51 protein-coding genes (2 of these 51 only partly in view) are annotated in these 55,442 nt (G+C 70.6%); 19 read left to right on the forward strand and 32 right to left on the reverse strand.

Annotated elements, in window-relative coordinates; all coding sequences use genetic code 11:
* The 4 genes in view from E0493_RS09135 to E0493_RS09150 are tightly spaced (at most 31 nt apart) and all read right to left on the reverse strand, a layout consistent with a single transcriptional unit that may run on beyond the window.
* A protein-coding gene (locus tag E0493_RS09135; RefSeq protein WP_202397007.1) for a SpoIIE family protein phosphatase crosses the window boundary here: on the reverse strand, positions 1 to 274 show its 5' end (the start). Its footprint begins 749 nt before the window's first position; only the first 274 of its 1,023 coding nucleotides appear in the window; it begins with the start codon at positions 272 to 274; the stop codon falls past the left edge of the window.
* 31 nt (positions 275 to 305) lie between these two features.
* Positions 306 to 704 carry an anti-sigma regulatory factor gene (locus E0493_RS09140; protein ID WP_160936629.1) on the reverse strand — a complete coding sequence of 133 codons (399 nt, stop codon included), beginning with the start codon at positions 702 to 704 and terminating at the stop codon, positions 306 to 308.
* Complete coding sequence (locus E0493_RS09145) at positions 691 to 1,074, reverse strand: STAS domain-containing protein (RefSeq protein WP_160936630.1); 384 nt, start codon at positions 1,072 to 1,074, stop codon at positions 691 to 693. The genes E0493_RS09140 and E0493_RS09145 overlap by 14 nt, the downstream gene beginning before the upstream one ends.
* Complete coding sequence (locus E0493_RS09150; protein WP_202397008.1) at positions 1,071 to 1,916, reverse strand: STAS domain-containing protein; 846 nt, start codon at positions 1,914 to 1,916, stop codon at positions 1,071 to 1,073. Before E0493_RS09150 ends, E0493_RS09145 begins: the two co-directional genes overlap by 4 nt.
* A 363-nt stretch (positions 1,917 to 2,279) precedes the next feature.
* Between E0493_RS09150 and E0493_RS09155 the strand changes: the two genes are divergently transcribed.
* Positions 2,280 to 3,356 carry an NAD(P)-dependent alcohol dehydrogenase gene (locus E0493_RS09155; RefSeq protein ID WP_160936631.1) on the forward strand — a complete coding sequence of 359 codons (1,077 nt, stop codon included), beginning with the start codon at positions 2,280 to 2,282 and terminating at the stop codon, positions 3,354 to 3,356.
* 112 nt (positions 3,357 to 3,468) lie between these two features.
* On the opposite strand, the gene E0493_RS09160 is transcribed toward E0493_RS09155, so the two are convergent.
* Genes E0493_RS09160 through E0493_RS09175 form a run of 4 tightly spaced genes read right to left on the reverse strand, consistent with a single transcriptional unit; the run spans position 3,469 to position 6,951 of the window.
* On the reverse strand, positions 3,469 to 4,746 hold the full coding sequence (locus tag E0493_RS09160; protein WP_160936632.1) for a TRAP transporter large permease: 1,278 nt from the start codon (positions 4,744 to 4,746) through the stop codon (positions 3,469 to 3,471).
* Positions 4,743 to 5,258: a TRAP transporter small permease gene (locus E0493_RS09165; RefSeq protein WP_160936633.1), complete on the reverse strand. Its 516-nt coding sequence runs from the start codon at positions 5,256 to 5,258 to the stop codon at positions 4,743 to 4,745. Before E0493_RS09165 ends, E0493_RS09160 begins: the two co-directional genes overlap by 4 nt.
* Positions 5,255 to 5,926 (reverse strand): cyclase family protein, encoded by a 672-nt coding sequence (locus E0493_RS09170; protein WP_160936634.1) that lies wholly within the window; start codon positions 5,924 to 5,926, stop codon positions 5,255 to 5,257. The genes E0493_RS09165 and E0493_RS09170 overlap by 4 nt, the downstream gene beginning before the upstream one ends.
* A gap of 29 nt (positions 5,927 to 5,955) precedes the next feature.
* Complete coding sequence (locus E0493_RS09175; protein WP_160936635.1) at positions 5,956 to 6,951, reverse strand: TRAP transporter substrate-binding protein; 996 nt, start codon at positions 6,949 to 6,951, stop codon at positions 5,956 to 5,958.
* 259 nt (positions 6,952 to 7,210) lie between these two features.
* On the opposite strand from E0493_RS09175, the gene E0493_RS09180 reads away from it, so the two are divergent.
* From E0493_RS09180 to E0493_RS09195, 4 genes are all read left to right on the forward strand, one after another.
* Positions 7,211 to 7,582 (forward strand): hypothetical protein, encoded by a 372-nt coding sequence (locus tag E0493_RS09180; protein WP_160936636.1) that lies wholly within the window; start codon positions 7,211 to 7,213, stop codon positions 7,580 to 7,582.
* A 96-nt stretch (positions 7,583 to 7,678) separates the two neighbouring features.
* Positions 7,679 to 9,247 carry a GMC family oxidoreductase gene (locus E0493_RS09185; protein WP_160936637.1) on the forward strand — a complete coding sequence of 523 codons (1,569 nt, stop codon included), beginning with the start codon at positions 7,679 to 7,681 and terminating at the stop codon, positions 9,245 to 9,247.
* A 262-nt stretch (positions 9,248 to 9,509) separates the two neighbouring features.
* The gene (locus tag E0493_RS09190; protein WP_160936638.1) at positions 9,510 to 10,301 is read left to right on the forward strand and encodes an SDR family NAD(P)-dependent oxidoreductase; all 792 of its coding nucleotides are present in this window, start codon (positions 9,510 to 9,512) and stop codon (positions 10,299 to 10,301) included.
* Positions 10,302 to 10,352: 51 nt separating this feature from the next.
* On the forward strand, positions 10,353 to 11,528 hold the full coding sequence (locus tag E0493_RS09195; protein ID WP_160936639.1) for a zinc-dependent alcohol dehydrogenase: 1,176 nt from the start codon (positions 10,353 to 10,355) through the stop codon (positions 11,526 to 11,528).
* A gap of 51 nt (positions 11,529 to 11,579) precedes the next feature.
* On the opposite strand, the gene E0493_RS09200 is transcribed toward E0493_RS09195, so the two are convergent.
* Positions 11,580 to 12,560 carry a tripartite tricarboxylate transporter substrate-binding protein gene (locus tag E0493_RS09200; protein WP_160936640.1) on the reverse strand — a complete coding sequence of 327 codons (981 nt, stop codon included), beginning with the start codon at positions 12,558 to 12,560 and terminating at the stop codon, positions 11,580 to 11,582.
* Positions 12,561 to 12,590: 30 nt separating this feature from the next.
* Positions 12,591 to 13,664 (reverse strand): tartrate dehydrogenase, encoded by a 1,074-nt coding sequence (locus E0493_RS09205; protein WP_160936641.1) that lies wholly within the window; start codon positions 13,662 to 13,664, stop codon positions 12,591 to 12,593.
* A gap of 132 nt (positions 13,665 to 13,796) precedes the next feature.
* Here E0493_RS09205 and E0493_RS09210 point away from each other — a divergent pair, with 132 nt between their 5' ends.
* The gene (locus tag E0493_RS09210) at positions 13,797 to 14,717 is read left to right on the forward strand and encodes a LysR family transcriptional regulator (protein WP_160936642.1); all 921 of its coding nucleotides are present in this window, start codon (positions 13,797 to 13,799) and stop codon (positions 14,715 to 14,717) included.
* 103 nt (positions 14,718 to 14,820) lie between these two features.
* Positions 14,821 to 16,044 carry an MFS transporter gene (locus E0493_RS09215; RefSeq protein ID WP_160936643.1) on the forward strand — a complete coding sequence of 408 codons (1,224 nt, stop codon included), beginning with the start codon at positions 14,821 to 14,823 and terminating at the stop codon, positions 16,042 to 16,044.
* A gap of 12 nt (positions 16,045 to 16,056) precedes the next feature.
* Here the strand turns inward: E0493_RS09215 and E0493_RS09220 are convergent, their stop codons facing one another.
* From E0493_RS09220 to E0493_RS09230, 3 genes are all read right to left on the reverse strand, one after another.
* Entirely contained in the window at positions 16,057 to 17,217 is a 1,161-nt protein-coding gene (locus E0493_RS09220; protein WP_160936644.1) for a mandelate racemase/muconate lactonizing enzyme family protein, read from the reverse strand.
* Between the two features lie 8 nt (positions 17,218 to 17,225).
* Positions 17,226 to 18,206: a Bug family tripartite tricarboxylate transporter substrate binding protein gene (locus E0493_RS09225; RefSeq protein ID WP_160936645.1), complete on the reverse strand. Its 981-nt coding sequence runs from the start codon at positions 18,204 to 18,206 to the stop codon at positions 17,226 to 17,228.
* Positions 18,207 to 18,319: 113 nt separating this feature from the next.
* Complete coding sequence (locus E0493_RS09230; protein ID WP_160936646.1) at positions 18,320 to 19,402, reverse strand: isocitrate/isopropylmalate dehydrogenase family protein; 1,083 nt, start codon at positions 19,400 to 19,402, stop codon at positions 18,320 to 18,322.
* A gap of 812 nt (positions 19,403 to 20,214) precedes the next feature.
* Between E0493_RS09230 and E0493_RS09235 the strand changes: the two genes are divergently transcribed.
* Complete coding sequence (locus tag E0493_RS09235; RefSeq protein WP_367614479.1) at positions 20,215 to 21,270, forward strand: Gfo/Idh/MocA family protein; 1,056 nt, start codon at positions 20,215 to 20,217, stop codon at positions 21,268 to 21,270.
* Between the two features lie 65 nt (positions 21,271 to 21,335).
* Here the strand turns inward: E0493_RS09235 and E0493_RS09240 are convergent, their stop codons facing one another.
* Positions 21,336 to 22,379, reverse strand: a complete 1,044-nt coding sequence (locus tag E0493_RS09240) for a ketopantoate reductase family protein (protein ID WP_235913670.1) — start codon at positions 22,377 to 22,379, stop codon at positions 21,336 to 21,338.
* A 97-nt stretch (positions 22,380 to 22,476) separates the two neighbouring features.
* Between E0493_RS09240 and E0493_RS09245 the strand changes: the two genes are divergently transcribed.
* Genes E0493_RS09245 through E0493_RS09255 form a run of 3 tightly spaced genes read left to right on the forward strand, consistent with a single transcriptional unit; the run spans position 22,477 to position 25,024 of the window.
* Positions 22,477 to 23,199: a GntR family transcriptional regulator gene (locus tag E0493_RS09245; RefSeq protein WP_160936647.1), complete on the forward strand. Its 723-nt coding sequence runs from the start codon at positions 22,477 to 22,479 to the stop codon at positions 23,197 to 23,199.
* Complete coding sequence (locus E0493_RS09250) at positions 23,196 to 23,954, forward strand: SDR family NAD(P)-dependent oxidoreductase (protein ID WP_160936648.1); 759 nt, start codon at positions 23,196 to 23,198, stop codon at positions 23,952 to 23,954. Before E0493_RS09245 ends, E0493_RS09250 begins: the two co-directional genes overlap by 4 nt.
* Positions 23,955 to 24,001: 47 nt before the next feature.
* On the forward strand, positions 24,002 to 25,024 hold the full coding sequence (locus E0493_RS09255) for a Bug family tripartite tricarboxylate transporter substrate binding protein (RefSeq protein WP_160936649.1): 1,023 nt from the start codon (positions 24,002 to 24,004) through the stop codon (positions 25,022 to 25,024).
* A 121-nt stretch (positions 25,025 to 25,145) separates the two neighbouring features.
* Here the strand turns inward: E0493_RS09255 and E0493_RS09260 are convergent, their stop codons facing one another.
* A complete protein-coding gene (locus E0493_RS09260; RefSeq protein ID WP_160936650.1) occupies positions 25,146 to 26,048 on the reverse strand; it encodes an HpcH/HpaI aldolase/citrate lyase family protein in 903 nt (300 codons plus the stop codon).
* Between the two features lie 157 nt (positions 26,049 to 26,205).
* Here E0493_RS09260 and E0493_RS09265 point away from each other — a divergent pair, with 157 nt between their 5' ends.
* Positions 26,206 to 27,507: an MFS transporter gene (locus E0493_RS09265; RefSeq protein WP_160936651.1), complete on the forward strand. Its 1,302-nt coding sequence runs from the start codon at positions 26,206 to 26,208 to the stop codon at positions 27,505 to 27,507.
* A 19-nt stretch (positions 27,508 to 27,526) separates the two neighbouring features.
* Here E0493_RS09265 and E0493_RS09270 read toward each other — a convergent pair whose 3' ends face one another.
* Positions 27,527 to 28,942, reverse strand: a complete 1,416-nt coding sequence (locus E0493_RS09270) for a M20/M25/M40 family metallo-hydrolase (RefSeq protein ID WP_160936652.1) — start codon at positions 28,940 to 28,942, stop codon at positions 27,527 to 27,529.
* A gap of 99 nt (positions 28,943 to 29,041) precedes the next feature.
* Here E0493_RS09270 and E0493_RS09275 point away from each other — a divergent pair, with 99 nt between their 5' ends.
* Genes E0493_RS09275 through E0493_RS09295 form a run of 5 tightly spaced genes read left to right on the forward strand, consistent with a single transcriptional unit; the run spans position 29,042 to position 34,353 of the window.
* A complete protein-coding gene (locus E0493_RS09275; protein ID WP_160936653.1) occupies positions 29,042 to 30,559 on the forward strand; it encodes an ABC transporter substrate-binding protein in 1,518 nt (505 codons plus the stop codon).
* 6 nt (positions 30,560 to 30,565) lie between these two features.
* Positions 30,566 to 31,483, forward strand: coding sequence for an ABC transporter permease (locus E0493_RS09280; RefSeq protein WP_160936654.1), 918 nt, complete (start codon positions 30,566 to 30,568; stop codon positions 31,481 to 31,483).
* On the forward strand, positions 31,449 to 32,375 hold the full coding sequence (locus tag E0493_RS09285) for an ABC transporter permease (protein ID WP_160936655.1): 927 nt from the start codon (positions 31,449 to 31,451) through the stop codon (positions 32,373 to 32,375). The genes E0493_RS09280 and E0493_RS09285 overlap by 35 nt, the downstream gene beginning before the upstream one ends.
* Positions 32,372 to 33,376 (forward strand): ABC transporter ATP-binding protein, encoded by a 1,005-nt coding sequence (locus E0493_RS09290; protein ID WP_160936656.1) that lies wholly within the window; start codon positions 32,372 to 32,374, stop codon positions 33,374 to 33,376. The genes E0493_RS09285 and E0493_RS09290 overlap by 4 nt, the downstream gene beginning before the upstream one ends.
* Positions 33,373 to 34,353, forward strand: a complete 981-nt coding sequence (locus tag E0493_RS09295; protein ID WP_160936657.1) for an oligopeptide/dipeptide ABC transporter ATP-binding protein — start codon at positions 33,373 to 33,375, stop codon at positions 34,351 to 34,353. The genes E0493_RS09290 and E0493_RS09295 overlap by 4 nt, the downstream gene beginning before the upstream one ends.
* 529 nt (positions 34,354 to 34,882) lie before the next feature.
* On the opposite strand, the gene tcuB is transcribed toward E0493_RS09295, so the two are convergent.
* The 13 genes from tcuB to E0493_RS09360 form a co-directional block, all read right to left on the reverse strand.
* On the reverse strand, positions 34,883 to 35,998 hold the full coding sequence (gene tcuB / locus E0493_RS09300; protein WP_160936658.1) for a tricarballylate utilization 4Fe-4S protein TcuB: 1,116 nt from the start codon (positions 35,996 to 35,998) through the stop codon (positions 34,883 to 34,885).
* Positions 35,985 to 37,379 (reverse strand): FAD-dependent tricarballylate dehydrogenase TcuA, encoded by a 1,395-nt coding sequence (gene tcuA, locus E0493_RS09305; protein WP_160936659.1) that lies wholly within the window; start codon positions 37,377 to 37,379, stop codon positions 35,985 to 35,987. Before tcuA ends, tcuB begins: the two co-directional genes overlap by 14 nt.
* Before the next feature lie 66 nt (positions 37,380 to 37,445).
* Positions 37,446 to 38,120: a GntR family transcriptional regulator gene (locus E0493_RS09310; RefSeq protein WP_235913671.1), complete on the reverse strand. Its 675-nt coding sequence runs from the start codon at positions 38,118 to 38,120 to the stop codon at positions 37,446 to 37,448.
* Positions 38,121 to 38,256: 136 nt separating this feature from the next.
* Positions 38,257 to 39,246 carry a Bug family tripartite tricarboxylate transporter substrate binding protein gene (locus tag E0493_RS09315; RefSeq protein ID WP_160936661.1) on the reverse strand — a complete coding sequence of 330 codons (990 nt, stop codon included), beginning with the start codon at positions 39,244 to 39,246 and terminating at the stop codon, positions 38,257 to 38,259.
* A gap of 24 nt (positions 39,247 to 39,270) precedes the next feature.
* On the reverse strand, positions 39,271 to 40,266 hold the full coding sequence (locus E0493_RS09320) for a Bug family tripartite tricarboxylate transporter substrate binding protein (RefSeq protein ID WP_160936662.1): 996 nt from the start codon (positions 40,264 to 40,266) through the stop codon (positions 39,271 to 39,273).
* Between the two features lie 271 nt (positions 40,267 to 40,537).
* A complete protein-coding gene (locus E0493_RS09325) occupies positions 40,538 to 41,332 on the reverse strand; it encodes a class II aldolase/adducin family protein (RefSeq protein WP_235913672.1) in 795 nt (264 codons plus the stop codon).
* Between the two features lie 190 nt (positions 41,333 to 41,522).
* Entirely contained in the window at positions 41,523 to 41,822 is a 300-nt protein-coding gene (locus E0493_RS09330) for a hypothetical protein (RefSeq protein WP_160936663.1), read from the reverse strand.
* Positions 41,823 to 41,957: 135 nt separating this feature from the next.
* Positions 41,958 to 42,956, reverse strand: coding sequence for a Bug family tripartite tricarboxylate transporter substrate binding protein (locus tag E0493_RS09335; RefSeq protein WP_160936664.1), 999 nt, complete (start codon positions 42,954 to 42,956; stop codon positions 41,958 to 41,960).
* 59 nt (positions 42,957 to 43,015) lie between these two features.
* Positions 43,016 to 44,158 (reverse strand): mandelate racemase/muconate lactonizing enzyme family protein, encoded by a 1,143-nt coding sequence (locus E0493_RS09340; RefSeq protein ID WP_160936665.1) that lies wholly within the window; start codon positions 44,156 to 44,158, stop codon positions 43,016 to 43,018.
* Complete coding sequence (locus tag E0493_RS09345) at positions 44,155 to 45,333, reverse strand: mandelate racemase/muconate lactonizing enzyme family protein (RefSeq protein ID WP_160936666.1); 1,179 nt, start codon at positions 45,331 to 45,333, stop codon at positions 44,155 to 44,157. The genes E0493_RS09340 and E0493_RS09345 overlap by 4 nt, the downstream gene beginning before the upstream one ends.
* Positions 45,330 to 46,328, reverse strand: a complete 999-nt coding sequence (locus E0493_RS09350; RefSeq protein ID WP_160936667.1) for a hydroxyacid dehydrogenase — start codon at positions 46,326 to 46,328, stop codon at positions 45,330 to 45,332. Before E0493_RS09350 ends, E0493_RS09345 begins: the two co-directional genes overlap by 4 nt.
* A gap of 2 nt (positions 46,329 to 46,330) precedes the next feature.
* Positions 46,331 to 47,470: a mandelate racemase/muconate lactonizing enzyme family protein gene (locus E0493_RS09355; RefSeq protein WP_160936668.1), complete on the reverse strand. Its 1,140-nt coding sequence runs from the start codon at positions 47,468 to 47,470 to the stop codon at positions 46,331 to 46,333.
* Positions 47,471 to 47,505: 35 nt separating this feature from the next.
* Positions 47,506 to 48,273: a FadR/GntR family transcriptional regulator gene (locus tag E0493_RS09360; RefSeq protein ID WP_160936669.1), complete on the reverse strand. Its 768-nt coding sequence runs from the start codon at positions 48,271 to 48,273 to the stop codon at positions 47,506 to 47,508.
* 92 nt (positions 48,274 to 48,365) lie between these two features.
* On the opposite strand from E0493_RS09360, the gene E0493_RS09365 reads away from it, so the two are divergent.
* Together E0493_RS09365 and E0493_RS09370 are read left to right on the forward strand one after the other, a co-directional pair.
* Positions 48,366 to 48,692 carry an NIPSNAP family protein gene (locus E0493_RS09365; protein WP_160936670.1) on the forward strand — a complete coding sequence of 109 codons (327 nt, stop codon included), beginning with the start codon at positions 48,366 to 48,368 and terminating at the stop codon, positions 48,690 to 48,692.
* A 121-nt stretch (positions 48,693 to 48,813) separates the two neighbouring features.
* Entirely contained in the window at positions 48,814 to 50,532 is a 1,719-nt protein-coding gene (locus E0493_RS09370; protein ID WP_160936671.1) for a dihydroxyacetone kinase family protein, read from the forward strand.
* A gap of 100 nt (positions 50,533 to 50,632) precedes the next feature.
* Here E0493_RS09370 and E0493_RS09375 read toward each other — a convergent pair whose 3' ends face one another.
* The 3 genes from E0493_RS09375 to E0493_RS09385 form a co-directional block, all read right to left on the reverse strand.
* Positions 50,633 to 52,750, reverse strand: a complete 2,118-nt coding sequence (locus E0493_RS09375) for an FUSC family protein (RefSeq protein WP_160936672.1) — start codon at positions 52,748 to 52,750, stop codon at positions 50,633 to 50,635.
* 328 nt (positions 52,751 to 53,078) lie between these two features.
* Complete coding sequence (locus E0493_RS09380; RefSeq protein ID WP_160936673.1) at positions 53,079 to 54,293, reverse strand: MFS transporter; 1,215 nt, start codon at positions 54,291 to 54,293, stop codon at positions 53,079 to 53,081.
* 263 nt (positions 54,294 to 54,556) lie between these two features.
* Positions 54,557 to 55,442, reverse strand: partial view of a class I SAM-dependent methyltransferase gene (locus tag E0493_RS09385; protein ID WP_160936674.1) — the 3' portion only. It continues 17 nt past the right edge of the window; 886 of the gene's 903 nt are visible here — the last part of the coding sequence; its start codon lies beyond the right edge, outside the window; the stop codon is at positions 54,557 to 54,559.

Consider the following 55,442-nt stretch of genomic DNA (forward strand, 5'->3'; position numbering starts at 1 on the left):
GGACATCGGCCATGCCCGGCCCGCGGTCCAGGGCGATCAGCTCAACCCCGCCATCATCGGCATCGGCGGCGTCAGGCAGGCTGCCATAGGTGCCGGCCAGCACCGTGCCCCGTCCCGCATGCTTCAGCAGGTTCGTGGCCATTTCCGTGGCCACGAGGGCGACGGCGCCGAGCCCTGCCTCGCCCATTCCCTGCCCATCGGCCCGGGCGACGGCCTCCCGCCGCGCCGCGGCCACGCCGCTCGGGTCTTCCACCGCCAAGGCCTGCATAGTCATTGTGAGTCCGTGCCTTCCGGGTGGCTCTGCATCACTTCCAGCGCGTGATGGAGACGCGCGTTCCCTGGCCGAGTTGCGACACAAGCTCGAATTCGTTGGAAAGCCGGCGCGCGCCGCCGAGGCCGAGGCCGAGGCCACGCCCGGAGGTGAATCCGTCGCGGAGCGCCTGCTCGGTATCTGGAATGCCGGGCCCCTGGTCCTCGAACTCCAGCCGCAGCCCGGTGCGCGCGCCGTTGCGCAGCTCGATCAGGCGCACCGTGCCGCCGCCGCCGTAGTCGAGCGTGTTGCGCGCCAGCTCGCTGGCTGCCGTCACGATCTTGGTCTGGTCCACCAGGCTGAAGCCCAGCGCCTGGGCACGGGCGCGCACCTCCTGGCGGACCCGCACCACATCGTCGGAGGAGCGGATCTCCCGCAGATCACCGCCGCTCAACGTCTCCCTCCGCCTCCTCGTCGCGCCGGCTGAGCAGGGTCATGCCACGCTCGACATCGAGGGCCGTCCGGATGCCCGGGAGCTCCAGCCCCAGCTCCACCAGGGTGATGGCGACCGCCGGCCGCATTCCCACCACGACGGTTTCCGCATCCAGCACGCGCGAGACCGAGGCGATCGCATGCAGCATGCGGCCGATGAAGCTGTCCACCACCTCCAGCGCGGAGATGTCGATCAGCACGCCGCGCGCGCCGGTGGCCCAGATCTTCTGCGTCAGGTCCTGTTCCAGGGCCAGGGCGAGCTCGTCATGCATGTCCACCTGGATGGTGACCAGCAGCGCCTTCCCGAGCCGGAGGATCGGGATGCGGTTCATGCGCCGGCGCGCGCGGCGGGGACAACGCGGGTCACGCTCTGCCCGACACGCCGCAGGGCAAGCGCGAAGGCGTCGGCCAGCGACGCCTTGGTGACCACGTTGAGATCCACGCCGAGATGCACCATGGTCTGCGCGATCTGCGGGCGGATGCCGCTGATGATGCAGTCCGCCCCCATGAGGCGGGCGGCGGCGATGGTCTTCAGCAGGTGCTGCGCCACCAGCGTGTCCACAGTCGGCACGCCGGTGATGTCGATGATGGCGATCTCGGCGTTCAGGTCCACGATGTTCTGCAGCAGGTTCTCCATCACCACCTGCGTGCGCTCGCTGTCGAGCGTGCCGATCAGCGGCAGGGCGAGCACGCTGTCCCACAGCTTCACGACAGGGGTGGAAAGCTCGGTGATCTCGCGCTGCTGGCGGGCGATGACCTCCTCCCGCGCGCGCTGATAGCTTTCGAAGGTATAGAGGCCGAAGGCGTCGAGCAGTCGGTTGAGCGCCCAGGCGGCGCCAACATCCTTTTGCAGCAGGCGGAACGTCACCTCCTTGAGGGAGAAGATGAAGCTCGCGGTCTCCGTCGGCGTGAAGCCCTGGATGGCACGGCTGCGCGAGAGGTCGCGCAGCATGTCGCGCAACTCCGCGAAGGCGGCGTCCTGCGCGGTTTCGGCGCCTTGGTTGAGGCCGCGGCGGAGCAGGGCCAGAAAGCGGTCGCACTGCACCCGCAGCTCGGCGGACGAGATGCGGCCGCTGCCACCTCCGCCTTCCGTCTCCTGCAGCCGCAGCCATTCCGCGATGATCTCCACCTCGCCCTCCGCCAGGAGCCGGGCAGCAACTTCGGTATCAGACAAGGGGCACTCCATCAGGCCGGGACGAGAGGGACGAACCATAAGGCGCAGCCCGCCAGCCCACAATCGCGAGATTCGCGGCACGGGGCGGCGGGACCCGGCCCGCATCGATGCGGCGACTGGCCGCACGGCGCCGCCGAAGGCATCGTGGTCGAGGCGGGAGGCGTCGTGCTCCTGGGCGCAGCCTTTTGGTGCCGAGGGCTCCGCTGGCGCCGCTTCCGATTGCCGGAGCGAGCGGTGCTGGCGGAGGTCGGCAGCGATAATCCTGCCCGCGAGCAACCCGCGGCAGCGTGAGGTCTGCGCTCGATCAGGGCGGCGGCCGGGAATCGGCGCTTCCCAGCACGCGGCACAGCCAGGGAGGCCAGCATGCCAGGGACCATGAAAGCCGCCGTCTTCGCGCGGCCGGGGCGGATCGAGCTGCGCGAGAAGCCGGTGCCGGAAGTCGGACCGCTGGATGCGTTGCTGCGCGTCACCACCACCACCATCTGCGGCACCGACGTGCACATCCTGAAGGGCGAGTATCCGGTCGCGGAGGGGCTGACCATCGGGCATGAGCCGGTGGGGGTGATCGAGCGGCTGGGCTCGGCGGTGAAGGGCTACCGGGAGGGGCAGCGGGCGATCGCCGGCGCCATCACGCCGAGCGGCCACAGCAATGCCTGCCTTTGCGGCTTCTGCTCGCAGGACGGCGCCGGCACCGCGCATGGCTGGAAGCCGTCCGGCGGCTGGAAATTCGGCAACACCATCGACGGCTGCCAGGCCGACTACGTGCTGGTGCCGGATGCGATGGCCAATCTCGCGCCGGTTCCCGAGGGGCTGAGCGACGAGCAGGTGCTGATGTGCCCGGACATCATGTCCACCGGCCTCGTCGGCGCGGAGAGCGGGCATGTCCGCATCGGCGACGCGGTGGCTGTGTTCGCCCAGGGACCGATCGGGCTTTGCGCCACCGGCGGCGCGAAGCTGATGGGCGCCACCACCATCATCGCCGTGGACCGCGTGCCCGAGCGGCTGGAAATGGCGCGGCGGCTGGGCGCCGACCATGTGGTGGACTTCTCCAGGGAGAACCCGGTGGAGGCGATCCGCCGCCTCACCGATGGGCGCGGCGTGGACGTCGCCATCGAGGCGCTGGGGACGCAGGGCACCTTCGAGGCGGCGCTGCGCGTGCTGCGGCCAGGGGGCACGCTGTCCTCGCTCGGCGTTTATTCCGGCGACCTGCGCATCCCGCTCGACGCCTTCGCCGCCGGGCTGGGGGACCACCGGATCATCACCAGCCTGTGCCCGGGTGGCAAGGAGCGGATGCGGAGGCTGATGGAGGTGATCGCGGGCGGCCGCCTGGACCTGAAGCCGCTGGTGACCCACCGCTTTCCGCTCGACCGCATCGAGGAGGCCTACGACCTGTTCAGCCACCAGCGCGACGGCGTGCTGAAGGTCGCCATCACGCCCTGAGGCACAGGAGGGGAGGCATCCGAGGGGAGGCATCCGAGGGGAGGCATCCGAGGGGAGGCATCCGAGGGGAGGCGCGGGAGGGCGGGCGCGCCGCCTGCCCTCCTTCTTCGGTTCAGCGCAGCCAGCGCAGCGGCCCGAGCACCAGCCAGGGCATCAGCGTCAGCGCCAGCAGCACCACGAGCTGCGAGGCGAGAAAGGGCATGACGCCGCGGATCACCGAGCCCATGCGGACCTTGGCCACCGCGCAGACCACGTTCAGCACCGCGCCCACCGGTGGCGTCAGCAGGCCGATGGCGCAGTTCAGGATGAACAGCACGCCGAAATAGACGGGGTCGATGCCCGCCTCGCGCACGATGGGCATCAGCACCGGCGTGAGGATCAGGATGGTGGGGATGAAGTCCAGCGCCGTGCCGACGATGACGACCAGCAGCATGATGGCCAGCATCAGCGTGATGCGCTCGCCCATGAAGGGTTCGAGGATGTCGCGCACCTCGCCCGGAATGTCGGCGATGGTGATGAGATAGGCCGAGACCGAGGCGGCGGCGACCAGGAACATCACCGCCGCGCTGGTGCGCGCCGCGTTCAGCATGACCTTCGGCAGGTCGCGCGGCTTCAGCTCGCGATAGACCACCATGCCGATGAAGAGCGCATAGACCGCCGCCACCACCGCCGCCTCGGTCGGGGTGAAGATGCCGAACTTCAGGCCGCCGATGATGATGGCCGGCAGCACCAGGGCCAGCAACGCGTCGCGCAGGGCCGCGAGCCGCTCCGCCCCGCTCATCGCGGCCATCACGGCGGAGTTCTCGCGCCGGGCGACGATGGCCCAGGTGATGGCCAGCGCCAGGCCCATCACGATGCCCGGCACGACGCCCGCCAGGAACAGGGCGGTGATCGAGGTGTTGGCCGTCACCCCGAAGACGATGTAGCCGATCGAGGGCGGGATCACGGGGGCGATGATGCCGCCCGCCGCCATCAGCCCGGCGGAGCGCGGCACGTCATGCCCGGCCTGCCGCATGACCGGCATCAGCACCGCCGCCAGCGCCGCCGTGTCCGCCACGGCCGAGCCGGAGAGCGAGGCGAGGAAGATCGCCGCGACGATCGCCACGTAGCCAAGCCCGCCGCGCACGTGCCCGACCAGCGCCATGCCGAGGTGCACGAGGCGGCGGGAGAGGCCGCCGGCGTTCATCGCCTCGCCGGCCAGCATGAAGAAGGGGATGGCGAGCAGCGCGAAGCTATCCGCGCCGTTCAGCATCTGCAGCGCCATGGCCTGCGGCTGGAACAGGTCCAGGTGCCACATCAGCGCCAGCGAGGAGGCCATGAGCGCGAAGGCGATGGGCAGGCCCACCGCCATCGCGCCCAGCAGGGAGGCGGCGAAGATGAAGAGCGTCACGCCCCCGCCTCCCCGGCCGCGTGATGCTCAGGCGGCTCGTGCCCCATCAGCGCGGCGACCAGGTCGGCGATGGTCAGCAGGCCCAGCCCGACGCCCGCCACCACGGCCGAGGCGTAGGTCCAGCCCAGCGGCACGCCGGAGACCGGCGCGAGGTTGCCCATGTTCAGCGCCGCCTGCTCCCAGGAGCCGCGCAGCAGGACGGCACAGCAGACCAGGATCAGCAGGCCGGAGATGACGCGGCAGACCTGTTTGCCGGCCCTGGGCAGCGCCGCCGTCACCAGGTCGAAGCCGAGATGGCCACCCTGGCGCAGCACCACCACGGCGCCGAGGAAGGTCAGCCAGACGAAGAGCAGGCGCGAGACCTCGTCGGTGACGGTGATGCCGGAGTTGAAGGCGTAGCGCAGCACCACGTTGCCGAAGACCATCACCACCATGATGCCGAGCGCCAGCACCAACAGCCACTCGGCCAGGGTGAAAACCCTGTCCGAGAGCCGGGCGAGGCGTGCGATCATGTCGGCAGGCCCTCGATGGCGAAGACCCGCGCCGGCGCGCCATCCGCGCCCGGGATCAGCAGCGGCGCGGCGCAGAGGAAGGTGCGGCTGCCCTCCAGCGCCGTGGTGTTGATGAGGTACTCGATCAGCGTGACGCCGTGGCGCAGCAGCACGTCATGCGTCACGTGCTGGTCGAACGGGACCTCCTGCTTGTCCAGCAGCAGGCGGATCGGAAAGTCCTGCGGGAAGTCGAAGGCCACCGCGGTCGGCTTCAGGGTGGCGAGGTACTCCGCCGCGTCGCGCGTCAGCCAGGGGGATTCGGTCCAGAACTCGCGCGTGTTGCGGTCGCGCCGGCCGTCCCAGCCGGCGGAAAGCAGCAGGATCTCGCCTTCCGCCCCGCCCGGATCGGCGGCGCGCAGGCGGGCGGCGTCGATGGCGGCGTTGTCCGGCGCGGCGCGCAGGTCGAAGATGCGCGCCGGTCCGACCACGCGGTCGAGCGGCGTGCCCTCGATGGTCGGCGCATCGGCCAGGATATGCGCCCGCGCGTCCACATGGCTGAAGCCGTGGCAGGTGGTGTGCAGCTTCGTCACGCGGAACTGGTCGCCAGCGGCGATGTCGCCGCTGACGGAGATCTCGGGACGCCAGCGGAAATGCGGCGCGATGGGCATGGACAGGTCAACGAGGCGCATGGCGCACGATCTCCGGCTGGGGGTCGCGCTCAGGCGCCGGTCGCTTGGATGGCGTCGGGCAGCTCGGGGCCGAATTGCTGCACGTATTCGGCGCGCACCGGCTCGACGACGATCTTCGCCATGGACTCGCGGTCGGGGTCGGCCACCACCTGCATGCCTTCCTCCTTCAGCTTGGCGATGGAGCCGGGCTCGGCATCCTCGTTCATCTGCCGCTGCTTGGGCGTGACCTCGGCGGCGACCGCGCGGATCAGCTCGCGGTGCTTCTCCGGCAGGGCGTCCATCCGCTGCTTCGACATGGCGAGGATGCCGGCGGTATAGGCGTGGCGCGTCAGGCTGAGGTGCTTCTGCACCTCGAAGAAGCGGGCGTTCAGGATCAGCGTCGTCGGGTTCTCCTGGCCATCCACCGTGCGGGTTTCCAGCGCGGTGAACAGTTCGGTGAAGGCGAGCGGCGTCGGGTTCGCGCCGAGGAGCTGGAAGGCCTTGATATGCGCCGGGTTCGGCGTGGTGCGGATCTTCAGTCCCTCGATGTCGGCGGCCGCCTTCACCGGCCGGCGCGAGTTGGTCAGGTTGCGGAAACCGATGTCCCAGAAGCCCAGCACCACCAGGCCGGCGGGCTCCAGCTCGGGCTTCAGCTTGTCGCCCATCGGGCCGTCCAGCACCGCCGTGACGTGCTTGCGGTCGCGGAATTGGAAGGGCAGGTCGAGCACGTTCAGCTTCGGCGCCAGGCCGGTGAAGTAGGGGTTGCCGGTCAGCGCGATGTCCAGCGTGCCGCCGCGCGCCGCGGAGATGATGGTGGGGTCGCTGCCGAGGGCGCCGTTGGGGAAGACCTGGACCTGGATGGCGCCATCCGAGCGCTCCTTCAGCGTCTTGGCGAAGAGCAGCGCGGCACGGTGCCAGCTGTCGCTCTCGGGGTGCGGATGGGCGAAGCGGATGCGGGTGGTCTGGGCATGGGCCGGAGCGGCAACCCACGGCAGGGCCAGGCCGGCTGCGGCAGCGAGCGCCGCGCGGCGGGTGATTTCGACCATGGACGTTTTCCTTGTTTTGGCCGGGAGGCGAAGGCGGTATACAGAATACAAACAGCTTCCGAAACGACGCAAGGCCTTGTGGCGGCGCAGGCGAGTCCGCCCGTCCAGGGCGCCAGCCACGCTGCACCGCCCTGCCACGCAGGCCCGGGCCGGATGGTCACGCCGATTTGGCGCCGGAGCCTTCCCCGCGCTCATGCCCGAGGTTGCGAAACGGCACGCCGCTCCCCCACCTTTGCTCTGCAGGCCAAGGAGAGCGGCGATGCTGATCCGGGACTTCCTGAACCTCCTGCTCGACGACACGCTGGAGGAGGCGCGCCTCCGCCACCGTGGCCCGGAGGACAGGCTGGCCTTCCAGGGTGCCGAGCGCGGCGTGGAGGATAGCCGCAGGGCCATGACCGGCGAGCAGATGCGCAGGAAGCTGCGGGAACTGCTCGAGGAGGCGCGGGCAAGCGCCGAGGCGGCCAGCGGACGCCCGGACGAGGCCTTCTGGTTCTCGCGCGAGCTGCATGTCGAATGGATCGCCAAGGTGATCAGCGTCGTGCTGCTGACAGCCCATGTCGAGGTCATCGTGACGCCCTCGCGCGAGGCGGCGCTGAAGGCGGCGCAGTTGATGGAGCTCGATCCCGGCTGAGCGTCCGGCATCGCCCGCGCGCCTCTCGCACCCGGGCGGAGAGCGTCGTAGCCTCGCCTGGGCACTCGCCCGGGCAACTTGGAGACGCCGTGATCCATGCATGACGTGATTGTGGTCGGTGCAGGCTCGGCTGGCGCGCCGCTCGCCGCCCGCCTTTCGGAAGACCCCTCCCGCCGCGTGCTGCTGCTGGAAGCCGGGCGGGACTGGCGCAGCGCCGAGGCGCCCCCTGCCCTGCGCAGCGCCAACATCATCCCCTTCATGCACAGCCCCGCGCACCAGGCGGATTGGCAATGGCCGGCATTGATGGCGCGCCGCACGCGGGCGCAGGCGCCGCGCTTCTACTGGCGCGGAAAGGCGCTCGGCGGCTCCTCCACGGTCAACGCGCAGATCGCCATCCGCGGCGTGCCGGCAGCCTTCGATGCCTGGGCGGAGGCGGGCTGCGAAGGCTGGTCGGCAGCCGAGGTTCTGCCGATCTTCGACGCCATCGAGGACGACGCCGAGACCGGCACCGCGCCCGGCATCCGGCGCGGCGGCCCGTTGCCCGTGCATCGCACGCCCTTGGCCGAATGGGGCGCGGTCGACCTGGCGTTGCGGGAGGCGGCGCTCGCCGCGGGCTATCCCTGGAAGCCCGACCAGAACGCACCCGAGGGCGAGGGCCTATCCTGCCACCCGATCAACAGCCGCGACGGCCAGCGCGTGACCACCAACGACGGCTATCTGGAGCCGGCGCGCGGCCGGCCGAACCTGGAGATCCGCGGCGGCGCGCTGGTGGACCGGGTGCTGTTCGACGGCAGCGCGGTGCGTGGCGTGCGCGTGCGCTTCGAGGGTTGCGGCGAATGGCAGGAGCTGCCCGCGCGCGAGGTGGTGCTCTGCGCCGGCGCCATCCATAGCCCGGCCATCCTGATGCGTTCAGGGATCGGGCCGGCGGCGGCGCTGGCGAGGCTCGGCATTCCCGTGCTGCACGAACAGCCGGCGGTGGGGCAGCATTTCATGGACCATCCGATCCTGCGCGCCAGCCTCGCGCTGCGCCCGGAGCACCAGGCGCGCGGGCGGGATGCGCGGCACACCAACTGCTGCCTGACCTACAGCAGCGGCTTCGGCGGGGAGCGCGACATGATCATGGTGGCCTACAACCACCGCAACCTGCCGCCCGGCGAGGAGCCTTCGCCCGCCGGCGGCATCGGTGTCGCCCTGTATGAGGCCTATTCGCGCGGGGAGTTGCGGCTGCTCTCCGCGGCGCCCGAGGCGCAGCCGGAGATCGAGGAGAACATGCTCGACCACCCCACTGACCGGCTGCGGCTGCGCGATGGGGTGCGCCGCCTCGCCCGCATGACGGCCATGGCGCCGGTGCAGCGCATCGTCACCGCCGCCACCTTTGGCGACACCGGTCTCGGCATGGCCGAGGCCGCCGCGCTGCCCGACGATGCGCTGGACGCCCTCATGCTGGAGCAGGCCGGCGACATCCAGCACGCCGCCGGCACCTGCCGCATGACCGCGCATGAGGATCCGCGCGGCGTGGTGGACCCCGATCTGCGCGTGCGCGGCGTGCAGGGCCTTCGCATCGCTGACGCCTCGATCATGCCGAGCGACTGCCGGGCCAACCTGCACTTCACCTGCGTGATGATCGGCGAGATGCTGGCCCGCCGGATGCGGCGCTCCGCCTGACCGAACCGGCCGTCCAGCGCAGCGCGGCGGCCAGCGCCTTTATCGTTGGGCCCCCGGCAGGTTCCCCGCCGCCGCATGGAGCGACGGCGCGGCATCACCGCGGAAGGCAAAGGCATGGAGATCCCTCATGTCCGGCCCGGCTGTAACGTGGGAGGACGCCCTCCGCTTCCGGCAGCCTTGCGGCGCAGGCCGCGCGAAGGTTTTCAGGAACCCCCTGCCCCATCGGCCGGTTACGACGCCAAGCCAGTGTTGTGGAGGCGGCATGTCAGCAGATCCCCGGAAGCCATTCGCCATCGTCACCGGCGCCTCGACAGGCATCGGCTACGAGCTTGCAAAGTGCTGCGCGCAGAACGGCTTCGACCTTCTGGTCGTGGCGGATGAGGCAGCCATCCACAAGGCCGCCACGGACCTGCACGGCCTCGGCGCGACGGTGGAGGCCGTGGAAGCCGATCTCGCCACCCTTGCGGGGGTGGAAAAGGTCTGGGCCGCGCTTGGCGACCGTCCGCTTGACGCGTTGCTGGCCAATGCGGGCCGTGGCCTTGGAAAGGGCTTCCTGGATCAGGACTTCGATGCGGTGCGCCGGGTGATCGACACCAACATCACGGGTACCGTTTTCCTGATCCAGAAGGCAGGCCGCGCGATGCGGGCGCAAGGCCATGGCCGGATCCTCATCACCGGCTCCATCGCGGGCTTCATCCCCGGCACCTACCAGGCGGTCTACAACGCGTCGAAGGCCTTCCTGGACTCCTTCTCCTTCGCGCTGCGGCACGAGGTGAAGGAACAGGGCATCTCCGTCACCTGCCTCATGCCCGGCGCCACCGAGACCGAGTTCTTCGAGCGCGCCGGCCTGATGGATACCAAGATCGGCCAGTCCAGCAAGGACGACCCGGCCGATGTGGCAAGGACCGGTTTCGACGCGATGATGCGCGGCGATGGCGACGTGGTGAGCGGCTGGCACAACAAGCTGCAGACGGCCATCGCCTCGGTAACGCCGGCAGGCCTGCTCGCCCGGCAGCACGGCGCCGCCGCGGCGCCCGGCTCCGGCAAGCAGTAGGCCCCAAGCCCCCGCTCCACTCACCGGCATTTTCTCGGAGAAAGATCCGCCATGAAAGCACTGACCTGGCACGGCAAGGGCGACATCCGCTGCGAATCGGTTCCCGACCCGAAGATCGAGGACGGGCGCGACGCCATCATCAAGGTCACCGCCTGCGCCATCTGCGGCTCCGACCTGCACCTGATGGGCGGCTTCGTGCCGACCATGGAAAGCGGCGACGTGCTTGGCCATGAATGCATGGGCGAGGTGGTCGAGGTCGGGCGCGAGAACAGCAAGCTCAAGGTCGGCGACCGCATCGTGGTGCCCTTCACCATCTGCTGCGGCGAGTGCCGGCAGTGCAAATGGGGCAATTGGTCGCTCTGCGAACGCTCCAACCGCAACGGCAAGCTGCAGGCCGAGCAGTTCGGCTACCCCGGTGCGGGGCTGTTCGGCTACTCGCACGTCACGGGCGGCTATGCCGGCGGGCAGGCCGAGTACATCCGCGTGCCCTATGCCGATGTCACCCATCTCAAGGTCCCGGAGAGCCTGACGGACGAGCAGGTGCTGTTCCTGTCCGACATCTTCCCCACCGCCTGGATGGCGGCCGAGAACTGCGAGATCAAGCCGGGCGACACCATCGCCGTCTGGGGCTGCGGGCCGGTCGGGCAGCTCGCCATCCGCTCCTGCTTCCTGCTTGGCGCCAAGCGCGTCATCGCCATCGACACGGTGCCGGAGCGGCTGGCGCTGGCGCGCGAGGCCGGCGCCGAGACGATCGACTACGCCGAGGGCAAGGTGCAGGAAACCATCATCGAGCTGACCAAGGGCCTGGGCCCGGACGCGGTGATCGAGGCGGTGGGGATGGAGAGCCATGGCGCCGACACCATGGCGCAGAGCCTCACCTCCAACATCATGAGCCACACCATCAGCATGGAGCGGCCTTTCGCGCTGAACCAGGCGATCCTCGCCTGCCGGCCGGGCGGCATCGTCTCGGTGCCGGGCGTCTATGTCAGCTTCTCGCCGGTCGCCATGGGCGCCTTCATGAACAAGGCGCTGACCATGAAGACGGGCCAGACCCATATGCTGCGCTACATGGAGCCGTTGCTGCGGCGCATCGAGAAGGGCGAGATCGACCCCTCCTTCGTCATCACCCACCGCGCCACCTCGCTGGAGGACGGGCCGGACCTCTACAGCACCTTCCGCGACAAGAAGGACGGCTGCGTGAAGGTGGTCATGCGCCCGCACGGCTGAGGATGGCGCCGAGGCGGCAGCGGGCGCGGGCCCGCTGCCGCCCTGCCCGGCTCAGTCCGCGTATTGCCCGGCGTCCTGGATGATCGGCCGCCAGCGCGCCACCTCCTCCGCCAGGAAGCGCGCGTGGTAGGCCGGGGTGGCGCGCTCCTGGCTGGCCGGGGCCGTCACCAGCTCGCCGAAGCGGGCCAGCAGCCGCTCCTCGCGCAGGGCGGCGCGGATGGCGGCGGAAAGCCGCTCCTGCACCTCCGGGGGCGTGCCGCGCGGGGCGTAGAGGCCATGCCAGGTGCTCATGGCGAACTGCGGCGCGCCGGCCTCGGCGGTGGTCGGGAGATCGAGGCCGGGCACGCGCTCCGGCAGCGTCACCGCATAGGCCTTGATGCGGCCGTCGCGGATGAAGCCCACCGTGTTGGTCGCCTGGTCGCAGAACAGGTCGATGCGGCCGGCCATCAGGTCGGTGATGGCGGGGGCGCTGCCGCGGAACACCACGCTGGTCAGCGCCTTGCCTGCCGTGCGCTGCAGCAGCATGCCGCAGAGCTGGTTGGCGCCGCCGAGGCCGGAATGCGCGAGCGTCAGCGCATCGCCCTTCTCCTGGATGGCGGCCAGCACGCCCTGCAGGTCGGCGGCGGGAAAGTCGGGACGCGCCACGACCGTCATCGCCGCGTCCGAGACCAGGCCGAGCGGGGCGAAGCTCTCCTGCACGTCGTAGGGCAGCTTGCGGTAGAGCGTGGCCGTGCTGGCATGGCCGATGTGGTGCATCAGCAGCGTGTATCCGTCCGGCCGCGCCTGGGCGACGCGCGCGGCGGCGATGGTGCCGCCGGCACCGGTGATGTTTTCCACCACCACGGGCTGGCCGAGGTTCTTCGACATGCCCTCGGCCACCAGGCGGCTGACCACGTCGGTCGGGCCGCCGGCGGCGAAGGGCACGGTGATGGTGACGGCATGGTCGGGGAAGCCCGCCGCCCGGGCGGAGCGCAGGGCGGGAATGGCCAGCAGGGCGGAGCCTGCGGCGAGCAGCGTGCGTCGTTGCAGCATGGACGTTTCCTTTGTTGTGGTTCGTTCGGCTCAGACGTTGGCGCTGTGGATGGCGTCGCAGACCGCCTCCGTCACCTGCTTCGTCGTGGCCTTGCCGCCGAGGTCTGGCGTCAGGACGCCGGCGCCGGTGACGCGCTCGACCGCCCGCATCAGCCGCGCGGCGGCCTCCGGCTCGCCCAGGTGCTCCAGCATCTGCGCGCCGGTCCAGAAGGTGGCGATGGGGTTGGCGATGCCCTTCCCCGTGATGTCGAAGGCGGAGCCGTGGATCGGCTCGAACATGGAGGGGAAGCGCCGCTCCGGGTCCACATTGCCGGTGGGCGCGACGCCGAGCGAGCCGGCCAGGGCGGCGGCGAGATCGGAGAGGATGTCGGCGTGCAGGTTGGTGGCGACGATGGTGTCCAGGCTCTGCGGCTTCAGCACCATGCGCATGGTCATGGCGTCCACCAGCATCTTGTCCCAGGTGACGTCGGAGAATTCCCGGGAGACCTCCTCGGCGATCTCGTCCCACATCACCATGCCGAAGCGCTGGGCGTTGGACTTGGTGACCACGGTGAGGAGCTTGCGCGGACGGGCCTGCGCCAGGCGGAAGGCGTAGCGCATGATCCGCGTGACGCCGACGCGGGTGAAGATGGCCACCTCGGTCGCCACCTCCTCCGGGAGGCCACGATGCGCGCGGCCGCCATGGCCGGCATACTCGCCCTCGGAGTTCTCGCGCACGATCACCCAGTCGAGGTCGCCCGGGCCGCAGTCGCGCAGCGGCGGGGTGACGCCGGGCAGGATCTTGGTGGGGCGGACATTGGCGTACTGGTCGAAGCCCTGGCAGATCGGCAGGCGCAGGCCCCAGAGCGTGACATGGTCCGGCACATCCGGCGCGCCGACGGCGCCGAAATAGATGGCGTCGAACTTCTTGAGGGTGGCGAGCCCGTCGGCGGGCATCATCACGCCGTGCTGCCGGTAGTAGTCCGAGCCCCAGGGGAAGGTCTCGACATGCAGCCGGAAGCTGCCCATGCGCCGCTCCAGGGCGGCGAGCGCCTGCAGGCCCGCGGCGATGACCTCGGGACCGATGCCGTCGGCCGGGATGGCGGCGATGCTGTATTCGCGCATGGGCGGTTCTCTCCTGCGGTTTGCCATCCAGGCTAGGCCCAGCCGGCCGCCGCCGCCGCATCCGAAAGATTGTGCAAAAAAAGGCGATAATCAGGGCTGGCGCGGCTATGCTCCCGCCGGGAGGGCCGCGGAATGGACCTGAAGCAGCTCCGGTGCTTCCTCGCGGTGGCGGAGGCGCTGCATTTTGGCCGCGCCGCCGCAAGGCTGAACATGCTCCCCACCGCGCTTGGGCGGCAGGTCCGGTTGCTGGAGGAGGAACTGGGCACGCCCCTGCTGCGCCGCACCACCCGGCAGGTGGCGACCACCCCGGCCGGCGCCTTGCTGGCCGAGGAGGCCCGCGCCATCCTGGACCGGACCGCCCTGGCCGCCCGCAAGGTGCGGGCCGTGGCGCAGGCGCCGGGTGGCAGCCTGCGGATCGGCGCCATCGACAGCGCCGCCGCCGGCCTGCTGCCTGACCTGCTGGCCCGCTTCCGCGCGGCGCAGCCGGAAATCGCCGTGCGGCTGGTGGAGGCGAAGTCGGCCGAGATCGTGCCGATGCTGCACGGCGGCCGGCTCGACCTCGGCTTCATCCGGCCGCCGCAGACGCCGGAACCCGGCCTCGCCTTCCGCTTGCTGCTGCAGGAACGGCCGGTGGCCGCCCTGCCGCGGCGCCACCCGCTTGCCAGGCGCCGCCGCCTGCGCCTCACCGAGTTGGCCGGGCTGCCGCTGATCCTGCCGCCGCGCCGCACCCGGCCACACAGCCATGACGGGGTGGTGCGGCTCTTCGCCGGGCTCGGGCTGGCGCCACGCGTGGTGCAGGAGGCCGAGGAGAAGCAGACGATTGTCAACCTCGTCGCCGCCGGCATCGGTGTGGCCCTGCTGCCGGAATGGGCGGCGCGGATGCGCGTGCCGGGGGTGGTGTTCCGGCCGGTCGAGCTGCCGGAAGGGCTGGACCTGCCGGAGTGGGGGCTGGGCGTAGCCTGGGAGGAAGGCTCCGCCTGCGCCGCCCGGACGCTGTTCCTCGCCGCGCTGGAGGCGGGTGCCGCCCCCCCGCCCCGTCAGGCCGCCGGCTGACCGGGCACGCGGATTCCGGCACGAGGGGCCTTGCATTGACTGCCCGCGCCGACAGGATGGCCGGAGAAGCCGCCACCTGCGCGGCAGGAGAGGAAACGCCAAGGTGTCTGATGCCGCAGCCGCGCCGACGCGCGGCGTGCCGTTGCTGACCGTTTTCGCCGAACCGGATTTCCGGCGCCTCTGGATCGTCGGCCTGGTGATCTTCGGTGTCCGCTGGATCGAGACCATCGCCGTCGCCGTCTTCGTCTATCAGGAGCGCGGCTCGGCCCTGCTTGTCGCCACCATGATGCTGCTGCGCCTTGTGCCCATGGCGCTGCTCGGCGCCTTTCTCGGCGCCTGGGCGGAGCGGATGGAGCGGCGGACCGCGCTGCTGCTGATCGTGCTCGCCTCTTTTGCCACCTCGCTGACCCTGGGGCTGCTGGCGATGGCGGGGGTGCTGCAGGTCTGGCACCTCGCGGTGGCCAGTTTCATCAACGGCATCAGCTGGGCGGCGGACAACCCCGTGCGCCGCATGATGCTCGGGCAGGTGGTGGGCGCCGGGCGGATGAGCGCCGCCATGTCGGTGGATGTCGGCACCAACAATGCCAGCCGCATGCTCGGCCCGACGCTGGGCGGGCTGCTGCTGGCGACAACGGGCATCCAGGGCCCCTTCCTGCTCAGCGCGCTGTTCTATCTCGTGGCGATCGGCGCGACGCTGCGCCTGGCCTACCGCAACGAGGCGCAGGCGCCCTCCGGCGAAGGCCTGCTGAGCCGCGTCGCCGCCGGCGTCACGCTGGTGCTCGGCGACAAGCGGCTGACCGGCGTCATGATCGTCACGCTGATCTACAACATCTTCGCCTGGCCGACGACGAGCATGGTCCCGGTCATCGGGCAGGACCGGCTGCTGCTGGGAGCGGAAGGCGTCGGCTTCCTGGCCAGCATGGATGGCGTCGGCGCCTTCTTCGGCGCGCTCCTCATCGCCTGGCTGGCGCGGCCGGAGCGCTATGCGCGGCTTTATGTCGGCGGTGTCGCCTCCTACAGCGCGCTGATGGCGCTCTTCGCGCTGCTGCCGCATGTCTTCCCTTCCGGCCTGGCGCTGCTGCTGGCGGGACTGGGCGGCTCGGGCTTCAGCATCATGCAGACCACGCTGGTCTTTCTCGCCACGCCGCCGGAGATGCGCAGCCGCGTGCTCGGCCTGCTCTCCGTCTGCATCGGCGTCGGGCCGATCGGCTTCATCCATCTCGGCCTGCTGGCGGATGCGATCGGGGCGCACTACGCCGTGGCGTTCTCCGGCGCCGAGGGGCTGCTGGCGCTCTGGCTGGCGCGCCGCTGGTGGCGCGCCATCTGAGCGCCAGCCGCTTCAGCCCAGCCGAGGGTCCAGCCAGGGGCGCGGCATTGGCTGCCAGGGGGTTTCGCCCGCCTCCGTCTCGCGCAGCGCGACCCCCAGCCCAGGCAGGTCCGGCACAAGGGCGGCGCCTTCGCGAAAGGCCAGCCGCTCGCCACCCGCGACCAGGGTGAAGAAGCGCTCCGTCTCGCCGAACTGCACCTCCAGCCGCAGGAAGTTCGGCAGGGTGGCGCAGAGATGCAGGGAATGCGCGTGGCAGACCGGGCCGGTCGGATTGTGGGGCGCGATCTCCACCCCCGCGGTCAGCGCCAGGGCCGCGATGCGGCGGATCTCCTCATGGCCGCCGGCATGCTTGATGTCGGGCATCAGCACGTCGTAGCAGCCCTGCTCGATCATCGCCCGGTAGGCGCCGAGGCCGCAGAGCGTCTCGGCGCCGGCCAGCCGCATGCCGCGGTCGTTGGCCATGCCGCGCAGCCGGCGGATCTCGGGGGCATTGGCCTCGGCCACCGGGCATTCCAGCCAGTAGAGGCCGAGCGGCGCCAGGTCGCGCAGCAGGGAGGCCGCGCCGCCGGGGGAGAAGCGCCAATGCGCGTCCACCATCACGTCCACCGAGGCGCCCACCGCTTCCCGCACGGCGGCGATGCGGTCCAGCCCCTCGGCATAGGCGGCGCGCTGGCCGGCGGTGTCGTCGCCCGCGTCCTGCCAGACCATCGGCTCGAAGGGGGCGAGCTTCACCGCCGTGAAACCCTCCGCCACGGCGCGGCGGGCGGCGGCGGCGAAGCCTTGTGGCGTGCGCGGCTGCGCGCCACGGTTGATGTTGGCGTAGAGCGTGACGCGCTCGCGCAGCGCGCCACCCAGCAGCCGGTGGACCGGCGCGCCCTGCTGCTGGCCCGCGATGTCCCAGAGCGCGGCCTCGAAGGCGCTCTGCACGGTCTGCGCCACCAGCCCCCCCGGGGCGTGCGGCAGCACCTGGCAAAGGCGGTTGCGCGCCAGCGCGTCCTGCCCCGTCACGCGCGCGGCCAGCCGTGCCGCCTCGGCGGCCAGGAGCGGCTCCTGGTTTGCCAGCGTGCACTCGCCGATGCCGGTCAGCCCGGCTTCCGTGCGCACCAGCAGAAAGCACCAGTTGGTTTTGGGCGTGACCTGCACGCCGAGGAAGTCGAGCGCGTGGACGCGCATGGCCCCGCTCACTCCGCGCGGATGCCGGCCTGGGCGGCCAGCGCTTTCCACTTGGCGATGTCGGCATTGATCCGCGCGGCGAACTCCTCCGGGGTGGAAGCCACCAGTTCGCCACCCATCAGCCGCACGCGGTCCTGGATCATCGGCGCTTTCTTCAGGCCGGCCAACGCGGCCTGCAGGCGCTCGCGGATCGGCGCGGGGGTTCCGCGCGGGGCCAGGATGCCGTTCCAGGCCAGCGTCTCGAAGCCCGGCAGCGTCTCGGCGACGGTGGGCACATCGGGCAGCTCGGGCGTACGGGTGAGCGAGGTGACCGCCAGCGGCTTCAGTTCGCCGCGCTGGATATAGGGCATGACGTTGACGAGATTGGCGAACATCAGCGCCGTGTCGCCGCCGATCACCGATTGCGCCATGGCGGGCGTGCCGCGATAGGGCACATGGACGATGTCGAGATTCGCCGCCGACTTGAACAGCTCCATGGACATATGCGCCGAGGAGCCGACGCCGCCGGAGGCGTAGTTCAGCCGCCCCGGCCTGGTCCTCACCAGGGCAACCAGTGCCGAAAGGTCGTTGACGGGCAGCACCCGGGTATTCACCACCAGCACGTTGGGGCCCTGCACCAGGAGCGAGACCGGCTCGAAGGCACTGGTCAGGTCGTAGGGCAGATCCTGGTAGATGGCGGCGTTGATGCCGTTGGACCCCGCGTTGCCAAGCAGGAAGCTGTAGCCGTCGGGCGCCGCGTTGTAGGCGGCCTCGACGCCGATCCGGCCGCCCGCGCCGCCACGGTTCTCCACGACGAAAGGCTGACCAAGCGCGGCTTCCAGCGCGGGCGCGATCAGCCGCGCCGTGGTGTCGTTGCCGCTGCCCGGCGCGTCGGGGAGGATCAGCCGGACCGGGCGCGTGGGCCAGGGCTCGGCGGCCCGCGCGCGGCGCGGGGCGAACGGCAACAAGGCGGCCATGGCAAGCTGCAGCAGGCGGCGGCGGCCGGTCATGATGGAGTCCTCCGGATGTTTTGCGGGAGTTTGGGCCGCCTCCGCCACCCCCGGCAATAGAGCCGCATCCGGAACTTTCTCCGCCCCTCCGGCGTCACCCACGCCGCGGCGGCTCAGCGGGCGGCGCGAAGCCGCGCCACCAGTGCCTGCCCGGTCGCGGCCGTGCCAAGGCGCCCCCCGACATCGGGCGTCGCCTCGCCAGCGGCAACGGCCTCCGCGACCGCGCCCTCGATGGCGCGGCTGGCCTCGGCGAAGGCCGGGCTGCCGAGGCGCTCGGCCTGCCATTCCAGCAGCTGCGCGGCGGAAAGGATTAGCGAGAAGGGGTTGGCACGGTCCTGCCCTGCGATGTCGGGCGCCGAGCCATGCGCCGCCTGCGCCATGGCATGGCGCTCGCCCGCGTTGATCGAGCCGCCCAGGCCAATGCTGCCGGAAAGCTCAGCGGTGAGGTCGGAGAGGATGTCGCCAAACATGTTGGTGGTGACGATCACGTCGAACTTGCCGGGAGCACGCACCAGATGCGCCGTCATGGCGTCAACGATGTATTCGTCCAGCGTCACGCCGGGGAAATCGGCGGCGACCTTGCGGCATTCCTCGAGAAACATGCCGTCTCCGAGCCGCAGCACATTGGCCTTGTGCACGGCGTGCACCTTGCCGCGCCGCGCCGCCGCCAGGCGGAAGGCGGCGCGGGCGATGCGCGCGCAGCAGGAGCGGGTGATGCGGCGGAGCGAGATGCAGACGTCGGGCGTCACCAGCATCTCCGCGTTGCCGGCCTCCATGTTGCGGTCGGCATAGAAGCCCTCGGTGTTCTCGCGCACCACCACGAGGTCGAAGGGTTCCACGGCGGGGTGACGGACGCCGGGATAGGTGCGGGCCGGCCGGATGTTCGCGAAGAGGTCCAGCTTCTTGCGGAAGAACATGGAAGGGTTGATGCCCCCCCTGCTCCCGTCCGCGTAGTCGGCGGTGGCCATCGGGCCGAGCACCAGCCCGTCCGCCGCGAGAACCTTGTCGAGGAGTTCCGGACGCAGGGTGGTGCCATGGCGTGCCAGGCTCGCATGCCCGGCGAGCTCGTGCTCCAGCCTCAAGCCCAGCCCGAAGCGGTCCGATGCCGTTTCCAACACCGCCACGGTCGCTGCGGTGATTTCCGGCCCGATGCCGTCGCCTGGCAGGACGACAAGGTGAAGTGCGTTGCGCGTCATGGCGGTTCTCCCCGAGCAGACCATAGCGCTACACGCTGACCTTCGCAGGTGTCGAGAGGCTGGCCGCGAGCCGTCGCATGCGTTTGCTCCATGAAAGCCAGAGGTGGGCGGAACACGCCGCGCGCCTTTTTTCTCCTGCAGCGGCAGCCATGCCCCGAAGCGGATGCTGCGGCGCAATGACGCTTTCACCCCTGCGTGACCGCCCGCAGCACCGGCGCTGCGTAGGCGAACCACCCAAGGCCGGCGCTGGTCCGCGGCATGCCGCTTGACAGCAAAATGCTCCGGTTCCTAGCGTAACGACAGTCGCCATGCCGTCCCACGCCAGGACACCAGATGGCCGGCATCTAGGCCAACAAGGCGCCGGAAGGGTTCGTTCATGGAAGCCGCCGCCGCAGCGCCGCTCCGCCATGCCTGCAAGCCTCGCCAGACCCGCAAGCCTCGCCAGACCTCCCCTGGCGAGCCCAGGCGCCGCCGGCCGGCGCGCCGGCGCTGAAGGAGACCAGCATTGCCCCGTCCACACCAGACACCACTCGAACGGAACAGGCGCAGGCCGGCGACCAGGTGGCGCGCGCGGCCTCGCGGCGATGGACTGCCCGGATCGCAACCCGCTGATGGGCCACCAGCCATGCCGCCTGTCGCCAGCGCCAACACGTCCGCGGGGCGATATCTCCGGCCCTCGCCGCAGTTCAGCGCCTGTGCACGCCCGTGCACGCCGCGCCTTCGCCGGGGGGACGAGCAGACCGGATCCGGCCGCCCGCGCGCTGCCGATGGCGCCAAGCCGCCCATCGCGGAAGCCGCGGAGATCCTCGGCCGTGGCTGACAGGGTTCTGCCACCTTTCGGCTTCGGCGTCCTCGGCATCAACCACGATCATGTGCATGATCTGATGCGGTGCATGGTGGAGGCGGGCGGCATTTGTCGCGGCTTCTACGCGGCGGAGGCCGATCTCGCCGCCACCTTCGCCGCCGTCCACCCCGAGGTGCCGCGGGTCGGCGAAGCGCGGCAGTTGCTGGAGGCGGAGGATGTGGCGCTGATCGTCAGCGCCGCCATCCCCGGCGACCGTGCCGCCATCGCCATCGCGGCGATGCGGCATGGCAAGGATGTGCTGGTCGACAAGCCCGGCGTTGTCTCCTTCGATGAGCTGCAGGCGGTGCGGCAGGTGCAGGCGGAGACCGGCCGGAGGCACGCCATCTTCTTCTCGGAGCATCTGGCGCAGCGCGCGACGGTGCGCGCCGCCGAGCTGGTCGCGGCCGGGGCCATCGGCAAGGTGGTCAATCTGGTCGGCCTCGGTCCGCACCGGATCCGTGCCGCCGGCAGGCCGGATTGGTTCTTCCGGCCCGAGCGCAACGGCGGCATCCTCGTGGACATCGCCAGCCACCAGGCGGAGCAGTTCCTTTTCTTCGCCGATGCCGTGGAGGGTGAGGTGCTCTCCGCCACCGTGGGCAACCACGCCCTGCCCTCGCATCCCGGTTTCCACGACTTCGGGGACATGCATCTGCGCGCCGGCGCGGTCACGGGCTATGCGCGGGTGGACTGGTACACGCCCGATGCCATGCCGGTCTGGGGTGACGGACGGCTGACCATTCTTGGCACCGAGGGCTCCATCGAGCTGCGCAAGTACTTCGATCCCGCCGGGCGGCCGGGCGGCGACCACCTCTTCCTGTTGAACCGGGAGGGCGTGCGCCACATCGACTGCCGGCAGGCCTCCTTGCCATTCGGTCCCCTTTTCGCCGCCGACATGCGCGACCGCACCGAGCGCGCCATGCCGCAGGCACGCAGCTTCGGCGCGATGGAACTGGCGCTGACCGCACAGGCCCTGGCCGAAGGGCAGTCTCTGCCGCCCTGGGTGAAGGCGGCAGGGCGGCGCTGAAGCGTTGCCGCGGCGCCATTATCGGCTGCGGCACAGGCCGCGCGTGCCGGTCAGGCCAACAGGCATCACGCCGCCTGCCGGACCGTGGCGCTGAGTGCGTCGGCGCTTTCCGGGCCGATGGCGCGTGCGCCGGCCTCCACCTCGCCAATCAGTTCCACCAGCCGGTCGGCGATCGGCGTTCGGAGGCCGTGCCGGCGGGCCGCGGCGCGCACCGGGGCGAGCTGCGCCGCCACGTCGGTCTGCCGCTTGCGCACCGCGAGGTCGCGCCAGATGCCACTGTGCGACTTGGCCGAAGCCCGGTTGAAAGCCTCCATCCGCTGCATCGAGGCGGCAATGGCGGCCGCGTCGCCCCGCGCGAAGCCTTCAGGGTCGAAGCCGCTGAAGCCGAACACCTTGACCTGCTCCGCCGCCGCCACCGCCAGGATCTCCCGCACCAGCGCGACGATCAGCCCATGCCGCGCGGGGTTGGCGATGAAGTCGGCGATGGACTGGTTGTCCAGCGCCGAGGCTTTCAGGATGGCGCCGTAACCTGCCTTGCCCCAGAGATAGCCGAAGATGTTGTCCGTCAGCACCGCCTCGGGCTCGAACACCTTGAGCTGCTCGTGCAGGGCGAGGACGCGCGGCGTGCGCGCCCCGTCCAGCTCGCCCACCACCACGGCGCTGCGGTTGCCGAACAGGATGCGGCCGGGCTCCAGGTAGTCGGCGCCGAAGTTGACAAAGGCGCCGACGGTGCGCGGCCGCCCGACGATGTCGGCGATGACCAGCTCGTTCAGCCCGTTCTGGCAGGAGACGACCATGCCGTCCTCGGCCAGGAAGGGCGCGAGCGCCCGCGTCGCCGCCTCGGTGTGGTGCGCCTTGACCGCCAGCAGGATGCGTTTGTGCTTGCCGCTCATCCGCTCCGGCGTGACCGCGTCGCCGCCGGTGGTGAAGCTGTCCACCGGCCCCTCGATCGCCAGGCGGCCCGCCTTGATGGCTTCCACATGCTCGGGAACGATGTCCACGAACAGCACCTCATGCCCTGCCCGCGCCAGGTAGGCGCCGATCGTGCCGCCGATCGCCCCTGCGCCCCAGATCACCACCGGTTCCGCCATGCCCTGCCCTTTCGTCATGCCCGTTGATCGAGTCCAGGATTGGCAGACTTGACGCACCCCAATTGTCTGTCAATCATGTTGACGAAGCGTGATGATTTCTGCCAGGCTCAGGCTGATGAACGACGCCGCGCCGACACCTTTGACCGCGCGACGGGTGGCCGAGGACATTCTGCGCAATGCCATCCTCGTGGGCGAGCTCAAGCCGGGCCAGCGACTGACCGAGCGCAGCCTCTGCGAGCTTGCGGGGGTGGGCCGCACCACCGTGCGGGAAGCCGTGCGGCAGCTCGAATCCGAAGGGCTCATCAGCACCGTTCCGCATCGCGGCCCCGTGGTGGCCGTGCTTTCCGAGGGCGAGGCACGTGACCTCTATGAGTTGCGTGCCATGCTGGAGGGGCAAGCGGGGCGGCTCTGCGTGCTGCGGGGCGATGCGCGCCATGCGGCGGCGCTGCATGCGGCGGTGGACCAGATGGAGCACGCGCGGCAAGCCGGCAGCATGCTCGGCATCCTGGAAGCGAATGGCGCCTTCTATGCGGCGCTGAACGCCGGCGCGCGCAACGAGGCGTTGCGGCAGGCGATGCTTGGCGTCCAGAACCGGCTCGCCTTCTTTCGCTTCACCTCCACCCGCTGGCCTGGGCGCGCCGAGCGCAGCGTGGCTGAACTGCGCGCCATCGCGGCCGCCGTGGTGGCGCGCGACGCAGCCGCGGCCGAGGCCGCCTGCATCCGGCACATCGAGGCCTCGGCCGAGTTGGCCCTGCTGGTCCTGGCCGAGCGCGCCAGAGGCGCCGCCATGGTCCGGGGTGGCCGCCGCAACGCCATGGAAAGAGGATTGATCCCGTGAGCCTCGACTTCACCGGCACCACCGTCGCCATCACCGGCGCCGCCACCGGCTTCGGCCGGGCCACCGCGCAGCGCTTTGCGCGGCACGGCGCCCGCGTCTTCGCCACCGACCTTGACTCCAAGGGCCTGGCGGAGACCGCGAGCCTTCCCGGCATCGCCCAGCATGTGATGGACCTGACGGACCGCGCCGCCATCGCCGCATGGATCGCCGGCATCGAGCAGGAGACCGGCGGGCCGGTCGGGGTGCTGGTGAACAATGCCGGCGGCGTGCTCGGCCGCAAGCACCACCCCATCGAGGAAACCCCGTTCGAGGACTGGGACGCCATCCTGCGCGTCAACCTCGACGCCGCCTTCGCCGCCACCCGCGCCGCGGCGCCGGGGATGAAGCGCGCCGGGCGCGGGCGGATCGTCAACATCAGTTCCGGCGCCGGGCTGAAGCCCTCGCGCACCGGCATCCCCGCCTATACCAGCGCCAAGCACGCGGTGATCGGGCTGACACGCCAGATGGCGCAGGAGTTGGGCCCGCACGGCGTCACCGTCAACGCCATCGCGCCCGGCCTCTTTCCCGTTTCGCCCGGCACCACCGCGCAATGGGACAGCTACGGCCCGGACGGCCAGAAGCGCGTGATCGAGGGGATCGCCCTGCGCCGCATGGGCACCGCCGACGACATCGCCAAGGCGGTGATGTTCTTCGCCTCCGACCTCGCCGACTTCGTCACGGGCCAGGTGCTGCCGGTGAATGGCGGCTCCTCCTGATCCGCCTGCTCAGAGCCACTGAACCACCAGTCCGGGAGACAGATTCCATGAGCAAGACCCCTCTGGCCGTCGCAGGCCGGCGCCGCCTCCTCGGCCTCGCCGCCGGCGGGCTGGCGCTGGCCACCCCGAGCCTGATCCTGCCGCGCGGCGCGCGGGCGCAGGCGAAATGGCCCGACCGCCCGGTGCGGGTGATCGTGCCCTTCGCCACCGGCGGCGGCACCGACGTCACGATGCGCCTGCTCGGCCCCAAGCTCGGCGAGGTGCTGGGCCAGACGGTGGTGATCGAGAACAAGCCGGGCGCCGGCAGCACGGTGGGCACGGACTACGTCGCGAAATCGGCACCGGACGGCTACACCTTCGTGCTGGCCACCCTCTCCTCCACCGGCATCGCCAAGGGGCTCTACCCGAACCTGCCCTATGATCCCGTGCAGGACCTGACGGCGATCGCTCCCACGGTGTTCATCCCGATCAGCTTCGCCATCACGCAGCGCGGCTGGGACGTGAAGACCTACGAGCAGTTTGTCGCCGCGCTGAAGGCCAAGCCGAACGGCTATTCCTATGGCAGCAGCGGCTCCGGCTCGACCGGCCACATCGCCAGCGCCAACTTCCTGCGCCAGATCGGCGCCAAGGCGGAGCATATCCCCTATCGCGGCGCCGGGCAGAGCTTCAACGCGCTGATCGCGGGCGAGACGCAGTTCACCCACGACATCCCCTCCCTGCTGAAGCCCCATCACGAGGCCGGCACGGCGAAGGTGCTGTTCGTCAATGGCACCGAGCGCTCGCCACTGCTGCCGGATGTGCCCGCGCAGAGCGAGCTCGGCATCCCCGACTACAAGTCCTATTCCTGGTACGGCATCTTCGGCCCGGCGGGCCTGCCGCCCGAGATCACCGCGAAGATGGCAGCGGCGATCGACACCACGCTCGGGGATCCGGAGATCGACGCGAAGCTGAAGGCGCTCGGCACGCCGACGATGCGCGGCTGGACGCCGGAGCGCTTCGCCCAGTACGTGAAGCAGGAGATCGACACCTGGGTGCCGCTGGTGCACGCCTCCGGCGCGAGCGCCGGCTGAGGCAGCAGGCCGACCGGCCGGCGGCTCGGGCCTGCCCGCGCCGCCGCCCTTCGGGCGCGCAGGATGCGCGGCGCGCGGGCGAAAGCGGAAAGGCCAGGTTCGCCGACGCCGCCGGAGGGGTTTATGCTGCGGGCGGCGCGGCCTCGCCCGAAAGGGCCAGGATTTCAGCGGCGCGGCGCACCACCGGCGGGTCCACCATGCGGCCGTCGATCTGGAAGGCGCCGCGCCCGCTGGCCCGCGCCTCCGCATCGCCGGCCATGACGCGGCGCGCCCAGGCGACCTCGGCCGCGTCGGGGGCGAAGACCTCGTTCATGATGGCCACCTGCGTGGGATGCACCGCCAGCGCTCCCCGGAAGCCCAGGCGACGCGCCTCCCCGATGGTGGCGCGGAAGGCCGCCAAGTCGTCGAATTCGCCGATGCTGCCGACGAAGCCCATGGGCAGCAGCCCGGCCGCGCGCGCAGCCGCCAGCACGGCAAGATTGGGGCCCAGCAGCGAGGCCGGCCCGGGCACCGCGCCCAGGGCGGCGCAGAAATCCTCCGGGCCAAGCATCATCGCCACCGTGCGCGGGTCGGCCCCCGCGATGGCGGGGAGCGCGAAAAGCGCGGCAGGCGTCTCGATCTGCAGCAGCAGCCGCACCGTGCCAGGCGCAAGGCCACGCTCCAGCTCCAGCTCGGCCACGGCGGCCGAAACCTCGCGGACGAAGCCGCCATCCTCCACCTTCGGCAGCACCAGCCCCGCGAGGCCCGGCACCACGGCCGCCTCAAGGTCGGCGGCCAGCGCGCGCAATCCGCGATTCACCCGCACCAGAACAGCGGTGCCGTTGCTGCCGATCCCGGCGACGGCCTGCGCCAGCCCTGCGCGGGCGGCGGGCTTCTGCTCGGCGGGCACGGCATCCTCAAGGTCCAGGATGATGCCGTCGGCGCCGCGTTCATGCGCACGGGCGATGAAGCGCTCCACATGCGCGGGCACGAAGAGCAGGGATCGCCAGCGTGGCAGCGGCGCGGGATGATGGGTTGCGGACATGCCGGACTGCTTCTCCCCTGGTGGTGGGCGTTGGAGCCCGCCCACAGGATAGCCTTGCAGGGCCGGCTTCGCCTAATCGTGGCCGGCATCCGCCGGCCACGTCATTGTCGCGCCGCAGCACTTGCCGCGCGATCCGGGGCACGGGAAGCTGCCGTTCATGCAGAGCGCACCGCCGAAGCCAGGCGCCTCCCCCGAGACGGCTGCCCTCGCTCCTCCGGGTGCGGCCGCAAGCCCGGCCCGGGCGCAGCCCGTGTGCGCGCGGCAGCCGGGCTGGCAGGCTGCGCTCGGTGTCACGCTGGCCATGCAGACCGCCGCCGCCGCGCTGGGCCAGACCCTGCCGGTGGTCGCTCCGGTCATGACCGATGCCGTCGGCCTCTCGCCCGAAAGCATCGGCTACCTCGCCGGGCTGGGTTCGCTCGGCACCGCCCTGTTCCTCGCCTGTGGCGCGCCGGTGCTGGCGCGGCTGGGGCCGGTACGGACGCTGCAAGCCGGCCTGCTGCTGGCCGCCGGCTCGATCGGCCTGGCAGCCCTGGGCTGGCCCCCGGTCCTGCTGTTCGCCTCGCTCCTGCTCGGCATCGGCTACGGCCCGACACCGCCGGCCGGCAGCCGCATCCTTGCCGCCACCGCGCCGCCGCAGCACCGCACGTTGATCTTCTCGGTCAAGCAGGCGGGAGCGCCGCTGGGGGCCGCGCTGGCGGGCCTCGCTGGGCCGGTGGTTGCCCTGCGCCTCGGCTGGGAGGCGGTGTGCATCCTCGGGCTGCTGGCCGGCCTCGCCGTCGCGACGGCCGTGCAGCCCTGGCGCGCCGCGCTGGACACCGAGCGCGACCCGCGCCGCGCGGTTGGCCCTGGCGCGCTGTTTGGCCGGAGCAACCTCGCCGCCCCTTTCGCCGCATTGCGGCTGCATCCGCTGCTGATGCCGCTGGCCCTGCTCAGCGGCGCCTTCGCCTGCCTGCAAGGCTCGCTCTTCGCCTTCGTGGTCACCTGGCTGGTGGGCAAGCACGGGCTGCCGCTGCCGGAGGCCGGCATGATCTTCGCGGTCATGCAGGGGGCCGGCGTCACCGCACGGCTGGTGCTCGGCTGGGTGGCCGACCGCAGCGGGCGGCCGAGCCTTGTCCTCGCGGTGCAGGCCTTCGCGGGCGCCGGCCTGGCGGCGCTCTTCGCCCTGGCGCCGGTCGGCACGCCGGCGCCGCTGCTCGGGCTGCTCGCCGCCGGCACCGGCTTCGTCGCGGCGAGCTGGAACGGGATCTCGCTGGCCGAGGTGGCCCGGGTGGCGCCCGCGGCGCGGATCAGCGACGCCACCTCGGGCGTCACGCTGATCGTCTTCTTCTGCTACTTCGTGGCGCCGATCAGCTTCGCGGCAGGCGCCGCCGCCTGGGGCTGGACCCTGCCGCTGCTGCTGATCGCGGCCTTGCCGGCCGCGGCAGGCCTCTGCGTGGTGCCGCGCCTGCTGCGCGGCTGACGGGGCGCCCGCGCGCCGCTCACCCCTTCGGCGGCACCTTGCCCTCGCCGATGTCCCACCAGATGCCGGCCATGATCCGCAACCCATCCCGCAGCAGCGGCGCCAGCGCGTGCTCGTCCGGCCCGTGCTGGTTGCAGCCGGCATAGGAGTTCGGGATCCAGATCACCGGCGTGCCCAGCTCGTCCACGAAGATCTCCGAGGGGTTGGAACCGGAGGAGTTGGGCAGGATGTTCGGCGCCCGGCCATAGGTGCGCTCCACCGAGGCGGCGACAGCCTGCACCCAGGGGTGCTCCGGATCGGTGCGGGAGGCGCTGAACACGTCCTCCTCCATGGCCGGCACGATCCCGATCGCCGCGAAGCCCCGCTCATCCAGGTGGCGGCGCAGCGCGGGGATGATGTCGGCGCCCTTCACGTCGGCGGTGTGGCGCACCTGCAGCCGCGCGCGCGCCTCGGGCTGCACGGCATTGGTCGGGTTGTCGGGATGGCCGGTGATCGCGGCCAGCACGATCACGCTGGTCCAGGCGAAGACCTTCTCGGCCTTGGAAAGGCCCGGCTCGCCCCAGTCCGGGTCCGGCTCGGGCGTGCCGGGAATGCGCGGGAACTGCAGCGCCTGGCAGGCACGACGCACTGAATCCGGCACCTGCTTCGGCAGCCAGCCCTCCACCTGGATGCGACCGCGCCGGTCCACGATGCTGGAGAGCGCCTGCGCCAGGATGAAGCCGGGATCGGCCAGCACGCCGCCCCAGTGGCCGGAGTGGTGCGCGTGCTCGCGCAGCCGCAGCGCCAGGTCGAAGGCGACGATGCCGCGCGCGCCGAGCTTCAGGTCCGGCACGGTCTGCGTCTCGCGCGGGCCGTCGAGGCCGATGAAGACGTCGGCGGCAAGCTTCTCGCGGTCGCGGACCATCATGTCGCGCAGGCCGGGCGAGCCCACCTCCTCGCCGGTCTCGACGAAGACCTTGGCATTGAAGCCGAGCCGCCCGCGCTCGTCGATCACCGAACGCAGCGCCTGGATGGCGATCAGGTGCTGGCCCTTGTTGTCCACCGTGCCGCGGCCGTACCAGCGGTCGCCTTCCACCGTCACCGCCCATGGGTCGAAGTTGTCGCGCCAGCGCCCGGCGAGGCCACGCACCACGTCGCCGTGGCCGTAGACCAGCACGGTCGGCAGGGCGGGATCCTCGACGCGGGTGGCCAGCATGGCCGGACCACGCCCGGGGCGTGTGCCTTCCAGCACGGTGATGTCGAAGCCGAGGTCGGCGAACTCCGGCGGCAGCGCCTCGGTGCAATAGCGCCGCAACGCCGGCTCCGAATCCGGCATCTGGCTCTCGGTCGGAACCGCGACCAGCCGGCGCAGCGATTCGAGATAGCGCCCGCCATCAAAGAAGCCTTGCGCGCGCGCGATCGCGCCGTCCCGTGTTCCTGCCCCTGTTCCCGACATGTCTTTCCGCCGTTTTCCTGCAGATCGAAGGTTGCGCCGAAGAAAGGTTGCATCCAAGCTGACGCGAGGGGAAGGCCTGAACGGTCGGGAGTTTTGCAGATGCGATTCGGAACCCTTGCCGCCGCGCTGGCGGCAACGCTGCTCGCCACCGGCGCCGCCAGGGCGGGCCCTGCGGACAACAGCCTGCGCTGGGCCTCGGACAGCGAGCCGGCGAACATCCTGCCCTACTACAACAACGTCCGCGAAGGCGTCGTGCTGAGCTACCTGGCCTGGGATGCGCCAATCTATCGTGACCCGGCCAGCGGCGAATACAGGCCGCATCTGGCTGAGTCCTTCAAGCTGATCGACGACACCACCATCGAGCTGAAGATGCGTCCCGGCGTCGTTGCGCATAACGGCGAGACGATCGACGCCAACGACGTGGCGCAGACCGTCAACGCCATGCTCGACCCCGCGAACAAGGTCATCGCCTTCAACCGCATCTCCTGGCTCAAGGGTGCCGAGGCCGTGGATGACCGCACGGTGCGGCTGACGATGGCCAAGCCCTTCGGTCCCTGGCAGGAGTACCTGACCACCCTCGCGATCCTGCCGGGCGACCTGCTGAAGTCCGAGGGCGTGGAGGCGCTGGCACGCGCGCCGGTCGGCACCGGCCCCTACCGCGTGGCCGAGCTGAGCCCGGGGCGGCAGATCGTGCTGGAGCGCTTCGACAAGTATTTCGGCGGCGCCAAGGGAGCCGCCTCCATCGACAAGCTGGTGTTCCGCCGCATTCCCGAGCGCAACACGCAGATGGCCGAGCTGATGACCGGCGGGCTGGACTGGATCTGGCGCCTGCAGCCGGACCAGGCGCGCAACCTCAAGGGCCGGCGCGGCATCCGTGTGGTCAGCGGCGAGACCATCCGCATCTTCTACATCGGCCTCGACGCCGCCGGCCGCACCGGCAGGGAGAAGAACCCGCTGACCGACCTGCGCGTGCGACGCGCCATCAACCACGCGATTGATCGGCCCGGCATCGTGCGCAACCTCGTCGGCGAAGGCGCGCAGGTGCTGAACACGCCCTGCCACCCCGAGCAGTTCGGCTGCACGCAAGAAGGCATCACCAAGTACGACTACGATCCCGCCAAGGCCAAGGCGCTGCTGGCGGAGGCCGGCTATGGCGACGGCTTCGACATCACCATCACCGCCTATCGCGAGCGGCCCTGGGTGGAAGCGATCATCGGCAACCTGCGCGCCGTCGGCATCCGCGCCAGGCTGAACTGGGTGCAGGCCGATACCTTCTCCGGCGATACCCGCGCCGGCAAGGTGGAGATGGGCTTCGGCTCCTGGGGCTCGACCTCGCTCTACGACGTCGCCGCCATCACCACCTATTTCTTCGGCAAGACGCCGGACGACCAGGCGCGCGACGACGTGGTGGCGCAGGCCCTGCATGCCGGCGACGCCGCAACCGACCCGGCGAAGCGGCAGGAACTCTATGCGCCCGCCATCCGCCGAATCACCGAGCAGGCCTTCTGGGTGCCGCTCTGGACCTTCCCGCTGACCTACGCGATGAACGAGAAGCTCGACTTCACGCCCTCCGCCGATGAGGTGCCGCGCTTCTTCAACTCACGGTGGAAGCAATAGCCGGCCATGCTGCGCTTCGCCGTGCGGCGGCTCCTGCTGGCGTTGGCCGTGGCCTTCACGGTCTCGGCCATCGCCTTCATGCTGCTGCGGCTCTCCGGTGATCTCGCCACCACCCTGGCGGGGCAGGAGGCGCGGGCGGAGGATGTGGAGCGCATCCGCCAGCAGTTCGGCCTCGACCGGCCGCTGATCCTGCAATACGGCGACTGGCTCTGGCGGGCACTGCGCGGCGATTTCGGCCGTTCGCTGTTCTACCCCGAGAGCGTCGGCGCGCTGATCCGCGACCGGCTGCCGAACACCGCGCTCCTCGCCTCCCTCGGCCTGGTGATCGCGCTCGGACTTTCCATTCCGCTCGGCATGGCGGCGGCGCTCTGGCGCAATTCCTGGCTGGACCGGCTGGCGCTGATGCTTGCCGTGCTCGGCCAGGCCATGCCGAATTTCTGGTTCGCCCTGCTGCTGGTCTTCCTCTTCGGCATGACTTTGGGCTGGCTGCCGATCTCCGGCACCGAGAGCTTCGCCAACTTCATCATGCCCGCCATGGCGCTGGGCTGGTACGCCACGCCGGTGCTGATGCGCCTGACCCGCGCCGGCATGGTGGACGTGCTGGCCGCCGATTACGTCCGCACCGCCCATGCCAAGGGACTGCCGCTGCGCGTCGTGCTGGTCAAGCACGCGCTGCGCAACGCGGTGGTGCCGGTGGTCGCGCTGGCCGCGGTGCAGTTCGGCAACATGCTCTCCGGCTCGGTTGTCATCGAGACGGTCTTCGCCCTCCAGGGCATCGGCTATCTGGCCTGGGAATCCATCTCGCGCCGCGACTTCCCCGTCGTGCAGGGCATCCTGCTGGTCGTCGCGCTTTTCTACGTGGTGCTCACCCTGTTGACCGACCTGCTCAATGCCTGGCTCGACCCCCGTATCCGCTCCCGGTGAGGAGCTGGCGGCGCAGGCCGCCCTCCCTGCCCCCGCGCGGCGCCGGCGGCGCCCGCGCTGGCTGCGCAATATCGGCCTGATTGGCTCCGCGCTGGTGCTGGCGGCCATCGTGCTGGCCGCGCTGGCGGCGCCCTGGCTCGCCCCGCATGACCCCTACTTCCAGTCGCTGAACGACAGGCTCCTGCCGCCCTACTTCGTGGATGCCGAGCGCGCCGTTCCCGCCCATCCCCTCGGCACGGACAATCTCGGCCGGGACTACCTTTCCCGCCTGCTCTACGGCGCACGCATTTCGCTGCTCATCGGCTTCTTCGCCATGGTGGTCTCGGGCCTGATCGGAACGCTGATGGGGGTGCTGGCCGGCTATTTCGGCGGCCGCACCGACACCGCCGTTTCCTTTCTTGTCACCACCCGCCTTTCCCTGCCGATCATCATGGTGGCGCTGGCGGTGGTCTCGGTGTTCGGCGGATCGCTGGAGGTGGTGGTGCTGGTGCTCGGCTTTCTGCTGTGGGACCGCTTCGCCGTGGTGATGCGCAGCGCCACGCACCAGGTGCGTGGGCGGGAATACATCCTGGCGGCGCAGGCCATCGGCTGCTCGGTGCCGCGCATTCTCTGGCAGGAGGTGCTGCCGAACGTGCTTTCCAGCCTTGTCGTCATCGCCAGCTACGAGATGGCACAGGCCATCCTGCTGGAGGCCGCGCTTTCCTTTCTCGGCCTCGGCGTGCAGCCACCCCTGCCCTCCTGGGGCCTGATGGTCTCCGAGGCCAAGGAGGTGATGCTCTTCGAGCCCTGGATGATCATGTTGCCCGGCGCCGCCATCTGCGTCCTGGTGCTGGCGATCAACCTGCTGGGCGACGGCATCCGCGACCTCACCGTGCCAGAAGGGCGCGCATGAGCGGGGCGCACAAGAGCGGGGCGCTGCTCGAAGTCTCGGGGCTTTCCGTCGATATCCCCACCGAGGCCGGCGTGCTGCACGCGGTCCGCGACGTTTCCCTCGCCGTGCGGCGCGGCGAGACGCTCTGCGTCGTCGGCGAGTCCGGCTGCGGCAAGTCGCTGACCTCGCTGGCGATCATGGGGCTGCTGCCGCCCAGCGCGCAGCGTCGCGCCCATCGCCTCGCGCTTGCCGGCGAGGACTTGCAGGCGGCTCCCGCACGCCGCCTGCGGGCGCTGCGCGGCGACCGGATGGCGATGATCTTCCAGGACCCCATGACTTGCCTGAATCCGGCCTGGACCATCGGCAACCAGCTCGAGGAAATCTTCACCTGGCATGGCAAAGGCAACCGCCGCGCCGCGCATGACCGCGCCGTGGCGCTGCTGGAGCGCGTCGGCATGGCCAATGCGGCCGGGCGTCTCTCGCAGTACCCGCACCAGCTCTCCGGCGGGTTGCGGCAGCGGGTGATGATCGCCATGGCACTGATGTGCAGCCCCGACCTCGTGCTGGCCGACGAGCCCACCACGGCGCTGGATGCCACCATCCAGCTCGGCATCCTCCAGCTTCTCGCCGAGCTTCAGGCCGAACTGCACATGGGGCTGATGCTGGTGACGCACGATCTCGGCGTCGTTGCCCGCATCGCCGACCGCGTGGCGGTGATGTATGCCGGCGAGGTGGTGGAGGAAGGACCGGCCCGCACCGTCTTCACCGCCCCGCGCCACCCCTATACGCGCGGACTGATTGATTGCATCCCGCAACCGGACCGCATGGTGCCGGGCCAGCGGCTCGGCACCATCCCCGGCATGGTTCCCTCCCTGGTGGGAGAGGTGCAGGGCTGCGCCTTCCGCACGCGCTGCGCCTTCGCACGGCCGGAATGCGCCGCCGATGTGGCGCCGCGGCACGGGCCTGATGCACATATGTGGCGCTGCGTGCTGCCGCCCGGAATGCTGGAGCGCGCCGCGTGAGTGCCGCGCCGCTGCTTGAACTGCGCGACGTGCGACGGCGCTATTCCGTCAGCAGCGGGCTCTTCGCGCCGCGCCGCACGCTGACCGCGGTGGCCGGCGTCTCGCTGCGCCTCGGCGCCGGCGAGGCGCTGGGCCTGGTGGGAGAATCCGGCTGCGGGAAGAGCACCCTCGCCCGTCTCGTGCTCGGGCTGGAGGCGCCCAGTGAGGGCGAGGTTCTGGTCGCCGGCCGTCCAATCGCGGCGCTGCACCGGCTGGAGCGCTCGCGGCTGGTGCAGCCGGTCTTCCAGGACCCTTATTCCTCGCTGAACCCACGCCGCAGCATCGCCGAGATCGTCACCCAGCCGCTGGCGGTGCACGGCATCGGCACACCCGCCGAGCGGCGTGACAAGGTGGAGGAAATGCTGGGCCTGGTGGGGCTGGCGCCGCGCCATGCCGGGGCGCTGCCGGCGCAGCTTTCCGGCGGGCAGCGGCAGCGCGTCGCCATCGCCCGGGCCCTGGTGCTGCGCCCCGCGCTGGTGGTCTGCGACGAGCCGACCAGCGCCCTCGACGTCTCCGTGCAGGCGCAGATCCTGAACCTGCTGCTCGACCTGCGCGACCGGTTGAACCTTTCCTATCTTTTCATCAGCCACAACCTCGCCGTCGTGCAGATGCTCGCTGCCCGGGTCGCGGTGATGTATCTCGGCCGGGTGGTGGAGGAAGGTGCGGGCCGGCAGGTCCTGACCGAGCCGACACACCCCTATACCCGCGCCCTGCTGGCCTCCGTGCTGACGCCCGACCCGATGCAGGGGCTTCCGGCGATGCGCCTCGGCACCGCCTTCCCCGATCCGCTGGACATCCCGCCGGGCTGCGCCTTCAATCCGCGCTGCTCCTTTGCCTTTGACCGCTGCCGTGCCGAGGCTCCGGCGCTCGTTCAGCGCGAGGGCGGCACCCTGGCTGCCTGCCATCTGTCGGCCGAAGTGAGGGTTGCCGCCCTGTAGCCAGTGCCCTTCCCGCCGGTCGCCTCGAAGGTGAGATGGAGTTCGCCGCCCAAGCTGCGGACCACCCGCGCGCCCACCGCCACGCCAAGCAGGCCATGCTGATGCGCGCAAGCGCCCCAGACGGGGGTGCCCGGATTGCCGATGCCGCAGGGCTCGCCCTTGCAGCATCAACGGGCTGCGCCACCAGCTTCGGTTCCGCAGGGAGTGGTCTGCTCGCTGATCCCGTTCGGATTGCAGGCTCGGCAGGGTCCTGCGGGGCAACCCCGAGGGGCTCGCGTCGGCGGAGGTCATGCTCGATTGTTCTGAGCATGGGCGCGGCACTGCCGGAGCAGATGGAAGCCCTTGCGGCCACGCAAGCGGCCGAAGCCGAGAGTCTGCACCTCACGGACACGAATGGAGATGCGGTGTCGCTCGACGCGGCAAATGCTCCGTTCGAGCTCCAGCTCGCGCACGAATCGTTGGATTGCCACCCTGTCCGAACGGCCGGGTAGCGGCAGGAAGCCTTTCCCGCCGCTCCAGGGCAATCCCGTCAGTCGGCGGGCGGCACGTGGCCGGCGTGACGCTCCAACGCGTGCCGCAGCAGCGCGCCGGACCGGTAGAGCCCGTGCACCATCTTGCTGTAGGGCAGCAGCAGAAAGAGTGACAGCACGATGCCGAGATGGATGGCCAGCAGCACGCCCATCGCCCCCGTGCCGCGCAACCCGAGCAGCAGCAGGCCCGTCAGCGAAGTCAGGCAGAGCAGTCCGAGCAGGGCGTAGTCGGCGCCGAGCAGGTTGCGCGCGGCCGGCGCCTGGTCGCTCACCACCTTCAGCCAGATCAATCCCGCCGTGCCGACCACCAGCCCCACCCCGCCCCAGGTGCCGAGTTGCACCGGCAGGCTCCAGAATGGATAGGGCGCCGGGTGGCCGATGACGTGGTCATAGACCGTCGCCACCGAGGTCGAGGCGAAGCAGAGCAGGAAGCCGTAGAACATGGCGTGGTGGAACCAGCGGCGCTGCGTCGAGAAGGCTTCGTCGCGGTCGTTGCAGCCATGCCCGCCACCGCCGAGATTGCGCAGCGTCAGGATGTCGTGCAGCGCGGTGGCGACGGGGCGCGCGCCGGCCGGCCCGGCGAGGCTGCTGCCGGTGTCGCGCCAGAAGTTGCGGAAGCCCATGGCCAAGGCCAAAAGGGCGTAAAGGAAGGTTCCGCCGGCGAGCGTGGTCATCAGCCACCAGGGAATCACGCGGTAGAAGGCGCCCGGCCCCTCATGCGCGGCATAGAGCACGGTGGGGTCCTGGATCAGCACCGTCAGGATCAGCGCCAGCGCGATGCCGAGCGTCGTGATCAGCGCCACCACCGTGCCGTTGCGCTGGAACACGGCGCCCAACGGCTTCGGCCAGGCGTATTCGGCGTAGGTTTCGGCGCGGAGCTGGGCGAAGGTCTGCGGCAGGTTCAGCCCGAACTCATGCGGCGGCGCATACTGGCAGGCGTAGTAGCAGCCCTTGCAGTTGTGGCAAAGGTTGGCGAGGTAGGAGAGGTCGCCGGTGGCGAATTCCCGCCGCAGCTCCATGGCCGGAAAGACCGCGCAGAACCCCTCGCAGTAGCGGCAGGCGTTGCAGATCTCGAGGGCGCGGCGCGCCTCCTCGGTGGTCTCAGTTTCTTGCATGTTTCGCGGCCTCCCGCCCCGCGATGCGCCCGAAGACGGTGCCGATGGACATGCCGAACCCCGCCAGGTAGCCCTTGCCAAGGATGCTGCCCGCCATGATCTCGCCCGAGGCGAACAGGTTGGCGGTCGGCCGCCCGTCCTGCATCAACACTCGCGCGTTACGGTCCACCTTGACGCCGAGATAGGTGAAGGTGATGCCCGGTCGCAGCGGGTAGCCGCTGAAGGGCGGCACCGCGATGGGCCGCGCCCAGTTGGTCTTGGCCGGCGTCAGGCCCTCGGTGTGGCAGCCGTCCAAGCGGCTGTTGTCGAAGGTTCCGTGCACGGCCGCGGCGTTGAAGCCGCGCACCGTCTCCGCCAGCTTCGTTGGGTCGAGACCGAGCTTCTCCGCCAGCCCCTCGATGGTGTCGGATTTGATGGCGGGAAACACGGAGGGCATGAACAGCCGCTCGGAGCGGCTGTCGATGATGGCATAGGCCACCTGGTCCGGCTGCTGCGCGACAAGCCTTCCCCAGATGGCGTAGCGCTTGGGCCAGACATCCTCGCCCTCGTCATAGAAGCGCTCGCCGTGCTTGTTGACGACGATGGAGAAGGGCACGCAGTCCAGCCGGGTGACGATGCCGCCGTCGAACTTGGGCGCCCGGCCGTCGATCGCCACCGCGTGACACTGCGTCGGGTCGCCCACCGAGGCGACGCCCTGGTCCAGCAGGTCGCGCAGCACGCGGCCCTTGGCATAGGGCGTGCCGCGGATCAGGAAGTTCTCCGCCGCCGGCCCCCAGCCCTGCTTGAGCCATTCCAGGTTGGCCTGGAAACCGCCGGAGGAGGCCACCACTGTCTTGGCCCGCACCCGGCGCGGGAAGCCGCGGCTGATGATCTCGGCATAGCGGACGAAGCCGTCATCCAGGCGCAGCGAGACCACCTCGGTGTCATAGAGGATGTCCACGCCCAGCTTCTCGGCGGTCGCGTAGTAGGCGTTCACCAGCGCCTTGCCGCCGCCCAGGAAGAAGGCGTTGGTGCGCGAGAGGTTCAGCGTGCCGGTCAGCGAGGGCTGGAAGCGCACGCCGCAGGCCTCCATGAAGGGCAGCGCGTCCGCCGTGGCGCGGATGGTCAGGCGCGCCAGTTCCTCGTCGGTCTGCCCGCCGGTGACGCGCAGCAGGTCGTCCCAGTACTCGTCCTCCAGGTACTGCTCGGTCAGCACCGAGGTCGGCGCGGTGTGCATGGCCCGGAGGTTGCGGGTGTGCCGGCTGTTGCCGCCGCGAAAGGCCTTCGGCGCGTGCTCCAGCACCAGCACGGTGGCGCCCGCCTGCCGCGCCGTGACCGCCGCGCAAAGCGCCGCGTTGCCGCCGCCGACCACCAGGACGTCATAGACGCGGTCCCAGTCCAAAAGCGCCCTCCCTTTTGTATGCGCCGGAATACAATGTCGGCATCGGCAGGACGGCGCAAGGGGGCCTCAGATGGCGTCAGGTGCCCGGTTCTCCAGCGCGAGCCGGGCGCGGAAGGCGTTGCGGATGTGCTGCCGCGCGGCGGCCTCGGCGGCGGCCGGATCGCGTGCCGCAATGGCCGCGACGATCGCCGCGTGCTCCTCCACCGCCGCCGCGCCGCGCTCCGGCAGAGAGAGGGTGGTGCGCCCCAGCAGCACCAGGGAAAGGCGCATGTTGTCCAGCATCAGGTCCAGGAAGCGGTTCCGCGCGGCGCGATGGATCTGGCGATGGAACAGGCGGTTGCTGTGCGCCAGCCGGCTGGCGTCGTTCAGCAGGGCATGGTCGGCCGCCACCATGTCGCGCAGCGCCTCCAGTTCGACCGCGGTGGCGTGGGTGGCCGCCAGGAAGGCGGCGGTGCCCTCCAGCACCTCGCGCATGTGATAGAGCTCGACCATGGCGCTGTAGTCGAGCCGCGCCACCACGGCGCCGTGATGCGGCTCATGCGTCACCAGTCCCTGGGTCTCCAGCCGCTTCAGCGCCTCCCGCACCGGTGTCCGGCTGATGCCGAAGCGTTCCGCCAGCTCGGCCTCCCGCAAGCGGCTGCCAGGGGCCAGTTCACCCCTTGTCAGGGCGTCGAGCAGCATCTCATAGGCGCCGGCGCCGGAAGAGCGGGCGGGAGGAACAGGCGGGGCGGAGGGCAGCATGGCGGCCATTCACTCTCGGTCGGGCTGGAACCGACGGCGTGCCGGCTCCACCCCAGCCCTGCCACAGATGCGGCCGCAAGCCCAGGCCGGCGCGCTGACAGGGCGGCGAGGCATCCTCCCTCCCCGCCGCCTCGTGTCACTGCGCGGTGACGTGCGCCGCCTTGATCACCGGTCCCCAGAGCGCGAACTCGTCACGCACGAAGGCATCGAGCGCCTTCGGCTCCGACAGATCCGGCTCCACGCCCAGCTCGCGCAGCCGCGCCTGCAGGCCCGGATCGGCCATGGCCTCCCGGAGGGCGGCGTTGAGCTTCTGCACCACCGCCGGCGGCGTGCCATGCGGCGCGAAGAGGGCTGTCCAGGAGCGCACGGCGAAACCCGGCACGCCAGCCTCGGCCACCGTGGGCAGGTCGGGCTTCAGCGCGCTGCGCTTCTCCCCGGCCACGGCCAGGATGGTCACCTTGCCGGCCTCCGCCTGCGGCAGGGCGGTCGGCAGGTTCAGGAAGCCCATCGACACCTGGCCGGCCACCAGGTCGTTGAGCGCCGGGCCGCCTCCGCGATAGGGCACATGGACGATGTCCACATCCGCACGCAGGCGGAACAGCTCGCCCGCCAGATGCTGCGAGCCGCCGACGCCGGAAGAGGCGAAGCTGTGCTTCCCCGGCTCCCGCTTCAGCAGCGCCAGCAGGCCCGGGACGTCGTGCACGCCGAGCTTGTTCGCCACCGTCAGCGCCAGCGGCACGTCCACCAGCATGCTGATGCCGTCAAAGGCCTGCCGGACGTCATAGCCCTGGTCCGGCACCACCAGCGGGTTCATCACGTGGTTGCTGGCCGAGGAGACCAGCAGCGTGTAGCCGTCCGGCGCGCTGCGGGCGACCTGCGCCGTGCCGATGGCGCCGCCCGCCCCGGCGCGGTTCTCCACCACGATGGTCTGGCCCAGCAGGGCCTGCAGCTTCGGCGCCAGCAGCCGCGCCACCACGTCGTTGGAGCCGCCCGGCGCATAGGGCACGACCAGCACGACCGTTCGCTCCGGCCAGCCGCCCTCTGCCCGCGCGGGCCGCGCCAGCCCGGCGGCACCGCCGCCGAGCGCCGCGGTTGCCAGAATGGCCCGCCGTGTCATTCCCCGCATCGTCTTGCCTCCTCCCGTCACGGCTCAGTCGGCCTTCGCGCCGGAGAGCTTCACCACCTCGCCCCAGCGGGCGATCTCCTCGGCGATGAAGGCGCGGAACTCCTCGGGCGTGCTGGCCACCGGGTCGGCGCCCTGGTTGACCATCTGCGCCTCGATGTCGGGCTTCCTCAGCAGCGCGATGGTGTCGCCGGCGATCTTCCGCACGACTTCCGGCAGGGTCCTGGCCGGGGCGACCATGCCGAACCAGGATGAGGCGTTGAAGCCGGGAAAGCCGCATTCCACCATGGTCGGCACCTCCGGGGCGGCACGCGAGCGGTAGGTGCTGCTGACGGCCAGCGCGCGCAGCTTGCCGGCGCGAACATGCTCGATGCAGGAGGGCATGGTGGCGTACATGAAGTCCACCCGTCCGGCGAGCAGGTCGTTCAGCGCGCCGGCGCCGCGATAGGGCACATGGACGGTCGCCATGCCGGCCATGTGGTCGGCCAGCGCTCCGGACAGATGCGAGGAAGTGCCGACCCCGGTGGAGCCATAGCTGAGCTTGCCCGGCTGCTTCTTCGCCGCGGCCACGAGGTCGGCGACGCTGTGCAGCGGCGAGCTGGCCGGCACCACGAGGATGTTCGGCACCCCCGCGAGCTCGGTGATCGGCGCGAAGTCCTCCAGCGTGCGGAAGCCCGGATTGCTGTAGAGCGACTGGTTCACCGCCAGCGGCCCGACCGAACCGACCAGCACCGTGTAGCCGTCCGGATCGGCGCGGGCGACGTACTCGCTGCCGATGTTGCCGCCGGCGCCAGGCCGGTTCTCCACCACCACCGGCTGGCCCCACTGCTCGCCCAGCGCGTTGCCGACGAGGCGGGCGATGATGTCGGTGGTGCCACCCGGCGTGAAGGAGACGATGAAGCGCACCGGCCGCGCGGGCCAGTCGGCGGCGCGCGCCGGGCGCGGCAGCCCGGCAAGGAGACTGGGGGCTGCGAGCAGTGGCGCCGCTTGCAACAGGCGCCGCCTGGCGATCTTCCTGAACATCTTTCCTCCCTCCGCACGCTTGTGGTGCTGTCTTTGCTTGGCTTGCAGGCTCCAGCCGCCGGGCGCCGCGGTGCCCGCCACCCGCGGCCCGGCCCCGCCTCAGTCCGGCGGAAAGCCGTAGAGCCGCGCCGGGTGGCGGCTCAGGAGGCGCGCCCGGTCCTCGGGGCCGGGCGTCCAGTCGAGGACGCTCCGCAGCAGCGGGAAACCCGGCGAGGCAACGCTTCGCCAGCCCCATGCCGCCCGCCGGAGGTTCCTGCCGGAGCGGTGCCGGTCAGTCGGCGTAGGTCGGGTCGATCCGGTCCAGCATCCGCAGCAGCGCCGGCCACTCCATCACGCCATAGGGGCGGCGGGTCTGCGGCTGGTAGTTCATGTAGGTGGCGTCGAGCACGTCCTGCGGCACCTGCACCAGCGGCGTGTTGCAGGCCATGGAAGCGAGTTGCGAGCGGCAGGACAGCTCCAGCCGATGAATGGCGTTGAAGGCCTCCGCGACGGTGCGGCCGACCGTCATCAGGCCATGGTTCCGCAGGATCAGCGCGTTGTTGTCGCCGAGGTCGGCAACCAGCGATTCCTTCTCCGCATCGTCCAGCACCACGCCGCGATAATCGTGATAGCCGATGCGCAGGAAGCGCATCGAGGTTTGCGTCAGCGGAAGCAGGCCGCATTGCAGCGTGGAGAGCGCCATGCCCGCCCATGTATGCGTATGGATGACGCAGTCGATCTCATGCTTGGCCACATGCACCGCGCTGTGGATCACGTAGCCGGCGCGATTGATGCCATAGTCGAAATCGCCGTAGTCGGGCTTGGCGAGGATCTTGCCGTCGGCGTCCACCTTGACCAGGGAGGAGGCGGTGATCTCCTCGTACATCATGCCATAGGGATTGATCAGGAAGGCCGCCCCCTCCCCCGGCACGCGGGCGGAAATGTGGTTCGCCATCATGTCGGCCATGCCGTAATGCGCGACCAGGCGGTAGCACGCGGCAAGATTCACCCGCGCTTCCCATTCCTCCGGCGAGACCTTTGCGCGCATGCTGGTGATGCGCAATTGCTTGCGGGCTGTCTCAAGCATGGCCGTCCTCCTGCTTTCCGACCGTCCGGACAGCAAGCCGCGGGGCTGCGCGGGCTTCCACGATCCGGCGGGCATTTCGTATTCTGCGGTATACAATGCGCTGGTGCGCCGTGGGGCGCAAGCGCCAAGCCGGATGGCGCCAAGCCGCAGGAAGCGGCTTGGAAGGGAGGCAGGGCCCCTGATCGTTCCTTCAGGCAGGCGGATGAGAACCTCCGGTGAGGTCCGTCAGATCCAGTTGGCAACAGCAAGGCGCGCGGCGGATCTCGGCCCAGGACGCATTGCGCGAGGCTTCCGGAACGTCGCGCTGGATGCGGTTGGTGTTCGCACCCGGTCGGGGGCCGCCTTCAGGCACGGAAAGCGCCAGAACAGCGGCTTGCGGCAGGTCGGCTCGCGCAGCGATGCCGCAAACCCTGCCATCGCCCGCAAGCACGCTGCGGATACCCTTCTCCTCCCGCCGCCACGCGATCTCCTCGGCGCGGCTGTCCTCCACGGCGGCGGGAGGGCATGGGCGGGGGTGGCGCCATCGCGCGCCAGACGCGGCCCCACCCCTGGAACTCTGCCGGGGCGATTGCGTCACCCCGGACCCCGATTCCGGTCAGCAGGCAAGCTTGTCCTGCACCTGCCGCTATTCCGGCCGGATACCGTGCTCCCGGATGACCTTGCCCCAGCGGGCGTGGTCGTCGGCGATCTGCTGCCGGAACGCCTCCTGCGTTCCGCCGAGCCGCTGCAGCCCATTCTCGGTGAAGCGGCGCTGCACTTCCGGCGCCTCAAGCGCCTTGTTGATCTCGGCGTTCCAACGCTGCACCACCGCCGGCGCCGCGCCGCCCGGCATGACCACGCCGAACCAGTTCGGAATGACGAAATCGGGCAGGCCGGTCTTGGAGATCACCGGCACGTCGGGAAGCAGGGGCGAGGCCTCCGCCGCACCATAGGCGACCGGCCGCAGCCCGCCGTCGCGGATCTGCCCCATGAACTCCGGCATGTTGCCGAACATCACTTCAACCCGCCCGGCGGCGATATCCAGGATCGCCGGCGCGCCGCCGCGATAGGGCACCTGATCGATCCGCGCGCCGGTGAGCGAGGCGAAGAGCACGCAGGAAAGCTGCTGGCTCGATCCCGCGCCCACCGTGGCGCAGCGCGGGCTGCGGCCGGCATCCTTGCCCAGCCGCGCGAGATCCTGCCAGGTGCGGATCTCGCTCTTCGGGCTGGCAACAAGAACGTTGTAGACCGATGCGGCCTTGACGATCGGCGTGATGTCCTTCTCGACGTCATAGGGCACGGACTGGAGTTGCGGCGTGATGGTCATGATGCCCATCGAGGCCAGCAGGATCGTGTGCCCATCCGGTGCCGCGCGCGCCAGTTCCTGCGTGGCGATCACGCCGCCAGCGCCGGTGCGGTTGTCCACCACGACCCGGTGGCCGAGCTGCTTCGAGAGCTGGTCCGCCAGGATGCGGCCGAGCATGTCGGACGTGCCGCCGGGGGAGAAGGCGTTGATGAAGCGGATATCCTGCGACGGGAAGCTGTCCTCCGCGGCGGTCGCGCCGACGCCGGGGAGCAGGACGGCAGCCATGGTCATGGCCGCCGCGAGATGGCGCAGCATGCCGCGCCGGGTGATCTCAGCCATACGTTCCTCCTTTGCATGCCGCGCCACCCTTGTGCCGGGCGGTCACGGCGAATTCGGATTCACACGTAGCCAGGCCCCTCGATCGCCGGATGGGCCTTCAGGAAATCCTCATCCACCTCCACGCCGATGCCGGGCCGTTCCAGCGGCCGCACGCAGCCATCCCCGCCGATGCTCCAGGGCTCGCTGACCAGCGCGTCGCGGAACAGGTTGCCGCGCGACACGTCGGCCTCGAAGTATCCGGCATTGTCGATGGCGCAGAGGAAATGGATGCTCGCCGCCTGGTTCAGCCCGGTCATCGAGCTGTGCGGGTGGACGGGGATCTTGTGCGCGGAGGCGATCGCCGCGATGCGCAGCGCCTCCGTGATGCCGCCGCACTTCGAAAGATCCGGCTGCCAGATGCTGATGGCGCCGTCGTCCAGCAGCGGCGTGAACTCGAAGCGGGTGAAGTGGTTCTCGCCCACCGCCAGCGGCGTGCGGCCGTAGCTGCGCGCCTGCGCATAGGCGCGGCGGTCATGCGGCGGGAAAGGCTCCTCCAGCCAGCCCATGCCGAGGCGATCCATCGCCGGCAGCACGCGGCGGGCATCCTCAAGCCGGTATGCCGTGTTGGCGTCCGCCAGGATGTCGATCTCCTCGCCAAAGGCGCCGCGGATCGCCTCCATCCGGCTGATGTCGTTCCGCACCGTGTCACCGATGCGCAGCTTCAGCGCGCGATACCCGGCCTCCAGATGTGGCCGCGCCTCCTCCACAAGTTCCTCGGGCGGCTGGTAGCCGAGCGCGACGCCTCCCGCGTAGGCGGGCACCGGCCGCGCCGCGCCGCCGAGCAGCTTGTAGAGCGGCCAGCCCGTCGCCTTGCCGCGGATGTCCCACAGCGCCATGTCCAGCCCTGACATGGCCAGCGCGCAGCCCGCGCCCATGCCGTGGCTGGCGAGCTGGTTGCGATAGATCTTGTTCCAGACGCCAACCACGTCCGTGGCGTCCATGCCGGTGACGAGGCGGCTCAACGTCGTTTCCAGCAGCGTCGCCACCGCCGTGTGAGCCCGGCCGTGGTGGCTCTCGCCCCAGCCAACCAGCCCGTCCTCGGTGGTGACCTTCACCACCACCGCATCCCGCTTCACCGCGCGGCCGACGCCGAGCGAGACGCCGCCGTCCTTCGGTACCGGGAAGGAGGTCGGGTAGGCCTTGATGGAAACGATCTTGCTCATGCGGCGCCTCCGGGCTGTCCGTAGCTCTGCAGGAAGGAGTCCCGCACGGTGATGCCGAGGCCGGGGCGCTCCGGCACCTCGACATGGCCGTCCACCACCGGGAAGCTCTCCTCGATCAGGTCGTGCAGCATGGGGTTGTGACCAAGCGAGTATTCCAGGATGAAGCCGGCGCTCTGCGTCGCCGCCAGGTGCAGCCCGGCGGCGAAGGCCGGTGCGCCCGACCAGAGATGCGGCGCCAACCGCAGGTTGAAGGCCGAGGCGATGGCCGAGATGCGAAGCCCCTCCGTCAGCCCGCCGGCGATGGCGAGATCGGGCTGCAGCACGTCGGCCGCACGCAACTCGGCGATCTCGCGGAAGTCGTGGCGGGTGAACTCGCTCTCCCCCGTGCTGATCGGCACCGTCGAGCAGCGGCGCACCTCGGCGAGGCCGTGCTTGTCGTCGGCGCTCACCGGCTCCTCGAACCAGAAGAGGTCGAGGTCCTCCACCATGCGGCAGAAGGCGCGCGCCTCGGCCACGGTCCAGGTGCCGTGGGCGTCGGCCATCAGCTTGATCTCCGGCCCCAGCGCCTCCCGCGCGGCGCGCACCCGCGCGGCCGAGGCGGCGGGCGAGCCGTCCATGACGCCGACGCGCATCTTCACCGCGCGAAACCCGGCCTTGTCGCAATAGCCCTTGAGCTGCGCCCCGATCTTCGACGCATCCGCCCAGCCGCCGGAGGCATAGGCCGGCATGCGCGCCGCCCGCCGGCCGCCCAGCAGCCGCCAGACCGGCACGTCGAGCGACTTGCCCAGGATGTCCCACAGCGCGATGTCCACGCCTGCGATGGCGGAGATGGAGAGCCCGCGCCGGCCGAGCTGCGGCAGGCCATGCCCTTTGGCGATCGCATAGCCCTCGCGCGGCGTGTTGTACATCACGTCCCAGAGGCGGGTGATGTCGCGCGGGTCCTGGCCAACAAGGAGCGGCGCATAGTCCTGGTTGATGATGGCGGCGAGGCCGGCACAGGCGGCGGCGCTGCCGACGCCTGCCTTGGCCTCGCCCCATCCGGTCAGGCCGGTGTCCGTCTCCACCCGGACGATGACGGAGTCGAAGGTGGGCACGCGGCCGAAATCGCTGGTGTGCTGCTGCTCATGCGGGATCGGCACACGGCACCATGTGGCCTGGACGCGCGAGATCCTCATGCCGGGCTGGCCTCCGGAGCGGGATGCCCGAGGCGCGCACGCCGCTGCAGCGCCGCGTCCCAGGCTTCCGGGTTGACGAAGTTCCGCGGCTTCTCGCCACGGAGGATGCGAACGGTTTCCCCGGCCGCGCCGGTGCTCATGCGGGTCACGGCCTCGCGGCTCAGGCCCGCGGTGTGGGGGGTCAGCAGCACGTTGGGCAGGGTGCGGAAGGGATGGTCCTCCGGCAGCGGCTGCATGGCGTGGACATCCAGCGCCGCACCGCCGATCCGTTTCCCGCGCAGCGCGTCCAGCAGCGCGGCCTCGTCCACCACCGGCCCCCGCGCGACATTCAGCAGCCAGGCATCGGGCTTCATGCGCGCGAGCCGTGCGGCGGAGGCCAGGCCGCGGGTTTCCTCGGTCAGCGGGCAGGCCAGGACGATGTAGTCGCTCTCGGCGAAGAGCGTTTCCAGCGGCGCGTAGGCGATATGCTCCGGCAGCCCGGTGGCCTTGCGGCGGTGGCCAAGCACCCGCATGCGGAAGCCATGCGCGGCGATTTCCGCCAGCCGCTGGCCGATCGCGCCGACGCCCACGATGCCCAGCGTTCGCCCGCGCAACTCGGAAGCCGTGGCCGACTGGGCGCGGGCGGTGTTCCATCCCTCCCGCAGCAGCAGCCCGTGCATGGCTTCCACCCGCCGCGCGATGGCAAGCATCTGCGCGACCGCGAACTCCGCCACGGAATCCGCATTGGCGCCCGGCACGTTCGCCACCAGCACGCCCTGCGCGGTGCAATCCTCCACCGGGATCATGTCCACGCCCACGCCCTGGCGGATGGCGCCAAGCAGGCGCGGTGCCCGCGCGGAAAGATCGTCCGGCAGCTTGCGCCGGACGATGACCGCCTCGGCCCGGGCCAGCAGGGCGTCCAGCCCGCCTTCTCCGGCCAGTTCCACGTCATGCCCGGCCTGCCGCAGGATGGCCTCGCCCGCCGGGTCGATCGGATCGGTCAGCGCGACGAGCATGCTCAGGCCACCCGGTAGCGTTGCAGGACCTCGCGGTCGATCTCGATGCCGAGCCCCGGACCCTCCGGAACCCGCACGATGCCACGCTGCTGCTGGATCGGCTCCCGCGCGAGAAGGTCGCGCAGCGGATTCGGCGTCTGCTCGAATTCCAGCATCGGCGGCATCGGCCGCAGCGCCGGCGGCGTGTCCGGCAGGGCGGCAAGGAACTGCACTGTCGCCGCCAGGCCGATCGCCGAGCCCCAGGCATGCGGCACGCATTCCACACCATGCGCCGAAGCCATCGCGGCGATCTTGCGGCACTCGCTGATGCCACCGGCGGCGCAGACATCCGGCTGCACGATGTCCATCGCCTTGCGCGCGATCACGTCGCGGAAGCCCCAGCGGGTGAAGTCGTTCTCCCCGCCCGCCACCGCCATGTCGAGCGCGCGCGTGACCTCCACATAGCCGTCGTGGTCCTCGGGGCTGATCGGCTCCTCGAACCACAAAATGTCGAGGTCCTCCATGGCCCGCCCCAGCCGGATGGCGTGCGGCACGGTGAAGCAGTGGTTCGCGTCCACGGCCAGTTTGATACCCGGGCCGATCGCCTCGCGCACCGCCGCCACGCGCCGCAGGTCGAGCTTCGGGTCGCCGAGGCCGATCTTCATTTTGATGGCCTGGAAGCCCTGCTCGACATACTTCCGCGCCTCGTCCACCGCCTCCTCGACCAGCCGGTCCATGTCGATGAAATAGAGGCCGGTGGCATAGGCGGTCAGCTCGGTGCGGTGCGCCCCGCCGATCAGCTTGTGCACCGGCTTGCCAACCGCGCGGCCCATGATGTCCCAGAGCGCGATGTCGATGCCCGACAGCGCGGCGATGGTCATCCCGGTCAGACCGTAGTCCTTGATGCGGTTGTAGAGGTCTTCCCAGATCACCTCGACGTCGAAGGGATCGCGGCCGATGACGCGGCTGCGGTACTGCGTCTCGATGATGCTGCGGTTCACCGCCGCCGGGCCATAGCACTCGCCCCAACCTGTGATACCTGCATCGGTGGAAATCTCCACGATGCAGGAAGCGCGCGTGGTGTAGAGCCAGCCGCGCGCCGAGGTGAAGGGCTGCTCCACCTTGGACTGCAAGACGTGGCAGGTCACGTCCGTGATCTTCATTCTTGTTGTTCTCCCTGGCGCCGCCTTGTGGCCGGTCAGTCGCCGCGTGATTGCCGTTGCAGCAGTTCCATCCAGTAGCTTTCGACGCCGCGCAGATGGCCGCCCATCGCGGCCTCGGCACGCTCGGGGTCCTGGGCGGCGATGGCGTCGCGCAGCGCGACATGCTGGGCGTGCGAGAGGGGCGCGCGCCGGCCGTCGGCGAAGTAGTGGCGCCGGCGGGTGCGCGAAAGCAGGTAGAAGGAGTTCACCACGCGCAGGAAAACATGGTTCCCCGCCGCCTCCACCACGGCGAGGTGAAAGGCGGAATCCTGGTCGGCCAGGTTCTCCCCCGCGGCGATGACGCGCCCGCTCTCCGCCAGCACCTGATCGATCCGCGCCAGATCGGCGGCACCACGACGCTCTGCCGCGAGGCGCACCGCCTGGAGTTCCAGGATGCGCCGCAGCTCGACCACCTCGCGCACCTCGGTTTCGGTCAGCGGGATGCCGACCTCCGCCTGCAGCACGATGGCGTCCAGGCTGCCCTGCTTGGCCACGGCACGGAGATAGATGCCCGAGTTCGGCCGCCGCTCGACCATGCGCAGGGTTTCCAGCACCGCGATGGCCTCGCGCAGCGCGCCACGGCTGACACCGAAGCGCTCAGCCAGTTCCCGCTCGGAGGGCAGGCGGTCCCCCGGCTCCAGCCGGCGGTGGGCGATGAAGGGCAGCAGGCGGCCGATCAGGCTAGTGCGCTCGTCCAGTGGCGGGGCGGCGAGGCCCTCTCCGGCGGCAACTGGGTGGACGGGCTCTGTCTGCTTGCCCCGCATGGCGGCCTGGACACTTTCCACGGTTGGACCTACCAGTTTGGTATTACCAATCTGGTCCGACCACAAGAGCCATTTCAGAACGGAGGCAGGGAATGATCGTCGAGGAGCGGATCTACACGTTGCGCGCCGGCGAGGCGGGCGCCTACCTGGCGGCCTACGAGGCGGAAGGACTCGCCATCCAGCGGCCGATCCTCGGGCGGATGGTCGGCTACTACACGACCGAGTTCGGCCCGCTGAACCAGGTCATTCATCTCTGGGCCTATGAAAGCCTCCAGGAGCGCACCGAGCGGCGTGTGCGCCTGCTCGCCGACCCCGCCTGGAAGGCCTACGCGGCCAAGGTGCGGCCCCTGGTCCTCACGCAGGAGAACAAGCTGCTGTCCCCCGCGCCTTTCATGCGGGTGCGCTGGCAGGAAGCGTGACGCGCATGCCGCAGGGCGGCTGCGAGAGTTCTGCTCAGGTGAGAGGAACGCCTTGGCGAGGTCGCCTCTCTCCCGCAGGCTGCGCACCGGGCCAGGCCGGGCCGGAACGAGGGGAAGACGCATGAAGAAGCTGGTCAACGATCCGCGTGGGGTGGTGCGGGAAATGCTGGAGGGCCTGGTGGACCTCGCGCCCGGCCAGGCCCTGCTCGCGGAGGAGGATGTGGTGGTTCGCGCCGGCCTGCCCGCCGATCCGGCGGAGCGCGGCGTGGCGGTGCTTTCCGGCGGCGGCAGCGGGCATGAGCCGGCCCATGCGGGCTATGTCGGCACGGGCATGCTGGCGGGCGCCATCTCCGGCGATGTCTTCACCTCGCCCAGCGTGGATGCCGTTCTGGCCGGCATCCGTGCCGTGGCGGGGCCGCAGGGCGCGCTGCTGGTGGTCAAGAACTACACCGGCGACCGGCTGAACTTCGGCCTGGCGGCCGAGCTGGCGCGCGCCGAGGGCATTCCCACCGAACTTGTTGTTGTCGCCGACGACGTGGCGCTGCGCGACACGGTTCCGCCCGAGCGGCGGCGCGGCATCGCCGGCACCGTGCTGGTGCACAAGGTGGCCGGCGCGGCTGCGGCGGCCGGCCTGTCATTGGAGCAGGTCGCGGCCGAGGCGCGCGCCGCCGCCGCCGCCATGGGAACCATGGGCGTTGCGCTCGGCGCCTGCACCGTGCCCGCTGCCGGCCGCCCCGGCTTCCTGCTGGCCGACGACGAGGTGGAGCTGGGCCTCGGCATCCATGGCGAGCAGGGTGTGCGCCGCGCGGCCCTGCGCCCGGCCGATGCACTGGTGGACGAGATGCTCGCCGCGATCGCCGAGGACCGGGGCCTGCGCGCAGGCGGGCGGGTGGCGCTGCTGGTGAACGGCCTGGGCGGCACGCCGCCGATGGAACTGGCCATCGTGGCGCGCCGCGCGTTGGCTGGCCTGCGCGAGCGCGGCCTGGTTGTCGAACGTGTCTGGAGCGGCAACTTGCTGACGGCGCTGGAGATGCCGGGCGTCTCGCTGACGGTGCTGACACTGGACGAGGCGCGGCTGGCGCGGCTGGATGCCCCGACCGATGCGCCGGCCTGGCCGGGCGGTGGGCGCATCGCTGCGACCCGCCAGTACCTGCACGCCCCTTCCCCGCTCTCCGCCACGGCCGCGCCGCGCCCCGGCACGCCCGCCGGCGCGGCGGTGAGACGCGCGGCACTGGCCGCCGCTGCCGCACTCGACGCGCAGGAAGCGCGGCTCACCGAGCTGGACAGCGCAGCGGGCGACGGCGACCTCGGCATCAGCATGGCGCGCGGCGCCGCAGCCCTGCGGGCGCTGCCGGAGGACGCCTGGGCCGACCCGGTGACCGCTTTGACCCGTATGGGTGAGGCGCTGCGGCGGGCCATCGGCGGCAGTTCCGGCCCGTTCTACGCCACCGCGCTGCTGCGCGCCGCACGCAGCCTGCCTGAAGCTGCTCCCTCGCCGGACGACTGGTCGCGCGCCTTCACGGCCGCGGTCGGCGCCATTGCCGAGCTGGGCGGTGCCCGGCCAGGGGACCGTACCATGGTGGACGCGCTGCATCCGGCAGCCGAGGCGCTGGCCCAGGCCCTCGCCGCGGGGCTGCCGCCCGCTGCGGCCTGGTCCACCGCCGTGAATGCCGCGCGCAGCGGGGCGGAGGCGACGGCCAGCATGCATCCCCGCCTCGGCCGTGCCGCTTATCTCGGCGGCCGCAGCCTTGGCATCCCGGATGCGGGGGCCACGGCGGTGGTGGTCTGGCTGGAAGCGCTCGCTTCCTCTCCGGATGGCGTGCCGCCAGCCACCGCCTGAGTCGATCCCGGCCTGGCGGGTGGCCGGCGCCCCGCACGCAGAGACGGGACGCTTGCCGCGGTCGCCTGCCCTCCGGCAGGACCAGGACGGGGCGTCGGCTTCAGCCTGTCTCGGTTGCCGGGCGCTGCAGCGCCCCTTCCAGCAGCTCGATCTGTCGGGCAATCCGCGCCAGCGGGTCGAGCAAGGCCTCGCCGAGAGGCATGGCGGGCCGGGGTGGAACAGGTCCCCGACCCTTCGCCAGGCCGCCCAGCGAGGCGGTGATCCAGGCGCGCCAGGCGGCACCTTCCGCCGCCGAAAGGGCTGCCCGAGCGGCGGGATCGTGACGGAGCGCGGAAAGCCGCCCGGCGATCCGCCGCAGGATGCTGTCCACCAGGATCGCGCGGCCGACCTCGGGGTGCCGGCTGCCATGCGGTTCCTGCAGCGCGCGGCTGATGGAAGCCTCCAGGTTGTTGGTGGCCATGCCCGCGGCACGACGGGCGCCCTCGGCGCTGCCGAAGGGCGTTTCTCCGGTGACCTCCGAAAGCACCGCCCCGGAATAGGCTGCATGCGCGGCCAAGGCGGCGCGGCGCTCCTGGCTGAGGCGCGCGGGCTCCCAGCTCGGCCAAAGCAGCAGACATCCCAGAATGGCCAGGAAGCCGCCCGCCAGGGTGAACAGCGCGCGCAGCCCCGCCACCGCCCAGGAGCTGTGGCCGGGATGGAGCAGTTCCATCAGCACCACCACCACCGGCGTAATGCCCGCGATCCAGGCGGTGAAGCTGACCTGCCGCGCGCCGAAGGCCAGGGCACAAAGCGGGAAGAGAACCGCCGCCAATTGCAGCGGCGCGCGCACAAAGTAGGCGATCAGCGCCCCCACCAGCCCGCCCAGCACGGTGCCGCCGATCCGCTCCAGCGCCCGCTGCCAGGTGATGGCGAAGAAGGGCTGCAGCGTGACAACCGCCGTGATCGGCAGCCAGTGCGCGAATTGCGCGCCGTAGTCGAGCGTCACCCCCAGGGACGGCGCGCCGATGACGGCGATGCGCAGCGCGTGCCGCAGCGTGGCCGACTGCCAGTTCAGGTTCGCCCGCAGGGGCCCGAGCACGCGCTCCCGCCAGGGCTGGGCCTGCGCGGTGCCGGCCGGGCCGCCGGGCAGGTAGCCGCCTGGCGTGCTGAGCCGCGCGGCAATGCGCAGGCGCTCGACGATGGCCTCCGCCAGCGGGCGCAGGACAGGGTCGCCCTGGGTGGCGGCCAGGGCACGCTCCGCCGCGCGGTCCAGCACCAGGGGACGAACGGCGACATCGGTCTCGATGGCGTTGGCCAGCACCACCAGCATGGGGCGCACCACGCGCAGCAGCGTTTCGGCGGCGTGCCGGCGCGCCGGCTCCCGCATGCCCTCCAGCAGGTCCGAGAGGGCGATCAGCGAGCCGAAGATCTGGTCGCAGGCTTCCAGCCGGAGCAAGGCCTGCGAGCCGCGCAGCGAAAGCCGCCCGCGCATGCTCACGAGGTCAAGCACGATGACGCGGGCGAACTCGATCTCCTCCCGCACGGCGCGGCGATGAGCGCGGCTATGGGCGTCCCATACCGCGGGGCCGGCCTGATCCATTCGCAGCAGGCGGCGCTGGTCCGCCGCCAGGGTGGCGAGCCGCCGCCAGCAGGCGGCGACGGCGGTCCGGGCGGGGCGGTAGGGGTGCAGCCGCCAGACCACCATGGTCAGCAGCGTCGCCCAGACGCCGCCGGCCAGGAACATGCCGCCCACCATCAGCGCCTGCGCTCCGCTCAGGGGCTGGTTGGCGGCAATGATGAGGACGATGGAAAGGATGTTGCCGACAACGGCGGCACCAGGCCCCCAGACCCGGGAGAAGCCCAGGCAGAGGAGGCCCAGAAAAGCCATGGGCAGCACCACGGCGAGCCCGGCCCCCCGCAGCAGGCCGAAGGAAGCCCAGAGGAGGGCGCCGAGCACCGTGAAGGCCAGCAGCGCCGGCACGCGGAAACGGATTGGTCCGCCGACGTCGCAAAGGCAGGTAAAGAAGGTCGCCATCGCCATGTAGAGAAGCGGCGGCCAGCCCAGCCACTCGTTGGCGAGGATCACAAACGCAAAGGCGGTGGCGGCCCGGATGCCTTCCACGGCGCGCAGGGCGCGCAGGTCCCACCCCCAGGGAACGCGGGATAGATCGGCTCCCGGGTCGCGGGGCGTGCCGGGGCTGCGGCGTGGAGGGCTGAGGGAGGCTTGTCCGTGGGCCATGGTTCTCGATCGAGGCGCTGAAGCGTCACCATCGCAGCCAGGGCATTGCCGGGCAGGAGATCACGCCGCGGAAAGCCGGCTTGCGGGCGCCGGCGGCTTGGCCGCAGCCTTCTCTCTTATTGGCGCAGGCCCGCCTGGACAACCTCCCGTAGGCGCCCGCAGGCCCGCCCGCGACGGCCGGGGCGGCTCAGGGGTCCCTCGCAAGCGGGGCAGCGCCCGGCCGGTGGTTGGCGCAGGTATCCTTCCCCCTTGCCGCCACTCTCGCGACAAGGGCGAAGGCCCGCAGGGCGGCACCGCCGCCCCCCAAAGCCCCCGCCCTCACAACCGCTCAAGCGGTGGCAAGCTCCTTTTCCCGGGCCGCCTTCCGCTCCTTCGTCTCGGGCATCGTGGCCAGGGCGAGCAGGAAGCCGGCCAAGCCCACGGCCGCAAGGCAGCCCAGTGCCAGCGGGGTGCCGAAGCGGGAGGCAATCGCCCCTGCCGCCATGGTGCTGACGGTGGCGCCGACCCCAACAGCCAGCCCGAACACGCCCATGCAGAGATTGAAACGGTTGGTGCCGCGTGTCAGGTCGGCAGCGACAAGCGGGACCAGCACGGCCAGCATGGCAGCACTCACGCCGTCCAGCGCCTGCGCAGCCAGCAGCGCCGCCGGACTGCTGACCACCGCCAGCAGCACGCCGCGAAGCGGCAGGGCAAGCAGGCCCAGCAACAACGCCGCGCGGCGCCCGCGCCGGTCCGCCAGCCGCGCGATCCACGGCGAGAGCACGGCCACAACGCATTGCGACACAACGATTCCGCCGGCGACCGTCAGGTTGGACACCGCACCGCTCGCCCGGGTGATCGCGGTGCTGGCGAGAGGCAGCATGGCCGCGTTGGCGAGGGTGAACAGCGCCACGCAGGCGGAAAACACGAGGACCCCGCGATTCAACAAAAGCCGCCGCAGCCCGCGCTCGCCGCTGCGCTGCTTGCGCATGGCCTGCACGCGCCCGGACATGTCCGTGGTGCGGATGCTGAAGAGGGCCAGCATTGCCGGAATGGTCAGCGCAGCGGTCAGCCAGAACACGGAGGCGATGGAGACATAAGCCCCCGCGAGCCCCAGCAATGCCGCCGCCGTGGCATTGCCCAGCGCGGAGAAGCGCCCGTTCCGGCCCAGGCGCTCGCTCAAGGCCTTTCGCCCCACCAGCGCCAGGCTGATCGCCGCCAGGGCAGGCACCAGCACGCAGCTGGCGAAGCCGTGCAGCAGTTCCGCCGCGTAGACCGGCAGCGGCTCCGGCCACAGCGCCAGCAGGATGGCGCTGGCGGCGATGGCGATCAGCGCCGCCAGCGCCGCCAGACGCTTGTGAGGCAGAAAGTCCACGGCCGCGCCCGCCGGCACCTGGCTCAGCAGCATGGTCAGGCTGCCGATGCTCAGCGCGAGGCCGATCCGGGCATCGCTCCAGCCGTGAATGGCCAGGTAGACGGCGATGAAGGGCCCGAAGCCGGTCTGCACATCCGCCGCGAAGAAGGTCAGCCAATCCAGGCCGCGCGCACTGCGCTTGCTCGTCACAAGCGCTATCCGGTCCGGCCGCCCCTCGAGGCGAGGCCTGGTTCCCAAACGTCACGGCTCATCAAGCGACAGTCCCTCAGAAGTGTGGCCGCGCAGAGGACCGCGGGCAGGAAATTAAATCGGAAGCCACCCTGGCGGTTTCCTGCTCTCGCCAACTCCTGACACATTCAGCGGTGATGCGACTTAGAGACAGCGCTCAAATTGAAGCGCCGTGCCGGGCCGCCAGTGGGGAGTATATCACGGGCGCGCCGGCGCCAGGCAGTCTATGGCGACTTGCGCGAAACGAACGCCCAACTGTTGTAGATGCCAAAGGCCTGCTCGAGAAACTTGTCCTCATGCGCGGACAACATCGTCGTCGGCCCGATTCGGTTGAAGAAGACATCAATCATGTCATGGCCGAAATCGGTGAAGGCAAGGATGCCTTCGGGCCGGAAGGGGTCGCCATGAAGCTCCGGCTCCTCCAGATGGATGATCTGCCCGTCCACGAGCTTGGCACGCGGGGCGCTCTTCTCCAGGTGCCACTTAATCGGGATGGTTCCGATATGGTAGCCGCCAGGCTTCAGGACGCGGTGAAGCTCGTCGAAGGCCTTTTCCGGAAAGGGAACATGCTCCAGAAGGTCCTCGGTGATGACGAGATCGAAGCTGTTGTCAGGGAAAGTCATGCTCTGCACATCCTGGCAGAGAACCCCGTCTTTCCATTGCCCCCCTGGCACGTTGTCGATGTACTCACTCGACGTGAAGTTCCGCGCGCCTTTCAGGCAGCGATAGATCGCCTCCTTCACATCCATGACGTAGATCGCGCCGTTAAACTCCCGCGCAAATTCAGAGAGGGAGTTTGCTGGAACGGTGTCGCGGAAGGCGTCGAGGACCGCCAGGGCAACGTGGCGGTTCCTCGCCAGCGAGCCGCACTCCCTGCAAACGAAAGTATTCCGCTTGCAAGGCATCTCATCAGGCTCGTAGCAAAGAAATTGTGTATGAAATCCGCAAAGCGTACAGTATCCAAATGAAGAAGAAAGGGCTGAACTTAAGTCGCTGAAGTTCCGCCTTGAAATCTTCATGGTGTGCCCCGCGCTTCCTTCCAACAGACCATACGTTATCCCTGCCCGCGGCAGATTACGCAACGGCAAATCTGCCGTAATCACGGGCCAG

The organism is Teichococcus coralli (assembly GCF_009829925.1).
Lineage (GTDB): Bacteria > Pseudomonadota > Alphaproteobacteria > Acetobacterales > Acetobacteraceae > Pseudoroseomonas > Pseudoroseomonas coralli.

What these genes read in the sequence shown, in the direction of transcription:
- E0493_RS09220 (WP_160936644.1), bottom strand. Translation starts at nt 17,217, where the DNA reads ATGCGCGTCCACGCGCTCGACTTCCTCGGCGTGCAGGTCACGCCCAAA.
- E0493_RS09190 (WP_160936638.1), top strand. Translation starts at nt 9,510, where the DNA reads ATGTCAGCAGATCCCCGGAAGCCATTCGCCATCGTCACCGGCGCCTCG.
- tcuB (WP_160936658.1), bottom strand. Translation starts at nt 35,998, where the DNA reads ATGCAAGAAACTGAGACCACCGAGGAGGCGCGCCGCGCCCTCGAGATC.
- E0493_RS09170 (WP_160936634.1), bottom strand. Translation starts at nt 5,926, where the DNA reads ATGCGCCTCGTTGACCTGTCCATGCCCATCGCGCCGCATTTCCGCTGG.
- E0493_RS09370 (WP_160936671.1), top strand. Translation starts at nt 48,814, where the DNA reads ATGAAGAAGCTGGTCAACGATCCGCGTGGGGTGGTGCGGGAAATGCTG.
- E0493_RS09240 (WP_235913670.1), bottom strand. Translation starts at nt 22,379, where the DNA reads ATGACGAAAGGGCAGGGCATGGCGGAACCGGTGGTGATCTGGGGCGCA.
- E0493_RS09345 (WP_160936666.1), bottom strand. Translation starts at nt 45,333, where the DNA reads ATGAGGATCTCGCGCGTCCAGGCCACATGGTGCCGTGTGCCGATCCCG.
- E0493_RS09280 (WP_160936654.1), top strand. Translation starts at nt 30,566, where the DNA reads ATGCTGCGCTTCGCCGTGCGGCGGCTCCTGCTGGCGTTGGCCGTGGCC.
- E0493_RS09245 (WP_160936647.1), top strand. Translation starts at nt 22,477, where the DNA reads ATGAACGACGCCGCGCCGACACCTTTGACCGCGCGACGGGTGGCCGAG.
- E0493_RS09275 (WP_160936653.1), top strand. Translation starts at nt 29,042, where the DNA reads ATGCGATTCGGAACCCTTGCCGCCGCGCTGGCGGCAACGCTGCTCGCC.
- E0493_RS09265 (WP_160936651.1), top strand. Translation starts at nt 26,206, where the DNA reads ATGCAGAGCGCACCGCCGAAGCCAGGCGCCTCCCCCGAGACGGCTGCC.
- E0493_RS09195 (WP_160936639.1), top strand. Translation starts at nt 10,353, where the DNA reads ATGAAAGCACTGACCTGGCACGGCAAGGGCGACATCCGCTGCGAATCG.
- E0493_RS09335 (WP_160936664.1), bottom strand. Translation starts at nt 42,956, where the DNA reads ATGGCTGAGATCACCCGGCGCGGCATGCTGCGCCATCTCGCGGCGGCC.
- E0493_RS09210 (WP_160936642.1), top strand. Translation starts at nt 13,797, where the DNA reads ATGGACCTGAAGCAGCTCCGGTGCTTCCTCGCGGTGGCGGAGGCGCTG.
- E0493_RS09185 (WP_160936637.1), top strand. Translation starts at nt 7,679, where the DNA reads ATGCATGACGTGATTGTGGTCGGTGCAGGCTCGGCTGGCGCGCCGCTC.
- E0493_RS09145 (WP_160936630.1), bottom strand. Translation starts at nt 1,074, where the DNA reads ATGAACCGCATCCCGATCCTCCGGCTCGGGAAGGCGCTGCTGGTCACC.
- E0493_RS09165 (WP_160936633.1), bottom strand. Translation starts at nt 5,258, where the DNA reads ATGATCGCACGCCTCGCCCGGCTCTCGGACAGGGTTTTCACCCTGGCC.
- E0493_RS09260 (WP_160936650.1), bottom strand. Translation starts at nt 26,048, where the DNA reads ATGTCCGCAACCCATCATCCCGCGCCGCTGCCACGCTGGCGATCCCTG.
- E0493_RS09175 (WP_160936635.1), bottom strand. Translation starts at nt 6,951, where the DNA reads ATGGTCGAAATCACCCGCCGCGCGGCGCTCGCTGCCGCAGCCGGCCTG.
- E0493_RS09320 (WP_160936662.1), bottom strand. Translation starts at nt 40,266, where the DNA reads ATGTTCAGGAAGATCGCCAGGCGGCGCCTGTTGCAAGCGGCGCCACTG.
- E0493_RS09180 (WP_160936636.1), top strand. Translation starts at nt 7,211, where the DNA reads ATGCTGATCCGGGACTTCCTGAACCTCCTGCTCGACGACACGCTGGAG.
- E0493_RS09205 (WP_160936641.1), bottom strand. Translation starts at nt 13,664, where the DNA reads ATGCGCGAATACAGCATCGCCGCCATCCCGGCCGACGGCATCGGTCCC.
- E0493_RS09355 (WP_160936668.1), bottom strand. Translation starts at nt 47,470, where the DNA reads ATGAAGATCACGGACGTGACCTGCCACGTCTTGCAGTCCAAGGTGGAG.
- E0493_RS09290 (WP_160936656.1), top strand. Translation starts at nt 32,372, where the DNA reads ATGAGCGGGGCGCACAAGAGCGGGGCGCTGCTCGAAGTCTCGGGGCTT.
- E0493_RS09255 (WP_160936649.1), top strand. Translation starts at nt 24,002, where the DNA reads ATGAGCAAGACCCCTCTGGCCGTCGCAGGCCGGCGCCGCCTCCTCGGC.
- E0493_RS09360 (WP_160936669.1), bottom strand. Translation starts at nt 48,273, where the DNA reads ATGCGGGGCAAGCAGACAGAGCCCGTCCACCCAGTTGCCGCCGGAGAG.
- E0493_RS09270 (WP_160936652.1), bottom strand. Translation starts at nt 28,942, where the DNA reads ATGTCGGGAACAGGGGCAGGAACACGGGACGGCGCGATCGCGCGCGCG.
- E0493_RS09315 (WP_160936661.1), bottom strand. Translation starts at nt 39,246, where the DNA reads ATGCGGGGAATGACACGGCGGGCCATTCTGGCAACCGCGGCGCTCGGC.
- E0493_RS09285 (WP_160936655.1), top strand. Translation starts at nt 31,449, where the DNA reads ATGCCTGGCTCGACCCCCGTATCCGCTCCCGGTGAGGAGCTGGCGGCG.
- E0493_RS09310 (WP_235913671.1), bottom strand. Translation starts at nt 38,120, where the DNA reads ATGCTGCCCTCCGCCCCGCCTGTTCCTCCCGCCCGCTCTTCCGGCGCC.
- E0493_RS09350 (WP_160936667.1), bottom strand. Translation starts at nt 46,328, where the DNA reads ATGCTCGTCGCGCTGACCGATCCGATCGACCCGGCGGGCGAGGCCATC.
- E0493_RS09200 (WP_160936640.1), bottom strand. Translation starts at nt 12,560, where the DNA reads ATGCTGCAACGACGCACGCTGCTCGCCGCAGGCTCCGCCCTGCTGGCC.
- E0493_RS09375 (WP_160936672.1), bottom strand. Translation starts at nt 52,750, where the DNA reads ATGGCCCACGGACAAGCCTCCCTCAGCCCTCCACGCCGCAGCCCCGGC.
- E0493_RS09230 (WP_160936646.1), bottom strand. Translation starts at nt 19,402, where the DNA reads ATGACGCGCAACGCACTTCACCTTGTCGTCCTGCCAGGCGACGGCATC.
- E0493_RS09365 (WP_160936670.1), top strand. Translation starts at nt 48,366, where the DNA reads ATGATCGTCGAGGAGCGGATCTACACGTTGCGCGCCGGCGAGGCGGGC.
- E0493_RS09155 (WP_160936631.1), top strand. Translation starts at nt 2,280, where the DNA reads ATGCCAGGGACCATGAAAGCCGCCGTCTTCGCGCGGCCGGGGCGGATC.
- E0493_RS09325 (WP_235913672.1), bottom strand. Translation starts at nt 41,332, where the DNA reads ATGCTTGAGACAGCCCGCAAGCAATTGCGCATCACCAGCATGCGCGCA.
- E0493_RS09225 (WP_160936645.1), bottom strand. Translation starts at nt 18,206, where the DNA reads ATGACCGGCCGCCGCCGCCTGCTGCAGCTTGCCATGGCCGCCTTGTTG.
- E0493_RS09340 (WP_160936665.1), bottom strand. Translation starts at nt 44,158, where the DNA reads ATGAGCAAGATCGTTTCCATCAAGGCCTACCCGACCTCCTTCCCGGTA.